The 42,981-nt window shown below is 59.6% G+C and carries 51 protein-coding genes and 1 riboswitch; of the genes, 39 read left to right on the top strand and 12 right to left on the bottom strand.

From position 1 onward, the window contains the following. Positions 1-219 precede the first annotated feature (219 nt). The 14 genes from MHK00_RS10340 to MHK00_RS10275 all read left to right on the top strand — a co-directional run bounded on the left by MHK00_RS10340 (position 220) and on the right by MHK00_RS10275 (position 19,513). Positions 220-462, top strand: a complete 243-nt coding sequence (locus MHK00_RS10340) for a type II toxin-antitoxin system RelE/ParE family toxin (RefSeq protein WP_366512276.1) — start codon at positions 220-222, stop codon at positions 460-462. Then, positions 437-769 (top strand): HigA family addiction module antitoxin, encoded by a 333-nt coding sequence (locus MHK00_RS10335; protein WP_250411679.1) that lies wholly within the window; start codon positions 437-439, stop codon positions 767-769. The genes MHK00_RS10340 and MHK00_RS10335 overlap by 26 nt, the downstream gene beginning before the upstream one ends. 71 nt (positions 770-840) lie before the next feature. Continuing rightward, complete coding sequence (gene pgfA / locus MHK00_RS10330) at positions 841-1,857, top strand: cell envelope lipid trafficking protein PgfA (RefSeq protein ID WP_005327975.1); 1,017 nt, start codon at positions 841-843, stop codon at positions 1,855-1,857. Between the two features lie 384 nt (positions 1,858-2,241). Then, on the top strand, positions 2,242-5,736 hold the full coding sequence (gene rpoB / locus MHK00_RS10325) for a DNA-directed RNA polymerase subunit beta (protein ID WP_005322877.1): 3,495 nt from the start codon (positions 2,242-2,244) through the stop codon (positions 5,734-5,736). A 106-nt stretch (positions 5,737-5,842) separates the two neighbouring features. Next, complete coding sequence (locus tag MHK00_RS10320; protein WP_250411677.1) at positions 5,843-9,838, top strand: DNA-directed RNA polymerase subunit beta'; 3,996 nt, start codon at positions 5,843-5,845, stop codon at positions 9,836-9,838. A gap of 169 nt (positions 9,839-10,007) precedes the next feature. Then, positions 10,008-10,140: riboswitch (TPP riboswitch) on the top strand. Next, the gene (locus tag MHK00_RS10315; protein ID WP_250411675.1) at positions 10,130-10,744 is read left to right on the top strand and encodes an ECF transporter S component; all 615 of its coding nucleotides are present in this window, start codon (positions 10,130-10,132) and stop codon (positions 10,742-10,744) included. It overlaps the preceding riboswitch by 11 nt. Before the next feature lie 14 nt (positions 10,745-10,758). Beyond that, positions 10,759-12,186, top strand: coding sequence for an ABC transporter ATP-binding protein (locus MHK00_RS10310; RefSeq protein WP_250411674.1), 1,428 nt, complete (start codon positions 10,759-10,761; stop codon positions 12,184-12,186). After that, a complete protein-coding gene (locus MHK00_RS10305; protein ID WP_250411672.1) occupies positions 12,179-12,949 on the top strand; it encodes an energy-coupling factor transporter transmembrane component T family protein in 771 nt (256 codons plus the stop codon). The genes MHK00_RS10310 and MHK00_RS10305 overlap by 8 nt, the downstream gene beginning before the upstream one ends. Positions 12,950-12,975: 26 nt before the next feature. After that, entirely contained in the window at positions 12,976-13,527 is a 552-nt protein-coding gene (locus tag MHK00_RS10300; protein WP_250411670.1) for a nucleoside/nucleotide kinase family protein, read from the top strand. Positions 13,528-13,759: 232 nt separating this feature from the next. Then, entirely contained in the window at positions 13,760-14,131 is a 372-nt protein-coding gene (gene rpsL, locus MHK00_RS10295; protein ID WP_005322866.1) for a 30S ribosomal protein S12, read from the top strand. Positions 14,132-14,137: 6 nt separating this feature from the next. Next, positions 14,138-14,605: a 30S ribosomal protein S7 gene (gene rpsG / locus MHK00_RS10290; RefSeq protein WP_005322865.1), complete on the top strand. Its 468-nt coding sequence runs from the start codon at positions 14,138-14,140 to the stop codon at positions 14,603-14,605. 322 nt (positions 14,606-14,927) lie between these two features. Beyond that, positions 14,928-17,057 (top strand): elongation factor G, encoded by a 2,130-nt coding sequence (fusA, locus tag MHK00_RS10285; RefSeq protein WP_250411668.1) that lies wholly within the window; start codon positions 14,928-14,930, stop codon positions 17,055-17,057. A gap of 393 nt (positions 17,058-17,450) precedes the next feature. Further along, on the top strand, positions 17,451-18,641 hold the full coding sequence (gene tuf, locus MHK00_RS10280; RefSeq protein WP_250411666.1) for an elongation factor Tu: 1,191 nt from the start codon (positions 17,451-17,453) through the stop codon (positions 18,639-18,641). A 173-nt stretch (positions 18,642-18,814) separates the two neighbouring features. Next, positions 18,815-19,513: a hypothetical protein gene (locus MHK00_RS10275; protein WP_250411664.1), complete on the top strand. Its 699-nt coding sequence runs from the start codon at positions 18,815-18,817 to the stop codon at positions 19,511-19,513. On the opposite strand, the gene amaP is transcribed toward MHK00_RS10275, so the two are convergent. The 6 genes from amaP to MHK00_RS10245 are packed head-to-tail and all read right to left on the bottom strand — an operon-like array spanning position 19,502 to position 22,623. Further along, positions 19,502-20,077, bottom strand: coding sequence for an alkaline shock response membrane anchor protein AmaP (amaP, locus tag MHK00_RS10270; RefSeq protein WP_250411662.1), 576 nt, complete (start codon positions 20,075-20,077; stop codon positions 19,502-19,504). The genes MHK00_RS10275 and amaP overlap by 12 nt on opposite strands. Beyond that, positions 20,070-20,636, bottom strand: coding sequence for a DUF6286 domain-containing protein (locus MHK00_RS10265; RefSeq protein ID WP_005327992.1), 567 nt, complete (start codon positions 20,634-20,636; stop codon positions 20,070-20,072). The genes amaP and MHK00_RS10265 overlap by 8 nt, the downstream gene beginning before the upstream one ends. Continuing rightward, positions 20,629-21,594: an Asp23/Gls24 family envelope stress response protein gene (locus MHK00_RS10260; RefSeq protein ID WP_250411661.1), complete on the bottom strand. Its 966-nt coding sequence runs from the start codon at positions 21,592-21,594 to the stop codon at positions 20,629-20,631. The genes MHK00_RS10265 and MHK00_RS10260 overlap by 8 nt, the downstream gene beginning before the upstream one ends. Then, entirely contained in the window at positions 21,594-21,788 is a 195-nt protein-coding gene (locus MHK00_RS10255) for a hypothetical protein (RefSeq protein ID WP_005322852.1), read from the bottom strand. The genes MHK00_RS10260 and MHK00_RS10255 overlap by 1 nt, the downstream gene beginning before the upstream one ends. A gap of 2 nt (positions 21,789-21,790) precedes the next feature. Then, entirely contained in the window at positions 21,791-22,138 is a 348-nt protein-coding gene (locus MHK00_RS10250) for a hypothetical protein (RefSeq protein WP_005322850.1), read from the bottom strand. A gap of 5 nt (positions 22,139-22,143) precedes the next feature. Next, on the bottom strand, positions 22,144-22,623 hold the full coding sequence (locus tag MHK00_RS10245) for an Asp23/Gls24 family envelope stress response protein (RefSeq protein ID WP_005322849.1): 480 nt from the start codon (positions 22,621-22,623) through the stop codon (positions 22,144-22,146). A 719-nt stretch (positions 22,624-23,342) separates the two neighbouring features. On the opposite strand from MHK00_RS10245, the gene rpsJ reads away from it, so the two are divergent. From rpsJ to rpsQ, 11 genes are read left to right on the top strand one after another with little or no spacing between them, the layout of a single operon-like run. Continuing rightward, positions 23,343-23,648 carry a 30S ribosomal protein S10 gene (gene rpsJ / locus MHK00_RS10240; protein WP_003848085.1) on the top strand — a complete coding sequence of 102 codons (306 nt, stop codon included), beginning with the start codon at positions 23,343-23,345 and terminating at the stop codon, positions 23,646-23,648. A 23-nt stretch (positions 23,649-23,671) separates the two neighbouring features. Continuing rightward, on the top strand, positions 23,672-24,328 hold the full coding sequence (gene rplC / locus MHK00_RS10235; RefSeq protein WP_005322848.1) for a 50S ribosomal protein L3: 657 nt from the start codon (positions 23,672-23,674) through the stop codon (positions 24,326-24,328). Further along, positions 24,325-24,978: a 50S ribosomal protein L4 gene (gene rplD / locus MHK00_RS10230; protein ID WP_005322847.1), complete on the top strand. Its 654-nt coding sequence runs from the start codon at positions 24,325-24,327 to the stop codon at positions 24,976-24,978. The genes rplC and rplD overlap by 4 nt, the downstream gene beginning before the upstream one ends. Then, entirely contained in the window at positions 24,978-25,280 is a 303-nt protein-coding gene (gene rplW / locus MHK00_RS10225) for a 50S ribosomal protein L23 (protein WP_005322846.1), read from the top strand. The genes rplD and rplW overlap by 1 nt, the downstream gene beginning before the upstream one ends. 25 nt (positions 25,281-25,305) lie before the next feature. Then, on the top strand, positions 25,306-26,142 hold the full coding sequence (rplB, locus tag MHK00_RS10220; protein WP_005322845.1) for a 50S ribosomal protein L2: 837 nt from the start codon (positions 25,306-25,308) through the stop codon (positions 26,140-26,142). 13 nt (positions 26,143-26,155) lie between these two features. Beyond that, positions 26,156-26,434, top strand: a complete 279-nt coding sequence (gene rpsS, locus MHK00_RS10215) for a 30S ribosomal protein S19 (RefSeq protein WP_005276936.1) — start codon at positions 26,156-26,158, stop codon at positions 26,432-26,434. Positions 26,435-26,437: 3 nt separating this feature from the next. Continuing rightward, on the top strand, positions 26,438-26,800 hold the full coding sequence (rplV, locus tag MHK00_RS10210; RefSeq protein WP_005276938.1) for a 50S ribosomal protein L22: 363 nt from the start codon (positions 26,438-26,440) through the stop codon (positions 26,798-26,800). Further along, positions 26,800-27,543 carry a 30S ribosomal protein S3 gene (rpsC, locus tag MHK00_RS10205; protein ID WP_023027807.1) on the top strand — a complete coding sequence of 248 codons (744 nt, stop codon included), beginning with the start codon at positions 26,800-26,802 and terminating at the stop codon, positions 27,541-27,543. Before rplV ends, rpsC begins: the two co-directional genes overlap by 1 nt. Positions 27,544-27,546: 3 nt before the next feature. Continuing rightward, the gene (gene rplP / locus MHK00_RS10200) at positions 27,547-27,963 is read left to right on the top strand and encodes a 50S ribosomal protein L16 (protein WP_005322843.1); all 417 of its coding nucleotides are present in this window, start codon (positions 27,547-27,549) and stop codon (positions 27,961-27,963) included. Further along, positions 27,963-28,193, top strand: coding sequence for a 50S ribosomal protein L29 (gene rpmC / locus MHK00_RS10195; RefSeq protein WP_005322842.1), 231 nt, complete (start codon positions 27,963-27,965; stop codon positions 28,191-28,193). The genes rplP and rpmC overlap by 1 nt, the downstream gene beginning before the upstream one ends. A gap of 2 nt (positions 28,194-28,195) precedes the next feature. Then, positions 28,196-28,504, top strand: a complete 309-nt coding sequence (rpsQ, locus tag MHK00_RS10190; RefSeq protein ID WP_250411659.1) for a 30S ribosomal protein S17 — start codon at positions 28,196-28,198, stop codon at positions 28,502-28,504. Between the two features lie 72 nt (positions 28,505-28,576). Here rpsQ and MHK00_RS10185 read toward each other — a convergent pair whose 3' ends face one another. Next, positions 28,577-29,398, bottom strand: coding sequence for a siderophore-interacting protein (locus MHK00_RS10185; protein ID WP_250411657.1), 822 nt, complete (start codon positions 29,396-29,398; stop codon positions 28,577-28,579). A gap of 102 nt (positions 29,399-29,500) precedes the next feature. Here MHK00_RS10185 and MHK00_RS10180 point away from each other — a divergent pair, with 102 nt between their 5' ends. From MHK00_RS10180 to MHK00_RS10165, 4 genes are all read left to right on the top strand, one after another. Then, on the top strand, positions 29,501-30,448 hold the full coding sequence (locus tag MHK00_RS10180) for an ABC transporter substrate-binding protein (protein ID WP_250411655.1): 948 nt from the start codon (positions 29,501-29,503) through the stop codon (positions 30,446-30,448). Further along, positions 30,449-31,528 (top strand): FecCD family ABC transporter permease, encoded by a 1,080-nt coding sequence (locus tag MHK00_RS10175; RefSeq protein ID WP_250411653.1) that lies wholly within the window; start codon positions 30,449-30,451, stop codon positions 31,526-31,528. Beyond that, positions 31,525-32,559 carry a FecCD family ABC transporter permease gene (locus MHK00_RS10170; RefSeq protein WP_250411651.1) on the top strand — a complete coding sequence of 345 codons (1,035 nt, stop codon included), beginning with the start codon at positions 31,525-31,527 and terminating at the stop codon, positions 32,557-32,559. Before MHK00_RS10175 ends, MHK00_RS10170 begins: the two co-directional genes overlap by 4 nt. 85 nt (positions 32,560-32,644) lie before the next feature. Then, a complete protein-coding gene (locus MHK00_RS10165; RefSeq protein WP_250411649.1) occupies positions 32,645-33,496 on the top strand; it encodes an ABC transporter ATP-binding protein in 852 nt (283 codons plus the stop codon). 36 nt (positions 33,497-33,532) lie between these two features. Here the strand turns inward: MHK00_RS10165 and MHK00_RS10160 are convergent, their stop codons facing one another. Together MHK00_RS10160 and MHK00_RS10155 are read right to left on the bottom strand one after the other, a co-directional pair. Beyond that, positions 33,533-33,925: a multidrug transporter gene (locus MHK00_RS10160; RefSeq protein WP_250411647.1), complete on the bottom strand. Its 393-nt coding sequence runs from the start codon at positions 33,923-33,925 to the stop codon at positions 33,533-33,535. A gap of 174 nt (positions 33,926-34,099) precedes the next feature. Next, positions 34,100-35,008: a hypothetical protein gene (locus tag MHK00_RS10155; RefSeq protein ID WP_250411645.1), complete on the bottom strand. Its 909-nt coding sequence runs from the start codon at positions 35,006-35,008 to the stop codon at positions 34,100-34,102. A 559-nt stretch (positions 35,009-35,567) separates the two neighbouring features. Here MHK00_RS10155 and rplN point away from each other — a divergent pair. Genes rplN through rplE form a run of 3 tightly spaced genes read left to right on the top strand, consistent with a single transcriptional unit; the run spans position 35,568 to position 36,809 of the window. Further along, positions 35,568-35,936 (top strand): 50S ribosomal protein L14, encoded by a 369-nt coding sequence (rplN, locus tag MHK00_RS10150; RefSeq protein WP_005322812.1) that lies wholly within the window; start codon positions 35,568-35,570, stop codon positions 35,934-35,936. Between the two features lie 4 nt (positions 35,937-35,940). Further along, positions 35,941-36,255: a 50S ribosomal protein L24 gene (gene rplX, locus MHK00_RS10145; RefSeq protein WP_023027809.1), complete on the top strand. Its 315-nt coding sequence runs from the start codon at positions 35,941-35,943 to the stop codon at positions 36,253-36,255. A 2-nt stretch (positions 36,256-36,257) separates the two neighbouring features. Then, complete coding sequence (gene rplE, locus MHK00_RS10140; protein ID WP_005322808.1) at positions 36,258-36,809, top strand: 50S ribosomal protein L5; 552 nt, start codon at positions 36,258-36,260, stop codon at positions 36,807-36,809. A 108-nt stretch (positions 36,810-36,917) separates the two neighbouring features. On the opposite strand, the gene MHK00_RS10135 is transcribed toward rplE, so the two are convergent. Then, positions 36,918-37,799, bottom strand: coding sequence for a sortase family protein (locus MHK00_RS10135; protein WP_250411643.1), 882 nt, complete (start codon positions 37,797-37,799; stop codon positions 36,918-36,920). A 141-nt stretch (positions 37,800-37,940) separates the two neighbouring features. Between MHK00_RS10135 and MHK00_RS10130 the strand changes: the two genes are divergently transcribed. Continuing rightward, positions 37,941-38,726, top strand: coding sequence for a formate/nitrite transporter family protein (locus MHK00_RS10130; RefSeq protein WP_179387384.1), 786 nt, complete (start codon positions 37,941-37,943; stop codon positions 38,724-38,726). Here MHK00_RS10130 and fdhD read toward each other — a convergent pair. Then, positions 38,723-39,541, bottom strand: a complete 819-nt coding sequence (gene fdhD / locus MHK00_RS10125; protein ID WP_250411641.1) for a formate dehydrogenase accessory sulfurtransferase FdhD — start codon at positions 39,539-39,541, stop codon at positions 38,723-38,725. The two genes, MHK00_RS10130 and fdhD, sit on opposite strands and share 4 nt — an antisense overlap. Then, entirely contained in the window at positions 39,541-39,789 is a 249-nt protein-coding gene (locus tag MHK00_RS10120; RefSeq protein ID WP_250411639.1) for a DUF6457 domain-containing protein, read from the bottom strand. Before MHK00_RS10120 ends, fdhD begins: the two co-directional genes overlap by 1 nt. 355 nt (positions 39,790-40,144) lie before the next feature. Here MHK00_RS10120 and rpsH point away from each other — a divergent pair, with 355 nt between their 5' ends. The 6 genes from rpsH to rplO are packed head-to-tail and all read left to right on the top strand — an operon-like array spanning position 40,145 to position 42,788. Further along, positions 40,145-40,528 carry a 30S ribosomal protein S8 gene (rpsH, locus tag MHK00_RS10115; protein WP_005322799.1) on the top strand — a complete coding sequence of 128 codons (384 nt, stop codon included), beginning with the start codon at positions 40,145-40,147 and terminating at the stop codon, positions 40,526-40,528. 15 nt (positions 40,529-40,543) lie between these two features. Beyond that, positions 40,544-41,080: a 50S ribosomal protein L6 gene (gene rplF / locus MHK00_RS10110; RefSeq protein WP_005322792.1), complete on the top strand. Its 537-nt coding sequence runs from the start codon at positions 40,544-40,546 to the stop codon at positions 41,078-41,080. Between the two features lie 3 nt (positions 41,081-41,083). Beyond that, the gene (gene rplR / locus MHK00_RS10105; protein ID WP_005322788.1) at positions 41,084-41,485 is read left to right on the top strand and encodes a 50S ribosomal protein L18; all 402 of its coding nucleotides are present in this window, start codon (positions 41,084-41,086) and stop codon (positions 41,483-41,485) included. A gap of 40 nt (positions 41,486-41,525) precedes the next feature. Then, positions 41,526-42,149, top strand: coding sequence for a 30S ribosomal protein S5 (rpsE, locus tag MHK00_RS10100; protein ID WP_005322780.1), 624 nt, complete (start codon positions 41,526-41,528; stop codon positions 42,147-42,149). A 3-nt stretch (positions 42,150-42,152) separates the two neighbouring features. Continuing rightward, complete coding sequence (gene rpmD, locus MHK00_RS10095) at positions 42,153-42,338, top strand: 50S ribosomal protein L30 (protein ID WP_005322779.1); 186 nt, start codon at positions 42,153-42,155, stop codon at positions 42,336-42,338. Positions 42,339-42,341: 3 nt separating this feature from the next. Beyond that, positions 42,342-42,788: a 50S ribosomal protein L15 gene (gene rplO / locus MHK00_RS10090; protein WP_005322777.1), complete on the top strand. Its 447-nt coding sequence runs from the start codon at positions 42,342-42,344 to the stop codon at positions 42,786-42,788. The last annotated feature ends 193 nt before the right edge of the window (positions 42,789-42,981 follow it).

The raw sequence follows: 42,981 nt of genomic DNA, 5'->3' as shown, positions 1-42,981 counted from the left end.
AACTACCAGCCCGAACCAACGACGCAAACCGCGCCACAACAGCAGAATCCGGAACCCATTTCGACTCCACACAATCACCTAACCCATGTCAGGTGTTTCCACGACCGCTAGAAATCAAGGGGCGCAATGCGGGTAGTACAGCAATGGCCAGTAGTGTCAAAGTATGAAACTATGGCATTGTGGAGTTCAGGAGGGGTATCTTAGAGCGCTTTCACACAGATGGTAAGGCGCCAAAGTACGTGCCCCCCTGAACTGCGAAGAATACTGCGCCGCAAACTCATCATGATTGACCGAGCAGTCTCTCTAGCCGATTTGAGGATTCCACCAGCGAATCACTTAGAGAGGTTGAAAGGGCAGTGGGACGGATTTTATTCCATCCGTGTTAATGCGCAGTGGAGAGTAGTCTTCCGGTGGACAGGGAAAGGAGCTGCGGACGTTGACTTCATCGACTATCACAAATGAGGGAGAGGAAGCCTCGGATATCGTCCCCGTTCCACACCCTGGGGAGGTCCTGCGCGAGGAGTTTCTGGAGCCGCTCGGACTTACTCAATACCGCTTAGCCAAGGATATTTTTTGCTCCAAGTCTCAAATTTCCAAGCTGGTGCGTGGGCGCATTGGGATTAGTGCGGAAATGGCGCTCCGTCTTTCCGCCTATTTTGGCAATTCGGCAGAGTTTTGGCTGGGGCTGCAAGAAGAGTTTGATCTCTGGTGCGCGCGGCAGACCACGGATACGAGCAGCATCATCGCTTGGAATACGCAGACGGCCTAAAACCAATCCGGCGTGGCGGGGCGGCCTGTAGAAACAGGGAATCGCCACTATGGGCTGTAGAATTAGCCCCCATGCTGCCCAAGTCCCGCATTTTTTCCGTCCTGCTCCTAGGCCTCGGCGTCGCGCTCATCGCCGCCGGTATTGTGGCGCCGGCGTTTTTGGATTACTCCCCGCGGCTGCCACTGAACCTGAAAAACAGTACGTGGACACTGCACGATGATTCTGCGGATTCGCAGCAGCTGTCCAAGGACGGCACCACGCCGTATTCGGGCCCCATGACCTACCAAATCAACATGGATATCCAGGAGCCCTCGGACGATGAGAAGGCCACTGTGCGCATCGGTGAGACCCGCATGCGCGGCGAAGGGGAGGGCCTTAATGACCTGAGCCAGGCCCAAGTGTGGACCTATCCCGTGGACCGCCTGAGCGGCGAGGCGGCGGGGGAGGCGTCGCTTAGCCATACGCTTGCTACGCCTTCGGATAAAGTCACGGTGGATGGCTACTGGCTCAAGTTCCCAGCAGGCGCAGAGAAGACCAACTACCCAGTCTTTGACCCGACGCTGCGTAAGGCCGTCGATGCAGTCTTTGAAGAAGAAACCACGATGGACGGCCGCACGGTCTACCGCTACCACCAAGAAATTGAGCCGACTAACGTCGCGCAGCTATTTGCGGCCGATGGCAATACCACCAGCTTGCCCAAGAAAGACGGCGGCGAGGAGCAGGGCTACCTGACCCACTCCGGCAGCCGCGACTTCTATGTGGACCAACAAACCGGCCTCGTGGTGGGCATGGATATGGATATCGATGATTACTACGCGGACCGCGAGGGCGTGGGCCGCGAGCGCGCCTTCGTCTTTAATGGCTCTACCTCCGAAGAGGACCAGCAGGCGCTGCTCAAAGAGGCGGCAGATTTCCCGCGCGACCGCGTGGCGGAGATCGTGCGGTGGGGTGCCATCGGCCTCGGCGCACTGTTGACCCTGCTCGGAATCATTGGCGCATTGGGCCTAATTGGCGGCAAGAATAAGCATGGCCGCTCGCGGCATAACCGTGGGCGCATCGGTGGAAGCGCGGTGCCGGCGAGCCGGTAAAAGCGCAGCTGGAAAACAAAATCGCCGCCGGGGTTGCGGTGTATTGAGATTTTAGTGGTAGGGTGCTCGGTGGTTGTCGCGCACAGTCGCGCGACGTGGACGCGTTAGCGCCGCGGCGAGCACGAGCTTGCCCCCTAGCGCGGTAGCGACACGCCCCAAGAGTGGTGTGTCTTTACATGGCAGGTCTTTTCCTATAAGCTGTTTCGTTGCGCTGGAATCTGGATCTTCGGTGCACATTTAGCCTTTCAGGCCGGTGATGGCAAAACCGACTTGACAAGGTGATTTTGTGCATTCTGAACCCAGACACTCCACAGCAGACCGAATGCTAGAATTACCAGCGGTTTTGCGGCTCGTCGGCCAGGGCGAGCAGGCAATCCGCGTGAGGTGCTGGAAGGACCCATCTTGGCAGTCTCCCGCCAGACCAAGTCAGTGGCCAATATCCCCGGAGCCCCGAAGCGATACTCGTTTGCAAAAATCAGCGAGCCTATCGCCCTGCCGGGTCTCCTTGACGTACAACTTGATTCCTTTGATTGGCTCGTCGGCGCGCCGGAGTGGCGCGAGCGCGAGCAGGCTGAGCGCGGCGATGACGCCCGCGTGACGAGCGGCCTCGAGGACATCCTCGAAGAGCTCTCGCCGATTGAGGACTACTCGGGCAATATGTCCCTGTCCTTGTCGGAGCCGCGCTTTGAACCGGTGAAGAACACCGTGGATGAGTGCAAGGAAAAGGACATCAACTACTCCGCGCCGCTGTACGTGACCGCAGAGTTTATTAATAACGACACCCAAGAGATTAAGTCGCAGACCGTCTTCATCGGCGATTTCCCGATCATGACGGATATGGGCACGTTCATCGTGAACGGTACCGAGCGCGTCGTCGTCTCTCAGCTGGTGCGCTCCCCGGGCGTGTACTTCGATCGCTCGATCGATAAGTCCACTGAGCGCCCGCTGCACTCCGTGAAGGTTATTCCTTCCCGCGGTGCATGGTTGGAGTTCGACGTCGACAAGCGCGACACCGTTGGCGTGCGCATTGACCGCAAGCGCCGCCAGCCGGTAACCGTGCTGCTTAAGGCACTGGGCTGGAGCGAGGAGCAGATCAAGGATCGCTTCGGCTTCTCCGAGCTCATGATGTCCACCCTGGAGTCTGACGGTGTAGCGAACACCGACGAGGCACTGCTGGAGATTTACCGCAAGCAGCGCCCAGGCGAGCAGCCCACCCGCGAGCTGGCTCAGTCCTTGCTGGATAACTCCTTCTTCCGTGCAAAGCGTTACGACCTGGCTAAGGTCGGCCGCTACAAGGTCAACCGCAAGCTGGGGCTCGGCGGCGACCACGATGGTCTGATGACCCTGACCGAGGAAGACATTGCCGTCACCCTCGAGTACCTGGTCCGCCTGCACGTAGGCGAGCGCGAGATGAAGGCACCGAACGGTGAGATGATCGCCCTGCACACGGATGACATCGACCACTTTGGTAACCGTCGCCTGCGTACCGTGGGTGAGCTCATCCAGAACCAGGTCCGCGTCGGCCTGTCCCGTATGGAGCGCGTTGTGCGCGAGCGCATGACCACCCAGGACGCGGAGTCCATCACTCCGACCTCCCTGATTAACGTGCGCCCGGTCTCTGCTGCTATCCGCGAGTTCTTCGGTACCTCGCAGCTGTCCCAGTTCATGGACCACAACAACTCGTTGTCCGGCCTGACCCACAAGCGCCGCCTGTCCGCGCTGGGCCCGGGCGGTCTGTCTCGTGAGCGCGCCGGCATTGAGGTGCGAGACGTTCACGCTTCTCACTACGGCCGTATGTGCCCGATCGAGACCCCTGAGGGCCCGAACATTGGCCTGATTGGTGCGCTGGCGTCCTACGCCCGCGTGAATGCTTTCGGCTTCATTGAGACTCCGTACCGCAAGGTTGTGGACGGCAAGATCACCGACCAGGTGGAGTACCTCACCGCCGATGAAGAGGACCGCTTCGCTATTGCTCAGGCCGAGGTCGAGCAGGACGCAGAGGGCAACCTTACCGGCGAGCGTATTGAGGTTCGCCTGAAGGACGGCGACATCGGACTTACCGACGCCGCCGGTGTGGACTACGTTGACGTCTCCCCGCGCCAGATGGTTTCCGTGGGTACCGCCATGATTCCGTTCTTGGAGCACGACGATGCTAACCGTGCCCTGATGGGTGCGAACATGCAGAAGCAGGCAGTGCCGCTGGTTCGTTCCGAGGCCCCGCTGGTTGGTACCGGCATGGAGCAGCGCGCTGCGTACGACGCTGGCGACGTTGTCATCACCCCGAAGGCCGGTGTGGTCGAAAACGTCACCGCTGATGTCATCACCATCATGGATGATGAGGGCCAGCGCGATACCTACATCCTGCGTAAGTTCGAGCGCACCAACCAGGGCACCAACTACAACCAGACCCCGCTGGTTTCCATGGGCGAGCGCGTAGAGGCCGGCCAGGTTCTAGCCGATGGCCCAGGTACCCACAATGGTGAGATGTCCCTCGGCCGCAACCTGCTGGTTGCCTTCATGCCGTGGGAAGGCCATAACTACGAGGACGCCATCATCCTCAACCAGCGCATCGTGGAAGAGGACATCCTGACCTCCGTCCACATCGAGGAGCACGAGATCGATGCTCGCGATACCAAGCTGGGCGCCGAGGAAATCACCCGCGAGATCCCGAACGTCTCCGAGGACGTCCTGAGCGACCTGGACGAGCGCGGCATCATCCGCATCGGTGCCGACGTCCGCGCCGGCGACATCCTGGTGGGTAAGGTCACCCCGAAGGGCGAGACCGAGCTGACCCCGGAGGAGCGCCTGCTGCGCGCCATCTTCGGCGAGAAGGCCCGCGAGGTCCGCGATACCTCCATGAAGGTGCCGCACGGTGAGGTAGGCAAGGTCATTGGCGTTGCTCGCTTCTCCCGCGACGATGATGACGATCTGGCCCCTGGCGTCAACGAGATGATTCGTGTCTACGTTGCCCAGAAGCGCAAGATCCAGGACGGCGATAAGATGGCCGGCCGCCACGGCAACAAGGGTGTTGTGGGCAAGATTCTGCCGCCAGAGGATATGCCGTTCATGGAGGACGGCACCCCGGTGGACATCCTGCTTAACACCCACGGTGTGCCGCGTCGTATGAACATCGGCCAGGTCCTCGAGGTTCATTTGGGCTGGCTGGCACACGCCGGCTGGAAGGTCGATACCGAGGATCCGAAGAACGCCGAGCTGCTCAAGACCCTGCCGGAAGAGCTCTATGACGTGCCTGCGGACTCCTTGACCGCGACCCCGGTCTTCGACGGTGCTACCAACCACGAGATCGAGCGCCTGCTGGCTTCTTCCCGTCCTAACCGCGACGGCGATGTGCTGGTGGATGAGCACGGCAAGGCCACGCTTTTCGACGGCCGCTCGGGCGAGCCATACAAGTACCCGATCTCTGTCGGCTACATGTACATGCTCAAGCTGCACCACCTGGTCGATGAGAAGATTCACGCCCGTTCCACTGGTCCTTACTCCATGATTACCCAGCAGCCGCTGGGTGGTAAGGCCCAGTTCGGTGGCCAGCGCTTCGGCGAGATGGAGGTGTGGGCAATGCAGGCATACGGCGCTGCCTACACCCTGCAGGAGCTGCTGACCATCAAGTCCGATGACGTCGTTGGCCGTGTGAAGGTCTACGAAGCCATTGTTAAGGGCGACAATATTCCAGATCCGGGCATCCCTGAGTCCTTCAAGGTGTTGCTCAAGGAGCTGCAGTCCCTGTGCCTGAACGTGGAGGTTCTCTCCACCGACGGCACGCCGATGGAGCTGTCTGGCTCTGATGACGATGACATGGATAGCCCATCGCTTGGCATTAACCTGTCCCGCGATGAGGGTTCTTCCGCTGACATCGCCTAGTTAGTTTCTTGGTCCACCGCGGGAAAATCCCCGCGGCAGGGCATAAACGTTTCATTCATAGAAAGCCATCAATTCCTCGACAACGAGGATGAAAGGGAGACATTACGTGTTTGACGTAAATCTCTTCGACGAGCTCCGCATCGGTCTGGCCACCGCAGACGATATTCGTCGCTGGTCCAAGGGCGAGGTCAAAAAGCCCGAGACCATTAACTACCGCACCCTGAAGCCGGAGAAGGACGGCCTCTTCTGCGAGCGCATCTTCGGCCCCACCCGTGACTGGGAGTGCGCTTGTGGCAAGTACAAGCGCGTCCGCTACAAGGGCATCATCTGTGAGCGCTGTGGCGTTGAGGTGACCAAGTCCAAGGTTCGCCGTGAGCGCATGGGCCACATCGAGCTGGCTGCTCCGGTAACCCACATCTGGTACTTCAAGGGCGTTCCTTCCCGCCTGGGCTACCTGCTGGACCTGGCTCCGAAGGATCTCGAGCGCATCATCTACTTCGCAGCCAACATCATCACCTCCGTGGATGAAGAGGCCCGCCACAACGACCAGTCCACTCTGGAAGCAGAGATGCTTCTGGAGAAGAAGGACGTTGAGGACGATACCGAGTCCGAGATCGCAGAGCGCGCCTCCAAGCTGGAGTCTGACCTGGCTGAGCTGGAAGCAGCAGGTGCCAAGGCAGATGCCCGCAAGAAGGTACAAAACGCTGCCGATAAGGAGATGCAGCACATCCGTGAGCGCGGCGAGCGCGAAATCGCCCGCCTGGATGAAATCTGGAACACCTTCATCAAGCTGGCTCCGAAGCAGATGATCATTGATGAGACCATCTACGAAGAGCTGGTTGACCGCTACGAGGATTACTTCACCGGCGGCATGGGTGCAGAAGCCATCCAGACCTTGGTCCGCAACTTCGACCTCGAGGCTGAGGCCGAGGAACTGCGCGAGATCATCAACAACGGCAAGGGTCAGAAGAAGATGCGTGCCCTGAAGCGCCTGAAGGTCGTTGCTGCCTTCCTGCGCTCCGGCAACGATCCGGCTGGCATGGTGCTGGACGCCATCCCGGTTATCCCGCCAGAGCTGCGCCCGATGGTGCAGCTGGACGGTGGCCGCTTCGCTACCTCTGACCTCAACGACCTCTACCGCCGCGTAATCAACCGCAATAACCGTTTGAAGCGCATGATCGACCTGGGTGCTCCAGAGATCATCGTGAACAACGAGAAGCGCATGCTGCAGGAATCTGTGGACGCGCTCTTCGATAACGGTCGCCGCGGCCGTCCGGTAACTGGTCCGGGCAACCGTCCGCTCAAGTCCCTGTCTGACTTGCTCAAGGGCAAGCAGGGCCGCTTCCGCCAGAACCTGCTGGGTAAGCGCGTGGACTACTCTGGCCGTTCCGTTATTATCGTTGGTCCGCAGTTGAAGCTGCACGAGTGTGGTCTGCCGAAGCTCATGGCGCTCGAGCTGTTCAAGCCGTTCGTTATGAAGCGTCTGGTAGAAAATGATTACGCCCAGAACATCAAGTCCGCCAAGCGCATGGTTGAGCGCCAGCGCCCAGAGGTGTGGGACGTTTTGGAGCAGGCCATTTCTGAGCACCCAGTGATGCTCAACCGCGCACCTACGCTGCACCGCCTGGGTATTCAGGCCTTTGAGCCGAAGCTGGTTGAGGGTAAGGCTATTCAGCTGCACCCGCTGGCTTGTGAGGCGTTCAACGCCGACTTCGACGGCGACCAGATGGCAGTCCACCTGCCGCTGTCCGCTGAGGCTCAGGCTGAGGCCCGCGTCCTGATGTTGGCGTCCAATAACATTCTGTCCCCGGCATCGGGTAAGCCGCTGGCCATGCCGCGTCTGGACATGGTTACCGGCCTGTACTACCTGACCATGGACAAGTCCGAGGACGAGATCGGTGGCAATGGTCGTTTCCGCGAGGCAGAGAAGGACAAGCCGGCTACCGGCGTCTTCTCCTCCTACGCTGAGGCCCTCATGGCCTATGACCGCGGCACCGTTGGTCTGCAGGCTCCGATCAAGGTCCGCATCGATCACCTCCGCCCGCCGAAGGAGATCGAGGAAGAGCAGTTCCCGGATGGCTGGACCAAGGGCCAGGCATGGATGGGCTACACCACCATTGGCCGAGTCATGTTCAACGAGCTCCTGCCATGGAACTACCCGTACCTCGAGGGCATCATGGTCCGTAAGGGCGGCGGCTCCGGCAACAAGGTTCTCATCGGTGACGTGGTCAATGACTTGGCCAATAAGTACCCGATGATCACTGTTGCTCAGGTGCTGGACAACATGAAGGATGCTGGCTTCTACTGGGCAACCCGTTCCGGCGTGACCATCACCATGTCTGACGTTCTGGTTCTGCCGAATAAGACCGAGATCCTCGAGTCTTATGAGAAGGAAGCAGAGCGCATCGAGCGCAAGTACTGGGAGCAGGGCGCCCTGACCGAGCGCGAGCGCTACGACCGCCTGGTTGAGCTGTGGAAGGACGCTACCGATACCGTCGGTGAGGCCGTCGAGAACATGTACCCGGACCACAATCCGATTCCGATGATTGTGAAGTCTGGTGCTGCCGGTAACATGCGTCAGATCTGGACGCTGGCCGGTATGAAGGGCATGGTTGTGAACTCGCACGGTGATTACATCACCCGTCCGATTAAGACCTCCTTCCGCGAAGGCCTGTCCGTGCTGGAGTACTTCAACAACTCCCACGGTTCCCGTAAGGGTCTTGCCGATACCGCACTGCGTACCGCTGACTCCGGCTACCTCACCCGTCGTCTGGTGGACGTGGCTCAGGATGTCATCGTCCGCGAAGAGGACTGTGGCACCCGCCAGGGCGTTCGCGTCCCAATCGGCGAGGAATCCGGCGACAAGGTTGTTCTCTCCGAGCTGTGGGAGACCTCCGCATCCGGCCGCGTGCTGGCTACCGATGTCAAGGATGCCAACGGCGAGGTTGTGGCCGAGGCCGGCTCCGACCTCACCGAGGAGCTCACCCAGAAGCTGCTTGACGCTAAGGTCACCGAGGTTAAGGTTCGCTCCGTGCTGACCTGCCAGACCCCGGCCGGCGTGTGTGCCAAGTGCTACGGCAAGTCCATGGCTTCCGGCCAGCTCGTCGATATCGGCGAGGCCGTTGGCATCGTGGCTGCACAGTCCATTGGTGAGCCGGGTACCCAGCTGACCATGCGTACGTTCCACCAGGGTGGTGTCGGTGGCGATATTACCGGCGGTCTGCCGCGTGTGCAGGAGCTCTTCGAGGCCCGTAACCCGAAGAACCGCGCTCCTATCGCCTCCGTTGACGGCACCGTTTCCCTTTCTGACGAGGGCAACTTCTGGACCCTGACCATCACCCCGGATGACGGCTCTGATGACGTGGTCTATGAGAAGCTCTCCAAGCGTCAGGGCCTGGCTCAGGTTCGTCGCCCGATGGAGTCCAACCCGGACGCTATGATTGAGCGTTCCCTCAAGGACGGCGACCATGTTGAGACCGGTGACCGCCTCATGCGTGGTGCGGCTGACCCGCACGACGTGCTCGAGGTCCTCGGCCGCCGTGGCGTGGAGCAGCACCTCATCAACGAGGTTCAGGCTGTGTACCGTACCCAGGGTGTGGCTATTCACGATAAGCACATCGAGATCATCATTCGTCAGATGCTGCGCCGCGGTACCGTCATTGATGCGGGTACCACGGACTTGCTGCCGGGTAACCTTATTGACCTTTCTGAGGCTAAGCAGCTCAACGCTGCCCAGGTTGCAGAGGGCGGTGAGCCAGCTCAGCTGCGCTCTGAAATCATGGGTATTACCAAGGCTTCCTTGGCTACCGAGTCCTGGCTGTCTGCTGCATCGTTCCAGGAGACCACTCGCGTGCTTACCGACGCCGCTATTAATAAGCGCTCCGATAAGCTCATTGGCCTCAAGGAGAACGTCATCATCGGTAAGCTCATCCCGGCCGGTACCGGTATCTCCCGCTACCGCAACATCTCCGTCAAGCCGACCGAGGCTGCGCGCAACGCTGCATACTCGATCCCGACTTACGGCGATTCCATCTACGGCGATGACGGCTTCGGTGAATTCACCGGCGCTTCCGTCCCGCTGGATGAGGACTTCACCTTCTAACATGCAGTTCAATTTGCGTTAATGCGGGAAATAAATGGCCCCGCCTTCCTGAACGGTAGGAAGGCGGGGCTGTTTCGATGTCTAGGGCGCACCGCTAAACTGCTTTGCTAGTATGAATGCAGCTTTTGGCCAGCCACTTTAAAGGAGTGCGGCCTAAGTCATTGAAAATTGCACATTTCACGGGTGCTTGCGCGCTGCTCTGTTTTGCAGCTGTGTCGGGCTGAGATGCCACAGAAATTGTGGCGAACCGTTGAACCTGATCCGGATAATGCCGGCGAGAGGGAGGAAATTATGACTACTAATACACGTGTGTCCGCTGCCCCGAAGCGCAGCCTGAACTGGCGCGTGGTCGATATTGTGGTGGCATCCGTGTTGGGTGTGGCCTGTGGCTTTGTGTTCCTAGGGTGGAATGCGGTGGGCTATGCCTGGTTTGAGGCCATGGATGCCGTGACACCGGGTCTGGGGGGTATCGCTACGGGTATTTGGCTTATCGGTGGCGTGCTTGGTGGCCTGATTATTCGGAAGCCAGGTGCCGCCATCTATGTTGAGGTATTGGCCGCCACCGTATCGGCGGTGCTGGGCTCCCAGTGGGGCATTAGCACCTTGTACTCCGGCCTCGCGCAGGGCATTGGTGTGGAGATCGTCCTGGCAATTTTCCTCTACCGTAAGTTTGGTCTGGGCGTGTCTATCTTGGCCGGCATGGCTGCCGGTTGGGGTGCTTTTGTTCTGGAGCTATTTCTCTCCGGCAACCTGGCGCGTAGCTTTGAATTCAAAATTATTTACCTTGCTACGCTGAGCGTTTCCGGTGCTATTTTGGCCGGTGCGTTGGGCTACTTTGTGGTCAAGGCATTGGCAAAGACCGGTGCTTTGGACCGCTTTGCCGCGGGCCGTGAGCAACGCGCTTAGGGCGAGTTGTTTCGGTGTCTGATTTTTCGACGCTGGCGGGAAACGCCACCAAGATAACCGCCCGAGGCTTTGGGTGGACCCATGCGGGACGAAAGCAGCCGGCCTTGGCCGATATTGACTTGGTCATTGAGCCAGGTGAGCGGGTGCTGCTGTGCGGTGACTCGGGATCGGGTAAGTCTACTTTGCTGGCTGCGATGGCTGGAGTGCTCGGCTCCGACGAGGAGGGAACTCGCACGGGCGATATTCTTCTTGAAGACTCCACCGGCATGGTGGAGGAACCGGGGTGCTCCATCCCGGTAGGGCTGGTGCTCCAGGACCCAGACTCGCAGGTGATCTCCGCGCGTGTGGGAGATGACATTGCTTTTGGCTGCGAGTACCTGGCTTACCCGCGTGAGGAAATCTGGCGCCGCGTGGCCGCCGCTAAGGAAATGGTTGGCCCATTCGTGGATCTGGATTTTCCCACCGAGCGGCTCTCCGGTGGGCAGAAGCAGCGTTTGGCGTTGGCCGGCGTCATTGCGATGGGTGCGGGTGTAGTGCTTCTCGATGAACCCACGGCCAACCTTGACCCCGCCGGCGCACGCGATGTGGTGCGCGCCGTATCCAGGCTGGTGGAAGAAACCGGCGCGACGCTCGTGGTGGTAGAACACCAGCACGCGGCGTGGGACGGCGTGCTCGACCGCGCAGTGGAGCTGGACCGCGGGCGCATCGTGGCCGATACATCCTTCGCGGAGGTGGCCCAGCGCCGCCAGGTTGCAGGATTGCCGCAGGCGCGCCGTATGGGCGAGGCCGAATTGGCAGGGCGCGAGGCCGCGCTGTGGAGTACGGACCTCGTCACCCGCTATGGTCCGCCGCGCACGATTGCGCTGCCTGCGGGAGCATCTACGGTCATTACCGGGCCGAATGGCACGGGTAAGTCCACCTGGTTGATGACCATGGCCGGGTTGCTGCCGGCAAAATCCGGTGAGATCGGGGTGGCCGATTTCGTGCGTCGCGGGGTCAAGGGGCCGCCGCTGCGCTGGAAATCGCGCGAGCTAGCGGACCGCATTGGCTTTGTCTTCCAGAACCCGGAGCACCAATTCGTCGCCCGCACGGTGGCCGAGGAGCTGCGGGTTGCGCCCAAGGTAATGCGCGTCGACCCGCCGGAGGAGAGGATCGCGCAGCTGGTGGAATCACTGCGGCTGGAGCATCTCTTGGAGGCCAACCCGTTTACGCTCTCGGGCGGCGAGAAGCGGCGTCTATCGGTGGCTACTGCCTTGGTGACCGCGCCGTCGGTGCTGCTCTTGGATGAGCCCACCTTTGGGCAAGACCCCCAGACCTTTGTGGAGCTGGTGCGCTTGTTGCGGCAATTGGCAGATGATGGCACCACAATTGCCTCTATTACCCATGACCCGCTATTTATCCAGGCCTTGGGGGATCACCGAGTGGAGGTTCACGGTGCCTAATCTTTTGCGCGGGGCTAACCCGCTTAGTCGCATCTTTTTGATGTTTATCTGGGTTACCCCACTATTGGCCTCCATTGACTGGGTTTCGGCTGCGGTGTCGCTGGCGTTGACGCTGACCTTCGCCCCGCTTTGCGGAGTGTCGTGGGTGCGGCTATTTAAGGCCGGTTGGTTCCTGTTTCTCATCGCGCCGATTTCCGGTATTTCCATGCTGTTATACGGCGAGCCAGGTGGCAAGGAGTATTTCAGTTGGTGGCTCATTGCGGTCACACAGAACTCGCTAACCCTCGCTATCGCCATTACGCTGCGCGTTTTTGCTGTGGCGCTGCCCATGGTGGTCTTAGCCCGCGATATTGATCCGACGGAGTTGGGGGATGCGCTCTCGCAGATCCTCAAGCTGCCCTCGCGCTTTGTTATTGGTGCGGTCGCCGGCGTGCGTATGATGACGCTCTTCCAGTCCGACTGGCAGTCGTTGGGGATGGCGCGCAGGGCGAGGGGGCTGACGGACGTCGGCAAGCTGCAGCATGTGCTGACCATGTCCTTCGGGCTCTTGGTGATTGCGCTGCGCCGCGGTGGCAAGTTGGCGACCGCCATGGAGGCGCGCGGTTTCGGCCGTACCCCGCCTGGCGGTGGGAAGCGCTCGTGGGCGCGTGAGTCGCGGCTGCGGGCCCGCGATGGGTGGATTATGGCCTGCGGCGCCGTCCTTGCTTTCGTACCGGTGGTAGTTTCGGTACTCACTGGGGCCTGGAGATTCTTCGGCCTATAAACCGCGAAAGCAGTGATTGAGCGACCATGGACTTTGATAGCCAACAAGACCGCCTTTTAGAGGACATCGTCAAGCTGGCCGCAGCCAGAAAGCGCGCCTTCAAGCCGGTGACCGTGCTTATCGACGGCCCCTCGGGCGCCGGCAAAACCTGGACCTCCGCCGCGCTAGCCGAGCGCACCAATTGGCGGGTGGTGCACCTCGATGAGTTTTACCCCGGCTGGCACGGCCTGGATAAGGGCTCGGACATGGTGGCCGAGCAGGTATTGCGCACCATGAACCCCGGCTACTGGCGCTGGGATTGGGAAGCAGGCGCCCCAGGGGACTGGGCCAGCTTGGATGTGCGCGATGACCTCATCGTGGAGGGCGTGGGCTCGGTAACCGCCGCCAATATTGCCGCGGCCAAGGAGAGGGGAGCTGTAGTAAGCGTGCTTATCGACGGCCCCCGTGACCAACGCCGCGAACGCGCCATCGCCCGCGAGCCTGGCTACGAGCCGTGGTTTGAAACGTGGGAGGAACAGGAAAAGGACTACTTTGCCACCAAGGCCGCCGAGGCGGACCTGGTCTGGGAATGGTCGTAGCAGGAGGAAGCCGCCGACCGCGTTTTGTATAAAGCGCGGTCGGTTTGCTACTCTAAACTTCAGTTCACTATGCGCGTCATAATGGCGCGCGGTGAAGAGTCTGATCCTTAACAAGGCACCGGCCTTGGAAAGAGTTCTGGACATGCGGCAGCGCCCCGGGAAAGAGCGCCCATTTTTGCATGTTTGGTTCCTTTCTTTTGGTCTCGGTGCGATTCGACAGAAAGACTGTTAAATGCCAACTATTCAGCAGCTGGTCCGCAAGGGCCGCCACGATAAGCGTAAAGAGGTTTCCACCGCTGCGCTGAAGGGTTCCCCGCAGCGTCGCGGTGTGTGCACCCGCGTGTACACCACCACTCCTAAGAAGCCGAACTCCGCACTGCGTAAGGTTGCTCGTGTTCGCCTGACCACCGGTATTGAGGTTTCCGCCTACATTCCGGGTGAGGGTCACAACCTGCAGGAGCACTCCATGGTCCTCGTTCGCGGCGGCCGTGTGAAGGACCTTCCTGGTGTTCGTTACAAGATCATCCGCGGCGCTCTGGATACCCAGGGTGTCAAGGACCGTAAGCAGGCACGTTCCCGTTACGGCGCAAAGAAGGGACAGTAATAAACAATGCGTAAGAATGCTGCTCCGAAGCGTCCTGTAGTCAAGGACCCGGTATACAACTCCGAGCAGGTAACCATGCTCGTCAACAAGATCCTCCAGGACGGCAAGAAGTCCACCGCAGAGCGCATCGTCTACGGTGCTCTCGAGGCTTGCCGCGAGAAGACCGGTACCGATCCGGTTGGCACCCTGGAGAAGGCACTGGGCAACATCCGCCCAGACCTCGAGGTTCGCTCCCGCCGTGTCGGTGGCGCTACCTACCAGGTGCCGGTTGAGGTTCGCCCTGACCGCGCTAACACCCTGGCACTGCGCTGGATGGTGACCTTCACCCGTCAGCGTCGCGAGAACTCCATGATCGAGCGTCTCGCAAATGAGATCCTGGATGCCTCCAACGGCCTCGGCGCTTCCGTTAAGCGTCGTGAGGATACTCACAAGATGGCAGAGGCCAACCGCGCCTTCGCCCACTACCGCTGGTAATTTCAGCACCCACATCAATGGCCCAAGCAACGAGAAACAAGTTTCGCGCTGGCTGCCGGCAGTTTTCCTGCCGCGGCAACACAAAACTCCATATCTCTTGCTTGGGCCATTTTTTGCCCTAATGGGTGTGATCTCTGGGCGGTATCCCTGCTCAGTCCAGCGGCATCGTGGAGTGTCCAGTACACTGAAGCGATGGAAGTCTAGGGGCAGGCTGCCCCGAGGACGGCCAAATAGTGGCAAAACTTACATGACCTTATCCATGCAGGCGTCATAGCCAGAAACCTGGTCACGGCGTCGACGACTATTAAGTTGGGGTATAAACGTGGCACAAGAAGTGCTTAAGGACCTGAACAAGGTCCGCAACATCGGCATCATGGCCCACATCGATGCTGGTAAGACGACGACCACCGAGCGTATTCTCTTCTACACCGGTATCAACCGTAAGGTGGGCGAGACCCACGACGGTGCTTCCACCACTGACTGGATGGCACAGGAGAAGGAACGCGGCATCACCATTACCTCCGCTGCCGTGACCTGCTTCTGGAACAACAACCAGATCAACATCATTGACACCCCGGGTCACGTTGACTTCACCGTTGAGGTTGAGCGTTCCCTCCGTGTTCTCGATGGCGCCGTCGCAGTCTTCGACGGTAAGGAAGGCGTTGAGCCGCAGTCCGAGCAGGTGTGGCGTCAGGCTGCTAAGTACGACGTTCCGCGTATCTGCTTCGTCAACAAGATGGACAAGCTGGGCGCAGACTTCTACTACACCGTTTCCACCATCGTTGACCGTCTGGGCGCTAAGCCGTTGGTTATGCAGCTGCCTATCGGCGCTGAGGATGACTTTGACGGCGTCGTTGACCTGCTGAACATGCAGGCAATCACCTGGCGCGGCAAGGTTGAGACCGGCGCTGAGCCCACCTACGAGGAGATCCCTGAGGACCTCAAGGACAAGGCTGCAGAGTACCGCGAGAAGCTGGTTGAGACCGTTGCTGAGTCCGACGAAGAGCTCATGGAGAAGTACTTCGGCGGCGAGGAGCTGACCATTGAAGAGCTCAAGGCCGGCATCCGTAAGCTGACCATCAACTCCGAGATCTACCCGGTTTACTGCGGTACCGCTTACCGCAACAAGGGTGTGCAGCCGCTGCTGGACGCTGTCGTTGACTTCCTGCCTAACCCGCTGGACGTTGGCGAGGTTATCGGCCACGAGGTCGGCAACGAGGACAACCAGCTCACCCGTAAGCCTTCCGTGGAGTCTTCCTTCTCCGCTCTGTCCTTCAAGATTGCAGCTCACCCGTTCTTCGGCCAGCTGAACTTCATCCGCGTGTACTCCGGTCAGGTAACCCCGGGTACCGAGGTTATGAACTCCACCAAGGGCAAGAAGGAGCGCATCGGTAAGCTCTTCCAGATGCACGCCAACAAGGAGAACCCTGTTGATCAGGCAGACGCCGGCAACATCTACGCAGTTGTTGGCCTGAAGGAGACCACCACCGGTGACACCCTGTGTGACAAGGATGACCAGATCATCCTCGAGTCCATGGACTTCCCGGATCCGGTTATCAAGGTTTCCATCGAGCCGAAGACCAAGGCCGACCAGGAGAAGCTGGGTAACGCAATTCAGAAGCTTGCTGCTGAGGACCCAACCTTCACCGTTGAGCTGGATGAAGAGACCGGCCAGACCGTTATTGGCGGCATGGGCGAGCTCCACCTTGACGTTCTGGTTGACCGCATGAAGCGCGAGTTCAAGGTCGAGGCAAACATCGGTAACCCGCAGGTTGCATACCGTGAGACCATCCGCAAGAAGGTTGAGTCCATGGAATACACCCACAAGAAGCAGACCGGTGGTTCCGGCCAGTTCGCAAAGGTTATCTGCACCATCGAGCCGTACAACCCGGACCCAGAGACCCTGGAAGAGGGCGAGTCCGCAACCTACGCCTTCGAGAATGCCGTTACCGGTGGCCGCGTTCCGAAGGAATACATTCCTTCCGTTGACGCTGGTATCCAGGACGCAATGCAGTACGGCTACCTGGCAGGCTTCCCGATGGTCAACATCAAGGCCACCCTGGAAGACGGCGCTTACCACGACGTTGACTCCTCCGAGATGGCCTTCAAGCTGGCCGGCTCTCAGGTCTTCAAGGAAGCAATGGCCAAGGCTAAGCCGGTTCTGCTCGAGCCGATGATGGCCGTTGAGGTTGTTACCCCTGAGGAGTACATGGGTACCGTTAACGGTGACATCTCCTCCCGTCGTGGCCAGGTCTTCGCTATGGAAGACCGCTCCGGTGCGAAGGTTGTTAAGGCTAAGGTTCCGCTGTCCGAGATGTTCGGTTACATCGGTGACCTGCGTTCTTCCACCGCAGGCCGCGCAAACTTCACGATGGTCTTCGATTCCTACGCAGAGGTTCCTTCCTCCGTGGCACAGGAGATCATCGAGGAGCGCACCGGCGGCGCTAACTAAGCGCTAGCCCCCGTCTTCTCCGCGGTTTAGTCGGGCTGGTACTCTTCGCCAGTAGATGCCAGACCCGCCGCGGGGCGGGACAACTGGGCCAGGGTAGCGGCGGGCTGAGTTTGCAGCTTAGGCCTCTAAGTTGTGAATTGAGCCGGCCGTTACCCTCCCAGGATCCTTTTTAAAAGATTCTTGTCGAGGGAAATGGCCGCGATTTTTCGCGGGGTTACCTCCTATAACGGCGGTTTGAAAAAACCGCGACATAAATCTAGGATCGTGTAACTGGCACGTAAAGAAAGCGTCATTAGCGCTTTGCCCCACACACTGTGGGTCGGGTGCCAATGACAACTGTCAACCACGTGGCTGCGAAGGTCGTAGCCACCATATAGTCCAGGAGGACATACAGTGGCAAAGGAGAAGTTCGAGCGTACGAAGCCGCATGTGAACATCGGCACCATCGGACACGTCGACCACGGCAAGACCACCACCACCGCAGCGATCACCAAGGTTCTGGCTGACCAGTACCCTGAGGAGAACCAGGCATTCGCGTTCGACATGATCGACAAGGCTCCTGAGGAGAAGGAGCGCGGTATTACCATCAACATCTCCCACGTTGAGTACTCCACCCCGAAGCGCCACTACGCACACGTTGACGCTCCGGGCCACGCCGACTACATCAAGAACATGATTACCGGCGCTGCTCAGATGGACGGCGCTATCCTGGTTGTTGCTGCAACCGATGGCCCGATGCCGCAGACCCGCGAGCACGTTCTGCTTGCTCGCCAGGTTGGCGTTCCTTACATCCTCGTTGCGCTGAACAAGTGCGACATGGTTGATGATGAGGAAATCATCGAGCTCGTTGAGATGGAGATCCGTGAGCTGCTCGCAGAGCAGGACTACGATGAGGAAGCTCCTATCGTTCACATCTCCGCTCTGAAGGCTCTCGAGGGCGATGACAAGTGGGTACAGTCCGTCGTTGACCTGATGGAAGCCTGCGACAACTCCATCCCGGATCCGGAGCGCGCTACCGATCAGCCGTTCCTGATGCCGATCGAGGACATCTTCACCATTACCGGTCGCGGTACCGTTGTTACCGGCCGTGTTGAGCGTGGCCGTCTGGAAGTCAACGAGGACGTTGAGATCATCGGTATCCAGGAGAAGTCCCAGACCACCACCGTTACCGGTATCGAGATGTTCCGCAAGATGATGGACTACACCGAGGCTGGCGACAACTGTGGTCTGCTTCTGCGTGGTACCAAGCGTGAGGACGTTGAGCGTGGTCAGGTTGTTATCAAGCCGGGCGCTTACACCCCGCACACCAAGTTCGAGGGTTCCGTCTACGTCCTGAAGAAGGAAGAGGGCGGCCGCCACACCCCGTTCATGAACAACTACCGTCCGCAGTTCTACTTCCGTACCACGGACGTTACCGGTGTTGTTAACCTGCCAGAGGGCACCGAGATGGTTATGCCTGGCGACAACGTTGAGATGTCCGTTGAGCTCATCCAGCCGGTCGCTATGGACGAGGGCCTGCGCTTCGCTATCCGCGAGGGCTCCCGCACCGTCGGCGCTGGCCGCGTTACCAAGGTTATCGAGTAATCGATACCCCGTAACCGCTCAGTAGAGCTTTAAAGAGTCCGCTCCACCTTCGGGTGGGGCGGATTTTTTGATCTATATTTTTTGCTTGCCCAATATGGTGTCTCCCTCGTCCGTGAGGTCCATCTGGGCGGCAATGGTCCCAGTAGCCCTGGGCCGGTATAGTCTGTAGGGATATGGATGACCCCACCCGCATCGATCCCACGCTTGAGTCCCTCCGCCGCGCCTGGGAAGGTCAGCCCGACCTCAGCCTTCCCACTTTCTTTGCCATGCTGGCTAATCACGGCATTGGATGGGGCGTCACCGACGCCGAACTCGTTGCGGAGTTGGAGCGCCAGGCGGGCGTGCACCCGCCCTTGCTGCCTCTGGAGGGCGGCCGCATTGCGGAAGGGGAATGGCTCGTGCTTGCCGACGCCCCCACCTACCGCATCACCGCCACCCCTACCCACATCATCGTGCGCCGCCCTGACACCCAGCCCGTGGTGTGGGCCTATGAGTCCATTCGTTCCACGGGCCCTGGCCGCTCATTTACCATTCGGGATACCGAGGGATTTGAACACCGCTTTGGCGTGGTCTCAAGCCTTATGCGGTTGAGTGCCGAGCACCCAGACCTTAATGGCCTGAAGCGGCAAGATTTGGGCGATTTCGTCTTCATCCTTCGCTTCGCGGCGGCCATCGGTGTGCTCGATCATGGGCTGCACCTATTTGCTAAGGAGAACCGCCGCGTAACTCGCCAGGATTACTCGTGGCAGCGCATAGAAAAATGCCGCCCCGGCGAGGAACTAGAAATAATCCTCGGGGGCGGCGAGTCGGCCCGCCTTGGGGCCGTTCAGGAAGTCTTGGTGGCGGAGACTCCGAACCCGCTATTCGGATAGGTCCTTCATCGGACCTACCTTGCTGAACTGCAGCTTGTAGATGGTGTCCAAATCGGCGTCGGGAAACGCTGCGCGGAAATCGCGCTCATTGGTTTCAACCGCACCAGTAAGGCGCTCCACCGGGGTGTCCGGATTTGCCGTCACCGTGTACTGCAGCGTGGGCCGCGCGCGGTCATAAGCCACGAGGCGCTCTACGTGGTCTACGCCCTTGGCTTCATCCAAATCTTGGGCCACGGCGCCGGCGATAGCGTTCATCGACGTCGTGATAGAGCCCTTGTCATTGGAAGAAGCGGACTCCACGTTATTAAAGCGGCGGTGACGCAGGTTAGCCACTACAATCCACAGACCCAGAATAAGTAGCAGGGCGGAGCCACCGGCCAGCGCCCAGACCCACCAGTCGTTGTCCGCCAAGCTCTTCCACGTATCGTGGTCCACCCACAGGGCTAAGTACTTGGCAAATTCCACGTTGAAGTGGATCAAGATGGGCCACACGCCCAAAGCGATGAGGATGATTCCCAGCAGGCCCAGCAGGATGCGGTCAAAGGTAGCAAGTTTTCTAGACATTGTTATCCAACTCCGGAATCTTCTCTACAGCCACGGTGACCTGCGGTGGGTTCTTGAGGTGGGCCAGGCAGCGCGTTACCGCCGTCTCCACCCGGCCCTGCAGTTCCGCATCGTCCGTATCGCCATTGACGGTGACCTTGGCCGTCTTGCTATCCGCGGAGGTCTGCGCCGAGGCCACTCCCGGAACACGGCGAGCAGTGGCCGACGAGAGGCGGGCGATATCCACCGGCCGCATCCACATGGACGCGGTATCGGAGGCAAGTTGCATGTGCGTGGTGCGGCGCGTCTTCACTGCCGCGAAGAGGAAAATAAGGCCTACGACGATGGAAGCAACGCCGGCCCAGATCATCCAGGTCTGCAGCTCTTCGGTGGCGATGAGATTAAGCACCGGCTGTACCCAGGACTGCGCGTCGGAACCGGATCCCACCAGCCACGTCTCGCGCACGCCGACGACGCCCGCGGCGAGCAGCAGGAGCCCAAGGATTACGGCCCAAGTACGCGCCGCCGGAGATGCCTTCGGCTGCTGCCCGAAGTGTTCAGGCATGTGCTGATCAGCCATTATTGCCTCCTTGTGGGCGGTACGGGTTAATGGAAATGGCGCGCAAGGGCTCGGGTCGCGGCGCATCGACGTGCAACGGCCGAGGATTTGCCGGCCTGACCTCAATGCGCTTGAGCGGTTGCGGCCGCGGGGCCTTTACGGTGCGCGCAGGAGCAGACTTGGGGGTCTCGACGCGGCGCGGAGTCCACTCGTGGCGAATCTCGATCTCGCGCAGTGGCTGCGGACGAGGAGTTGCTACCTGAATCTTCCGTGCCAGTGGACGAACCTGCCCACTAGGGATCAACCTGGCTGGGCGCGGTGCAGCCACGCTGTGCACGCGAACCGGTTTGGGTTCCCTAATCGGCCGCACTGTGTGGTCGCTTGGGGGCGTCACCTCACGCAGCTGGTGGTCTGGAAGGTCAGCGGAAATGTTGCGTACCTCGGCCTCGCGCGGGGTGTCCACGGACTGCACTGCGACGCCGGTGGCCGGCGCAGCGATGGTGCGCACCGGGGCCTCCTGCGGTGTGGCAATGCTGCGTACATCCACCGACTCCGCAGTGACCGGCTGCCATACCGGCGAAGGCGTGACATGCGGTGCGACGGCTGCAGCGACCTGGCGCTGCTCCACCTCCGCGGCAGTCACTCGGTTGCCCGGAACGGAACCGCCGACGGTGACATTGACGCGAGTCGTGGAATAACCGGTGTGCGCCGCGATGGCCTCCGAGATGGCGGCACGAGTATGTTCCGCCACCGTGGTGACCGGCGAAGGCCACACCACGCCAATGGTGGCGTTGACGGCCGCTACCTCGCGCTCCGAGTCCATTTGGACCGAGACCCGTGGAAAACCGCGGCCGCCGATGCCCGCTAGCTTGGCCTCTATAGCCTTGGTGCCGGGCACGCTAGCAATCGCGGCGGTAACGATGCGTTCCATGGTCCGCAGCGAGATACGCGTGTGGCCCTGAGTGGAACTATCTGTCATTAACCTTGGCCTTTCTCCTTACCAATGAGGCCATTCCACACAGAAGTGAGATCGATACGGCCATCAAAGTGTGCTCCCACAATGCCGCCGATTGCGGCAAGGAGTACGGCGAGCAAAGTAGGACCCCAGCCTAGGTACAAAAAGAAGGCAAGAATAAGGCCGGAAATGATGCCCAAAGTGGTGTAATTCTTCATATCTATTCCTTCGATGGAGCAGCGGATAAGCCATCTACGGCGTCAGAAAACTCAACGTCAATGCGCTGCAGTTCGGGACAAGCCCCACGGGCGGCGGACCGAATATCTTCTGCCAAGGCATACAGGTCCGGCGCGGCGCTGATATCAACGCGAATGTTGATCTGCAGGTGGCGATCATCGCGCGGGTCGGGCCGCCGCATGCCGACGATGCGCTCGCCGGGGAGGTATAAACTCACCGAACCGAACGAACCGCCGTCGAGCGCGGCGACACCGCGTACCTTCCGGACTGCCTCTGCAATAGCGCGGGCGTGGCTTACCTCGAGCTCGAAACGTGCTCGGGGCTCAGGCATTGGGCTTAAGCCTGACCCTGGTTCAAAGCAGCCTGGTCTTCTGCCTCGGACTCATCCTTTGGCAGCTTTACGTCGTGAACAACAACGTTGACGCGCTCGACGCTCAGGCCGGTCATGCGCTCAACGGCATTCATGATGTTGCGGCGGATGGCCTCGGCGAGCTCGTGGATGGCCACGCCGTACTCAGCGGTGATGGCAATGTCGATGCGAGCGGTGCCGTCCGCTACCTCTACGTCCACACCCTGGCGGACGTCCTCAGAAGCACCGAAGGACTCGCGGATATTGCCGATCATGCGGGCTCCGCCGCCACCTAGGGCATCCACGCCGGAAACCTCGCGAGCAGCGATGCCGGCGATCTTGGAGACCACGACATCATCGATGGTGGTGGTGCCGTACTGGGTTTCCAGGTTGTTATTGACCTCGCGCTCCTCGGAAGCAGGAACCTGGTTGTCGGAGTTTTGTGCAGGGGTCTTGTTTTCAGACATGGGCGAGTGAGCCTTTCTCTATTGGGTGATGCATGAACGCGATATTCAACTATCTAGGCAGGACAAAGAGTCCACAGCCATTACCTCCGAGCTTAGATACTTCTCAGCCCAGTGTGGGGTGCGAGGCAACAAATTTTTCCAAAACGTGATTTTTGGCACGGTTTAATACGCGGCTTGAAAAACCGCAGCCCAACATGCTTAAATACAAAGGTTGCTTTAACAGGGCAGCGAGAACCGAGGTTCGGTGATGGCGGCGGACGTCGCCAAGCATGAGTCTCGGGGAGACGCTGAGCTGGTAAAGCGAACATGACACCTTCGTTGTCGCCATGGTTCAGGGAAACCTGAAGCATTGACTGGAAGGTCATCCAATCGGGCTAGGTCCGCGTTAGAGCAGTGACACCCCGAGAAGATGGACCGGAGAAGGGGCATGGCAAATAAACAGCGGCAGTAGACGAATTGGACACTCTCCACGTGTAATGCGTGAAAACCGTCCTCTTCACAATACTTTGACTACGGGTCTTGTACCCCGTCGAGAGCACTGCGTCCTGGCACTTGCCATGTACCGCAACTCTTGGTCGTCATGACAGTCAGACCACTGGCGTTGTGTCAGGCCCCAAGCCCGGACAACGTTATAGAGAAATCGAGAAGCAATTTCCCACCGCTTCACGCCCCGGAAACGCCGGGAATGTGAAAGTGGGGAAGCGAGGAAGAGGATAAGCGTGGCGGGACAAAAAATCCGCATTCGGCTGAAGGCCTATGACCACGAGGCTATCGACGCTTCTGCAAAGAAGATCGTCGAGACCGTTACCCGTACCGGTGCTCGTGTAGTTGGCCCAGTGCCGCTCCCAACCGAGAAGAACGTATACGCAGTTATTCGTTCTCCGCACAAGTACAAGGACTCTCGCGAGCACTTCGAGATGCGCACTCACAAGCGCCTGATCGACATTCTCGACCCAACCCCGAAGACCGTTGATGCTCTTATGCGCATCGATCTTCCGGCAAGCGTCGACGTGAACATCCAGTAAGCGACTTTGGTGGAGAACAAATAATGAGTGAAAACGAGATCAAGGGCATTCTGGGCAAGAAGCTCGGCATGACCCAGGTCTTCGACGAGGACAACCGCGTTGTGCCGGTTACCGTCGTCGAGGCAGGGCCATGCGTTGTCACCCAGATTCGCACCCCCGAAACCGATGGCTACAGCGCCATCCAGATCGCCTTTGGCGAAATCGACCCACGCAAGGCAAACAAGCCGGTTGGTGGACACTTCAAGAAGGCTGGCGTAACCCCGCGCCGTCACGTTGCGGAAATCCGCATGGACGACACCTCTGCATACGAGGTTGGCCAAGAGGTCAAGGTTGACATCTTCGAGGGCATCACCTTCGTTGACGTCACCGGCAAGACCAAGGGCCACGGCTACGCCGGCGCCATGAAGCGCCACGGCTTCGCAGGCCAGGGCGCAGCTCACGGTAACCAGGCCGCTCACCGCCGCGTTGGCGGCATCGGCGGCGCTGCTACCCCGGGCCGCGTCTTCAAGGGCAAGCGCATGGCTGGCCGTATGGGCCACGACCGCGTGACCACCCAGAACCTGAAGATTCAGAAAATCGATGCCGAGTCCAACCTGCTGCTCATCAAGGGTGCTATCCCTGGTGCGCGCGGCGGCCTCGTCACCGTTAAGACCGCAGTGAAGGGCGGTGCACACGCATGAGCAACCTCAAGCTAGACGTCCACACTTCCGAGGGTAAGACCAACGGCTCTGTAGACCTGCCAGCTGAAATCTTTGACACCGAGGCATCCATTGCTTTGATGCACCAGGTTGTTAACGCTCAGCTTGCTGCTGCACGCCAGGGCACCCACGCAACCAAGACCCGCGGCGACGTCCGCGGTGGTGGTCGCAAGCCTTTCCGTCAGAAGGGCACCGGCCGTGCACGCCAGGGCTCCATCCGCGCACCGCACTACACCGGTGGCGGCACTGTCCATGGCCCACAGCCACGCGACTACGCACAGCGCACCCCTAAGAAGATGATCAAGGCTGCTCTCTTCGGTGCACTGTCTGACCGTGCTCGCAACGAGCGCATCCACGTCATCGAAGAGCTCGTACCGGGCCAGAAGCCGTCCACCAAGTCGGCCAAGGCCTTCCTCGAGTCCCTGACCGAGCGCAAGAACGTGCTGCTGGTCATCGGCCGCGAGGACATCAATGCTCGTCGTAGCGCTAATAACCTGCCTAACGTCCAGATCCTGGACGCTGGCCAGCTCAACACCTACGACGTTCTCTACTCCGATGACGTTGTGTTCTCCGTTGAGGCGCTACACACCTTCATCAACCGCGCAACCGGCGCGGATAAGGAGGAGAACTAATGGCTAAGATTTCTAACCCACGCGATATCATCATCGCTCCGGTTGTATCCGAGAAGTCCTACGGTCTGATGGAGCAGAACGTATACACGTTCTACGTCTCCACGGACTCCAACAAGTCCCAGATTAAAGATGCCGTAGAGCAGATCTTTGACGTAAAGGTCGACTCCGTGAACACCGTGAACCGTGCAGGTAAGCGTAAGCGCACCCGCACCGGTTACGGCCAGCGTAAGTCCACCAAGCGTGCATACGTGACGCTCCGTGAAGGCAGCGACTCCATCGACGTCTTTGGCGCACAGGCCTAAGACGGAGACGAAGTAAGGAAGAATTATGGCTATTCGTAAGTACAAGCCGACAACTCCGGGTCGCCGCGCATCCTCCGTTTCTGAGTTTGACGAGATCACTCGTTCTACTCCGGAGAAGTCCCTGCTGCGCCCGCTGAGCAAGACTGGTGGCCGTAACAACTACGGCCGCATCACCACTCGCCACATCGGCGGTGGCCACAAGCGCCGTTACCGTCTGATCGACTTCCGTCGTAACGACAAGGACGGCATTCCGGCAAAGGTCGCTCACATCGAGTACGACCCGAACCGCACCGCAAACATCGCACTGCTGCACTACGTTGATGGCGAGAAGCGCTACATCATCGCCCCTAAGGGCCTGAAGCAGGGCACCATCGTAGAGTCCGGCGCGAACGCAGATATCAAGGTTGGCAACAACCTGCCGCTGCGCAACATCCCGACCGGTTCCACCATCCACGCTGTTGAGCTCAAGCCGGGCGCTGGCGCTAAGCTGGCCCGCTCCGCTGGTGCTTCCATCCAGCTGCTGGGTAAGGAAGGCAAGTACGCAGTTCTGCGTATGCCGTCTTCCGAAATCCGCCGTGTGGACATCCGCTGCCGCGCCACCGTTGGTGAGGTCGGCAACGCCGAGCAGATGAACATCCGCTGGGGCAAGGCCGGCCGTATGCGTTGGAAGGGCGTACGCCCGACCGTCCGCGGTGTCGTTATGAACCCGGTTGACCACCCACACGGTGGTGGTGAGGGTAAGACCTCGGGTGGTCGCCACCCTGTGTCCCCATGGGGCCACAAGGAGGGTCGCACCCGCAACCCGAACCGTTACTCCAACAACATGATCGTGCGCCGTCGTCGCCCGAACAAGAAGCGCTAAGAGGAGGTAAACAATGCCACGCAGCCTTAAGAAGGGCCCGTTCGTCGATGAGCACCTCCTCAACAAGGTGGATGCTCAGAACGATGCAGGCACCAAGCAGGTCATCAAGACCTGGTCTCGCCGCTCGACCATTCTCCCCGATTTCATCGGTCACACCTTCGCCGTCCATGACGGCCGCAAGCACGTGCCGGTTTTCATCGAGGATTCCATGGTCGGCCACAAGCTGGGCGAGTTTGCACCAACCAAGACCTTTAAGGGTCACGTCAAGGATGACAAGAAGGGACGTCGATAAGCGATGAGTGAGACCATCACCTCCGCATCCGCCACGGCCCGCTACGTCCGCGTCACCCCGATGAAGGCACGTCGCGTGCTCGATCTGGTCCGCGGCAAGTCCGTAAGCGAAGCCCTGGCTATCCTGAAGTACGCACCGCAGGGTGCTTCCAAGCCAGTTGCCAAGGTCGTTGCATCTGCAGCCGCTAACGCTGAGAACAACTTCGGCCTCGACCCGCGCACCCTGGTCATCTCCGAGGCTTATGCCAACGAGGGTCCGACCATGCGTCGTTTCCAGCCGCGTGCACAGGGTCGTGCATTCATGATTCGTAAGCGCACCAGCCACATCACCGTGGTTGTCGAAAGCCAGCAGGAAGGGGCCAAGTAATGGGCCAGAAGATCCATCCTCACGGCCTACGTTTGGGCATCACTTCCGACTGGAAGACCCACTGGTTCGCCGATAAGGACTACGCGAACTACGTAGCCGAAGACATCAAGATTCGTAACTACCTCAACAAGGGCCTCGAGCGCGCCGGCATTGCCGACGTCGTCATCGAGCGCACCCGCGACCGCGTCCGCGTCGACATTCACACCGCCCGCCCGGGCATCGTGATTGGCCGCCGCGGTGCTGAGGCTGACCGCATCCGCCGCGAGCTGGAAAAGCTCACCGGCAAGATGGTTGCTCTCAACATCCTCGAGGTCAAGCAGGTAGACGCAAACGCAACCCTGGTTGCTCACTCCATCGCGGAGCAGCTGGTTAACCGTGTCGCATTCCGTCGTGCAATGCGCAAGGCTATCCAGTCCGCTATGCGCCAGCCACAGGTTAAGGGCATCAAGATCCTGCTGTCCGGCCGCCTGGGCGGTGCAGAAATGTCCCGCGTTGAGCGCTACCACGAGGGTCGCGTTCCGCTGCACACTCTTCGCGCCGAAATCGACTACGGCACCGCAGAGGCCCACACCACCTTCGGCCGCATCGGCATCAAGGTGTGGATCTACAAGGGTGACGTCGTCGGTGGCGTACGCGAGTCCGAACTGAACGCTCCGGCACAGGGCCGTGGCCGTGACCGCAATGGTCGCTCCCGCCGCGGTGGCCAGCGCCGCCAGCGTGCACAGCAGAAGCAGGAGGGCTAATCCATGCTGATTCCTAAGCGTGTTAAGTACCGCCGTCAGCACCGCCCGAACCGTCGCGGCGTGTCCAAGGGCGGTAACCGCATCAACTTCGGCGATTACGCTATCCAGGCTCTCGAGCCGGCGTACATCACCAACCGTCAGATTGAGGCCGCACGTATTGCCATCAACCGCCACGTCAAGCGTGGTGGCAAGGTGTGGATCAACATCTTCCCGGACCGTCCGTTGACCCAGAAGCCGCTTGGCGTTCGTATGGGTTCCGGTAAGGGCCCGGTCGAGAAGTGGGTGGCTAACGTTAAGCCAGGCCGCGTACTTTTCGAGATGAGCTACCCAACCGAGGCCGTTGCTATTGAGGCTCTGCGCCGTGCAGGCCAGAAGCTTCCTTGCAAGGTCCGTATCATCAAGAAGGAGGACCAGTTCTAATGGCAACCGGTACCCCCGCCCACGAGTTCCGTGAGCTCGACAACGCTGAGCTGCAGTCCCGCCTGAAGGATGCGAAGGAAGAGCTGTTCAACCTTCGCTTCCAGAAGGCCACCGGCCAGCTGACCAACAACCGCCGCATCGGCACGGTTAAGCGCGACATTGCCCGCATCTACACCGTTCTGCGCGAGCGCGAGCTGGGCCTGTCCGTTGCTCCGGGAGCTGAGGCTTAATCATGAGTGAGGCTAACGTGACTGAATCCAAGAAGGCACCTACTCCGAAGAAGGAGAAGGTCAAGGGCGCTCCTAAGGTTCGCACCGGCTACGTAGTATCCGACAAGATGACCAAGACCATCGTTGTCGAGCTGGAAGACCGCAAGCAGCACGCCCTGTACGGCAAGATCATGCGCTCTAACAAGAAGGTTAAGGTGCATGATGAGGAAGAAACCGCAGGCATCGGCGATCTCGTACGCATCGCTGAGACCCGCCCGCTGTCCAAGGACAAGCACTTCCGTCTCGTTGAGATCATCGAGAAGGCTAAGTAAAACCTAGCCAGCGCAGCCCCTGCTCCGAATCTTAGGGTTCGGGGTGGGGGCCTTCGCCGTTTTAGGACTTCTTTACGGCCGGGCCCTGCCATAAAACCAGTAGGGTACCCACGTGACGTCGGTGGTATCTAGGCCCCATTCATTCACTGCGAGGCCTCGCACGCTTTTTGCTAGGCTCCCCTCGCCGGAAGCCCATACGTACCCTGGCCCCAGCGCACCGGCATAGTCCGCTCTCAGGGCGGCAACGACAGCCTCCGCCTCCTCGTGCGGTTGGGTATGAATTATCCGCAGGCTGTGTACGCTCGCCTCCCATCTAGCTGCGAGGCCTGGTTCTACCTCGTCGTTGCTGGTAACCACGGCCATAACGTCGGTGGCCCGAAGCATTTCCGGGTTATGTTGTTCTTGGTAGGCCAAAATGTGCCGCAGCGCGGGCAGGGCGGATGCGTCGGCGACTAGAAGTTGTGGCTTCTCGGTTGGCCGCCAGAGGTCGTTGCAGGTGAAGAATCCCGCTGTATCCCCGGCTTGTGCGCGGCGAATCCACCGCGAGCCAGGTCCTGAATCACCGTGTGTCACCACGTCGACATCGACTGTGGCCTCCTCCGAGTGGAGCGCGCGGATGGTGTACCAGCGCAGGTCCGGCCGCCTCTCCTCGTCGATCGCGCTCACAGCCGAGCGGAGGTTTATGCCGTCGACGGGGAAGGGTGTAAATTCCTGTTCAGCTCGGGGCATGACGAGTCCAAAGAATTCATCGGGGCCGGAGAGGGTGTATGTCCGGAACGCCTCGGCGTAGAACGTGAGCCGGTGCAAGCGTGGACGGATCCGTTTATTGGCGGTCAAAGTAACGGGGATGAGTTCGTGCTCAGACATTGGGGCCGATTGTAGAGAAGGGTTCATGTGTCTAATAAATTACTATTTTAGTTTAGCCTTGCCTAATTGACCCTATGCGTTATAGGGTAAGCAAGGTTATTTTCCTCCTTTATTGAAAGGCTTAACCTCATGAAGATTTTCGGCCGTCGCACCATGGGCGCAGTAGCAATGCTTTCCGCCGGAGCCGTAGCTTTAGGCGGTTGCTCGCGCGGTGGGGGCGATGACACAGCTCAGGCGACCGACGCTGCCAGCGAGCAGCGCGTGGCTAGCCTGGGTCTAGGTGATGCCGACACACTGCTTGCCCTGGGGATCACTCCCGTAACGGTGGCGCCGTGGGGTGCTGAGGGCGATGGCGACCCTTCTGGCATCGGCCCCTGGGCAGAGGAACTTTTGGGCGAGGCAAAGCCTGAGGTGATTTATAATACCGCAACCGGATTTACGGCGGATACCTTTGAGCAGGTCACCGCGGCTGACCCCAGCCAGATCATTGCGGTGAACCAGGCGGTGGATGCACGCACGAAAGAATCCCTGGAAGAAATCGCGCCTACCACCGTCAAGCCGAACGGCTATGAAGACTGGCAGGTACCCTGGGAAAAGCAGGTAGAGACCATCGCGGATGCGGTGGGCAAAGAAGACGACGGCGATAAGCTTATCGATGACACCGAAAAGGCCTTCGAGGAATTCCGCCACGAGCACGCGGAATTGCAGGATAAGTCTGCGGCCATCGTCATGCCTTATGACGGCAAAATTGGCCTATACACCGAGGAGGATGGGCGTGGACAATTTATCGAGGACCTTGGCATGGAGATCCCCGATGCATTGCAGGGCGATGGCGGCAGCTTCTTCGTCGACATTGCCCCAGAAAACTACGCGAAGCTTAACCAGGTTGATTACCTCTTTGTCCTGGACTACAACGGTTCCTCCGATGCCTTGAAGAAGGATAAGACCTTCCAAGGCCTCGACATTGTCAAGGATGGTCGCGTGCGCTACTTGGATACGGATACCGGCAATGCCATGAGTATGCCGAACCCGGTGACCATCCCCTGGGCAGTAGATAAATTTGAAGAGAAGCTGTAATTGTTAGCAACCACGATGGACGGCCAAAAAATCCTGCCGGTTTCCACAGCAGATAGTCCTACTACCACACCGGTATTAGCGCGGGCACAGGGGCATAAGATGCTGCTTGTCGCCTTAATCCTCACCAGCCTGGTGTTGGCGGTGGCGTCTTTGGCGGTGGGATCTCGCTCGATTCCGCCCGGGGAAGTCATCGCTGCCCTGCACGGGGCAGGGGAACAAGATATCCGCGATATCGTGTGGAATCTGCGCCTGCCGCGCACCTTCTTGGCTTATTTCGCCGGCGCGGCCCTTGCTGTGGCAGGTGTGCTGGCGCAATCGTGGACCAGAAACCCGCTAGCGGATCCAGGATTTATTGGTGTTACCGCGGGCGCGTCCTTCTTCGTTGCCTTAGGCACGGCCATTGGCATTGCTACCTCCACCAGTACGCGGACCGCCCTCGCGCTCGTTGGCGCGGGTATTACTACGCTGCTGGTCTTAGCCGTATCGCGGCGGTTTGAGGATCCCCTGACGCTCATTCTGGTGGGCGCCGGCGTCTCCGCAGCCTTGGGATCGGGCGCGATGATCATCGGTCTATATTCCACGGACGTCCTCGATAGCATGCGGCGGTGGACTATCGGCTCGACCTTTGGCCGCGGCCTAGAAGACGTCGCGATCGCGGGCATAGGGCTTGTTATTGGCGTAGCGTGTGCGGCGATGGTGGCTAGACCCCTTGACCTCTTGGCCATGGGGGAGGAGTCCTCCCTCGCCTTGGGTGGGTCCCCCACCACCGCGCGGATGGGCGCGGCGCTCAGCGTCGTGGTGTTGGCCGGCAGCGCAACGGCAGCAACAGGTCCCATTGCCTTCGTCGGTTTTGCCATTCCCCATATCGTGCGGCGGGTGGTGGGCCCTAGCGTTGCCACCTTGCTTTTGCCCTCCGCGCTCTTGGGCGGTTGTGCCGTGCTTGCCGCTGATATCACCGGCCGTCTCATTGCGGGTAACTCGGAGCTGGAGATGTCGATCGTCCTCGCGATAGTGGGCGCACCTTTCCTCATTTGGGGTGCTCACCGCGGCGTGGGCCGAGCATGGGGCAATAACGCATGACCGCAATCAGCACTACTTTAAAAGCTCAACAACGCCGCCGGCACGTGCGCGTGCTCGCTTCCACGCTGGTATTCATCCTCATTGCCCTTAGTGCATACCTAGTGTTACTGGGGCAAGGTCCCATGGCATTGAGTCCGTGGCAGGTCATCGATGTCCTCACCGGAGGCGGCAGCAAGAACCGCATCAGGGTGGTGTGGGACTTGCGCCTGCCGGTTGCCATCGCCACCGTCATCGTGGGCGCCACCCTCGGCCTGGCCGGTTCTTGGACGCAAACCATGGCTCGTAACCCGCTGGCCTCCCCGGATATTTTAGGCGTTACCGGCGGGGCGTCGGTGCTGGTGGTCTTGGGCACCGTGCATTCACGTCCCAGTTTCGCCGAGGGGATTCCGGAGTTTTGGTGGCGGGCATGCTTGGCGATGATCGGCGCCCTCCTCGTTGTCATCCTCCTCGCCGTTTTGGGTGGCATCGGTACGAGCAACCGCATCGTCATCGTCGGTATTGCGTTATCACTGATGTTTCAAGCCATCGTCGCGTATTTAATGCGCAGCGCCCAGATCCTGCGCGCTGCGGAGGCGCAAACTTGGCTCGCGGGATCGACTGGATTCGTGCGCATGGAGGTCATCCTCCCCCTCCTGGTGGCATTAGCGCCGTTTCTCGCCATAGGCATCTGGTGCGCGCGGGAGCTGCCGCTGCTTGCCCATGATGATTCCTCCGCAACCACCCTGGGCGTGAACATCTCCCGCCAGCGTGCCCTACTGCTTATTGCGGCAACCGGTATCAGCGCCGTGGTGGTCTCGGTGGTGGGGCCCATTGGGTTTATCGCGCTGTTGGCGCCGCACCTGGCGCGGATGGTGGCGCGCACCCCCACGCCATCGCCGCTGGCATCAGCGGCCGCGGGTGCCGCATTGCTGACCGTGTGTGCTGTGATCGCCGGTGCTATCCCGGTAAATGCACCGGTGGGTGCGGTTTCCTCGGTCATCGGCGGCGGCGCCTTGGTGATAGTGGTGTGGAATGCGGCCGGGCGCAGCTAAAAGTTGTGCTGCGGCACAGCAGGGGAAACGGACAAGCATCGCGCCGGATGGTGCTAGACAGTCAGACGTGGATGAAGGAAAAGAAATGAAGGATAATCAGCCTAATCAGCCTAATCAGCCTAAACAGACCACGAGCCCGAAGCCTCGGTGCAGCCTCCACGCCACCGGCATTCATGCGGGATATAAGGATGGCGGGGATATCCTTGCCGGCGTTGATCTGCACGCCCGCGCCGGCGAAGTCACCACGCTCATTGGGCCCAATGGCTGCGGCAAGTCCACGCTGCTGAAAACTCTCTCGAAAATCCTGGCCCCGCGGCAGGGCAGCGTCATGGTCGGGGAAGTTGACCTACACGCCATGTCTGCGAAGGATGCCGCGCAGCAGGTGGCGTTGCTGCCACAGCACCCCGTGGCCCCCGATGGGCTGCGGGTGGGTGAGTTGGTCGCGCGCGGGCGTCATCCCCATCAGAGGAGGATGCGCGGCCTTTCCGCTACGGACCGGGAGATCATTGCGCAGGCCTGCGAGGCTACCGAAATTGTGGACTTCCTCGATCGTGATATCGCTTCGCTATCGGGCGGGCAGCGCCAGCGCGTCTGGCTGGCGTTGGCCCTGGCACAAGATACGCCCGTGCTGCTTCTCGATGAACCCACAACCTTCCTCGACCCTGCCCATGCCATGCGCATGCTGGAGTTGGCCCGCGCACAGGCGCAGGCGGGAAAGACAGTGGTTGTAGTCCTACACGATCTCATGCTGGCGGGCCACTATTCTGATTCCATGGTGGTGATGAAAGCCGGCGATATCATCGCTCGTGGGGCGCCGAAACAAGCGCTATCCCCGAAGGTTTTGGCGCAGGCCTATGGCATCGAGGCTGAGGCCTGGGAGGATCCGCTTGGCGATGCCCCCATCATCGTTCCCCGCCGCGTCGTAGCGGCGCATTAGTGGAGACCTGCCAATAGTGGCTGTGTGCCAGCCGCTTTACTTGACCTTTCGTTGTACATCTAGCAAGGAAATTGCCACTACAAAAAGATTGAGCACGCTTCCCGCGCCGAGCAAAAAAGTGCCGATTCGATAGGCGCCTGTCCCTACGGCGGCCATATTGCCGTAGATATAGACCCAGATGCCCCAGCCGATGAGCAGAACGAGGCCGGCGAGGCCGGAGAGCAAGCGCAGGCTGCGCGGGGAGGAGGGGGCGAAGAATTTATAGGCGGCGTCGACAAGCGCGCATGCAGCAATGCCCAAACTCAAGCCGCCGGTGAGCCATACCGGTAGCAGAGCGGAGGCGCCAAAGACTACAGGCAAGATAAACGCGAGAAAGGCGAGGATAAAGAGCGCGGCGTGTAACCACAGGGTGCGCTTGGTGTAGGTCATATTAGAAACTGTACTAAGAATTCCCCGGCGTCCGGGCATTTCAATCTTGTAGGGGCTTGGTTTTCGTATACGCGGGTCTTGTTCTGGGCGAAATAAAACTGCGCCGGCCGGACCGAAGCCCGACCGGCGCAGCCAGTCTCAATTCAGCTTCCTACTTGGTAGGAAGGCTCTTGCTTAAGCGAAGAACTTGCGGCGTGCGGCGAATGCGCCAGCAGCAACCATCGCAGCTACGGCCAGAGCAGCCAGAGCCTGTGCAACGGAGTTGGAGCCGGTCTCAGCGGCCATGCCGCGAACGGAATCGGTGCCTTCGCCAGCAGCTGGGGCGGTCGGTGCGTCAGCCTGAGCTGCGTCGCCCTCAGCCAGCTTGCCGCCCTGAGCAACAACCTCGTCCTTGTTGGAGTTCAGCATCTGCTCGGAAGCAGACTTCTCCTCAGCGGTTGGCTCCTGGCCCTTGCGTGCCTCGTCCTTGACGTAGGTCTTGCCGTCCTGGGACAGGTACCAGGTGATGCCACCGATTACCAGGGCTGCCGGAAGTGCCAACCAAGCCAGCTTCTTCTTGTCGAAGCCAGGCTTCGGGTCCTCAGACGGGAATGCCTTTGCGTAAGCGTCGCGCATCTCGTCGGTGATCTCTTCGTTCACCAGAGCTGGGTCATTAACGTAGATAGTCTTATCCTTCAGGCTCTGGTACCACTCGTTGCCCTCGGCGTCCTTCTTGGTGGCTGGAGCAGGGATACCCTCTTCTTCGGAACCCTCGGAGTCAGTACCCTCGGCGTCGGCTGCGCCTTCGGTATCGGCCTCGGTTCCAGGGGTCTCAGAATCAGTGTTTTCACCATCCTCGGACTGCTGACGCTCCCAGATAGCGCGAGCCTGATCCTCAGTGAGGGTAGGTACGCTGTTCTCGCCGGCTGGGTTCTCAAAGCGGTCGCGTGGTGCGTAGCTGCCGTCGGCCTGCTTGTCATAGGTAATGCCATCGGTTTCGATGGAGGCTGGTAGTGGCATCTGAGCCTGAGCAACAGCTGCACCGCCGAAGGCGAGAGCGCCAGTCAGTGCTGCAGCGGTCAGAGTCTGTGGCAAACGCTTCATGTGGTTCTCCTTAAGGGAATGTGTTGTTACGCGCATCCGGTGGAGGTACGCGCCAAAAGTTATGAGTCGTTCTCGACGCCAATCACGATAGTCACACGATTCACAGTTGTCACGCTAGAAACATTAATTAACTGAGATTTTCATGCGTTGCAGATGTAGGAAACCTGGCAAATTGGAACGGGTGTGCGCCTGAAATTGCACTAAGAGACGTTAGCGTGTTGGACGTATGTGCAGATAATGCGGTCAACATCGCCAAGCGTGTGTGTCACTGCATTCGAAATTAGGGGCCAAGGGGGTAGGCGGGGGTGTTGGCGAAAATAATTTGGGAAGAGAGGGGGGCGTCGGCAAGCGCTAAGTGGTGTTTTGGTATGGGCGCTGGCGTGTGGTTGAATGTATAGGTTGCAAAAGCTGGTCGGCCCGTAGCGGTGCGTTTCCGAACCGCCGGTCCGAGACCCTTCGGCATAGTCCGTTGTCAAGGCTTGAGCATCGCAAGTTTGTAGACCGCGTGCGGCAAGGACGGAAATCTTACCGCACATCAATCCAGGTCAGGAGACCCATAGTGATTCAGCAAGAATCGCGTCTGCGCGTCGCCGACAACTCTGGTGCACGTGAACTGCTGTGCATCCGCGTTCTCGGCGGCTCTGTCCGACGCTCCGCTGGCATCGGCGACGTCATCGTCGCGACTGTCAAGGACGCCGTTCCAGGCGGCAACGTCAAGGAAGGCGACGTAGTTAAGGCCGTTATCGTCCGCGCCAAGAAGGAGACCCGTCGTCCGGACGGCTCCTACATTCGCTTCGACGAGAACGCTGCAGTTGTTCTCAAGGGCGATAGCGAGCCCCGTGGTACCCGTATCTTCGGACCGGTTGCTCGCGAACTTCGTGACAAGCGTTTCATGAAGATCGTTTCTCTCGCACCGGAGGTGATCTAGTCTTATGAAGATCCATAAGGGAGATATGGTGATTGTCATTTCGGGCCCAGATAAGGGCGCGAAGGGCAAGGTCATCGAGGCATACCCAAAGCGTGACAAGGTCCTCGTTGAGGGCGTTAACCGCATCAAGAAGCACGTCGCAAACTCTGCTGCCGAGCGTGGCGCCGAGTCCGGCGGAATCGTTACCCAGGAAGCTCCGATCCACGTGTCCAACGTTGCGATCGTTGACTCCGAAGGCAACCCGACCCGCGTGGGCTACCGTTTCGACGAGAACGGCAAGAAGGTCCGTATCGCGCGTAGCAACGGGAAGGACATCTAAAAATGAGCGAGAACTACACCCCGCGTCTGAAGACTCGCTACCGCGAGGAAATCCGCAAGTCCCTGAATGACGAGTTCAAGTACGACAACGTCATGCAGATCCCTGGTGTCACCAAGGTCGTCGTCAACATGGGCGTTGGCGAAGCCGCACGTGACTCCAAGGTCATCAACGGCGCACTCGAGGATCTGACCGCTATTACCGGTCAGAAGCCGCAGCTGCGTCGCGCTAAGAAGTCCATCGCGAACTTCAAGCTCCGCGAGGGCATGCCCATCGGTGCACGCGTTACCCTGCGCGGCGACCGTATGTGGGAGTTCTTGGACCGCCTGCTGACCATCGCGCTGCCACGTATTCGTGACTTCCGCGGCCTGTCTGATCAGCAGTTCGACGGCCACGGCAACTACACCTTCGGCCTGTCCGAGCAGTCCATGTTCTACGAGATCGACATCGACAAGATCGATCGCCCTCGTGGTATGGACATCACCGTCGTTACCACCGCTACTAACGACGACGAGGGCCGCAAGCTCCTGCGCGAGCTCGGCTTCCCGTTCAAGTAAATAGAGCGCTAAGAATCCCAACTCCCCGGAAGGGGCGTTGGGATTTTCTAGTTTTACCGAGCACCTTGAATTCAAAGGTGCGCAGGCGCTGGCGTGCGCGGGCCTGGCTTAAGCGCTTTCGGCCTCTGTGTGAGTGGTGCCCTCATACTGCCAGCCGACGACCGCGTTGCGTACCGCTGGCTCCAACGGATTCGCAGGTTGGATACAACTAATGGTGAGCAGGCGGCCGGGCATGGGCCCATCGCCCCAGATAGAGGTGTCATCAGAAAGGCCTTGCTTATCAGGGTCGTGCAGATCGGTTGCGGTATAGATGAGCCAGTTCTGCCCGGAGTCTTGGGTGCGCACGTAGAGCTTGTCTCCCAGATGAACCTTGTGCTCATTGGCGGAGCCATCGTAGAGATTATTGAATACGCCTGGCACGCCCGCACCCGTATGCCCGGCGATGACTACGATGTCCTGGGCCGTCGTGCCCGGCAGTGAATAAGGACGGTCTTCGGCTGTATAGGTGCAGGCCTTATTCATGGAATCCGGATTGATAGCGCCATTGAACACGCGGCAGGAACCATCCTCAAACTCGGCGTGTACCTCGATCGCTGGGATGAATAGCTCTACCGCGGGGGAAGGTTCAATAGCAGGCGCCTCTTGGGCGGTGACTTCGTTGGTCTCCAGGCCTTCGGGCGGATTGACCACGCGATTGATGGTGCTGGCGATCGCTATCGTGGCGATGATGCCCACGACGACGCGCAGGATGCCGGAGGACTTCCATGCTTCTTTGATGCGGTGCCACAGGGTGGGCTTACGGCGCTGGCGAGGGAGGGAAGTGTCCTCGATGCGGCGCGGCGGGCGGCGGCGCTGTTGTTGGCGGGTGCGCGACTCGGTCTGGCGCCACTGGCGATCCGCATCCGTGTGCTGGGAACGCGATGGGACGTGCCGGCGCCCGTTAGTAGGAAGCCGATTCGGTTCCCTCCGCGGCCGGTAGTGGGAATCCATGCGACCTCCGAAGAGAAATTAAGGGTTATAGGAAAGCTCTAGCTTACAACGCAGGGGTATGCATTCCCGGAATTGGCTCGGAAATAGGTGGTCAGGATAGGATTAGAAGGATTTAATTCGCTCTAATTAATGAGGTAAAAGATGTCTCTCAATGATGCTGCCAAGGCGGCAGCTGTCAAAAAGGTCACCTTGTTGGATGAATCCTTCTCTCGCTTCGCGGTGCGCTCCACCTTGGCCGGCGTGTACCTGTGCATCGGTACCGCATTTGCTGGTGTGGTTGGCCAAGCCGTCAATGGTGTAGCACCAGGCTTGGGTGCGGTGACCTTTGCTCTATTCTTTGGCCTCGGGCTCTTCGCCATTTTGATTCTGGGCGCGGATCTGGCCACGGGAAACATGATGTATATGGTCTATGCCGCAAGCAATAAGCAGGTCTCGTGGGGCAAAGCCTTCTACCTTTTGCTCATCACGACTCTCTTCAATCTGGTGGGCGCAGTCATCTTTGCGGCCATCATGGGTATGTCCGCAAAATTCGCTGACATGGATCCTTCGCATCTGTTGGTCACCCTTTCTGAGGGGAAGCTGACCAAGTCCCCGCAGGGAATGCTGGTAGAGGGAATCGCGGCGAACTTTGTGGTCAATATGGGCATCGTCGGCGCCATCTTTGCTAAGGACATTGTCTCTAAGTTCTTCGTCATCATTCCGATTATTGGCGCCTTTGTTGGCCTGGGCCTGGAGCACGTAATTGCGAACTTCTGCCTGTTTAGTCTCACCCTCTTTGGATCCGATCCGTTGCCTGCAACCCTGACTGTGGGCAATGTGGCGCTCAATTGGATCCTGGTGTGGATCGGCAATTTGATTGGCGGCGGTCTGCTGATTGGCGGCGTATACGCCTGGCTTAACCGTGGGCCGGAGGCTTACCGCGACTAGGCGAGCTCGCCGGAATACAGATTAAAGCGGTCGCCGCGAGCGAAGCCGACGAGCGCCATGCCGGTTTCGCGGGCCGTCTCGACGGCCAGGGAGGAGGCGGCGCTGACGGCAACGAGCATGCCGAATCCGGCCATCGCGGCCTTTTGGACGAGCTCGAAGCTGGCGCGCGAGCTCATCACCAAAATGAGGTCATCGGCGGGGAGTTTGTCCTCTAATAGAAGGTGGCCGATGACCTTATCCGCAGCATTGTGGCGGCCGATATCCTCGCGAATGACTACCGGTTCACCGTCCAAGGTGAAGGCACCGGCGGCGTGGATGCCGCCGGTCTTTTTAAATTGCTTCTGCTCAGCCCGGAGCTTGTCTGGCAGCTTGGCGACGACATAGGGGTCCACTGGTATATGCGGAATCGGGTAGCGGGTCTGCTTAGTCAAAGCCTCGATAGAAGAGGTGCCGCATACGCCGCAGGCGGAAGTGGTGGTGGTTAGCCGCAGATCGTTCAGGTCCAGTACGTTCTTCTTCGCCAGATCGATGTCCAGCAGGTTGTAGGTATTCATGCCGTTGACGGTGGCGCCGGCGCAGTAGCGGGCCTCGGTGACGTCGCTAAGCGAAGCAATATGGCCCTCTGAATGCAAGAACCCATGCGCCAGCTCAATGTCATGGCCAGGGGTGCGCATGGTGGTGGTGATGGTCTGACCACCCGCGCGGATCTCGAGGGGCTCCTCGCCGGCGACCGTATCGGCGCGGGTATCGACCTGCAGGCCATCTCCCAGGCGGACCTTGGTGACGGCAAAGGTGGAATTTTTGCGGCCGGCCATTACTGCAGCTCCTGCTTCAGGACATCGATATTGCCGCGGGCTTCCTCTACGTTGCCGGAGGCTAGACCCACGAGGAAAGCAGTAAGTGGGGCCGCGGGGCGGGAGCGATTGTGCGCAACGTCCTTGGTAAGGTCCAGGATCTCGCGGGTGAGTGCGGTTGCCTCCTGAGGATCGAGGCCGAGATGACGGGCGGCTTCTTCGAGCCACTCGTGTGCGGATTGGATGGGGTCCTCGTGTGTTTGGCTCATCACCATCTCCTTATTCACGTTCGTGCTGGTCTCGACTCTAATGAAGGCGCGAGACTATTTGGAAAACCGCAGGTTATGGCGTAGCATAGTACCTCGTGCTTGCGCCGAGGCGTCAGCGTGCCCCAATCATTGCGGATTTTGGTGCGCTGAGCTGCAGAAAGCGCTGAGCCGATGCAAGAACTGAACATCAACTTTGTTGTAGGCCCCTCGCCGTAGATAGCGGACCGTTGTCTGAATCAAAGGGTGGCGAGCGCCTTACGGTATTGACCGTAGGGAGCGTGAGTAGCCCGAAATCACACGGAGAACGCTTTGGTGAGCACGGGAACCGCAACGAGAAAGGTACACGGTCACTCATATGACTATGACTGATCCTATTGCCGACATGCTGTCGCGCGTGCGCAACGCAAGTAATGCGCACCATGACACCGTGTCGATGCCTACCTCCAAGCTGAAGGCAAACATTGCCGACATCTTGAAGCAGGAAGGCTACATCGCTGACTACACCGTCGAGGGCCACACCCTGTCCCTCGAGCTGAAGTACAACAACCGCGAGCGCTCCCTGTCTGGCCTGCGTCGCGTGTCTAAGCCGGGTCTGCGTGTGTACGCAAAGTCCACCGAACTGCCACAAGTCTTGGGCGGCCTGGGCGTGGCTATCATTTCCACGTCCCACGGCGTGCTGACTGACCGTCAGGCTGAGGAGAAGGGCGTAGGCGGAGAAGTTCTCGCCTACGTCTGGTAAAGGGAGGTTTGACACATGTCTCGAGTCGGTCTAGCACCAATCGCCGTACCGAACGGCGTCGAAATCAAGATCAACGGCCAAGACGTTGAGGTTAAGGGCCCTAAGGGCACCCAGAGCGTTAACGTTCCAGAGCCTATCGCCATCAACCTGGAAGACGGTGTACTGTCCGTCTCCCGCCCTGATGACCACCGCAAGCACCGTGCTCTGCACGGTCTGTCCCGCTCCCTGCTGAACAACGCCGTTGTTGGCGTGACCGAGGGCTACACCATCAAGATGGAAATCTTCGGTGTCGGCTACCGTGTCCAGCAGAAGGGTAAGGACCTGGAATTCAGCCTGGGCTACTCCCACCCGATCCTCATCGAGGCTCCGGAGGGAATTACCTTCGCAGTGGACGGCGCAACCAAGCTGTCCATTACCGGTATTGACAAGCAACTAGTCGGACAGATCGCCGCTAATATCCGTCGTCTGCGTAAGGACGATCCTTACAAGGGCAAGGGTATTCGCTACGAGGGCGAGCAGATCCGTCGCAAGGTCGGAAAGACGGGTAAGTAAGCAATGGCAAACACTGAAAACACCAAGCGCACTCCAGTCGGCAAGGACATTTCCTCTCGTCGTCGCGAAGCACGCGCACGCCGTCACTTCCGTATCCGTAAGACCCTGCGTGGCACCCCTGAGGCACCGCGTCTGGTTCTTCACCGCTCCTCCCGTCACATGCACGTCCAGGTCATCGATGACCTGGCAGGCCACACCCTGGTCTCCGCATCCTCCATGGAGGCGGACGTTCGTGCACTCGAGGGCGATAAGAAGGCCAAGGCTGCCAAGGTAGGCGAGCTGGTTGCCGAGCGCGCTAAGGCCGCTGGCATCGAGCACGTCGTATTTGACCGCGCAGGCTACAAGTACCACGGCCGCGTCGCTGCGCTGGCTGACGCCGCACGTGAAGGTGGTCTGAAGTTCTAATGATCATCGTCAACGGAAACATCAACGGAAGGAACGCCTAATGTCGGACCGTGAACAGCGTGACGGCGGACGCTCCGCCGAGAACAACAAGAACAACCGCGGTGGCAACGGCCGCCGCAACGATCGTCGTAACCAGCAGGACAACGAGCGCGATAAGTACATCGAGCGCGTTGTGACCATCAACCGCGTCTCCAAGACCGTTAAGGGTGGCCGCAACATGTCCTTCACCGCCCTCGTCGTCGTTGGTGACGGCCAGGGTCAGGTTGGCGTTGGCTACGGCAAGGCCAAGGAAGTCCCAGCCGCAATCCAGAAGGGCGCTGAAGAGGCTCGCAAGAACTTCTTCCGCGTTCCGATGATTGCCGGCACCATCACCCACCCGGTTGAGGGTCGCGACGCAGCTGGCATCGTCATGATGAAGCCTGCCGCACCTGGTACCGGTGTTATCGCTGGTGGTGCTGCTCGTCCAGTGCTCGAATGCGCTGGCGTGCAGGACATCCTGTCGAAGTCCCTGGGCTCCGACAACGCACTCAACGTCGTCCGCGCTACCGTGGACGGCCTCAAGCAGCTGGTCCGCCCTGAAGAGGTTGCCGCACGTCGTGGCAAGTCCATCGAAGAGGTCACCCCGGCCCGTATGCTGCGCAAGCGCGCAGGTCAGGAGGCATAAGCAATGGCTCTGAAGATTACACAGGTAAAGGGCCTGGTGGGCACCAAGCCGAACCACCGCAAGAACATTGAGGCTCTCGGCCTCAAGCGCATCGGTCAGTCCGTAGTTAAGCAGGACACCCCGGTCGTTCGCGGTATGGTTCACAAGGTTCGCCACCTGGTCACCGTCGAAGAAGTGGCAGGGGAGTAAACCATGGCTGATATCATCAAGCTGCACGACCTGCGCCCAACCGCAGGAGCAAACAAGCCTAAGACCCGCGTCGGCCGCGGTGAGGCATCCAAGGGTAAGACCGCTGGTCGCGGTACCAAGGGCACCGGTGCTCGTAAGCAGGTTTCCGCTGCTTTCGAGGGTGGCCAGATGCCGATCCACATGCGTCTGCCTAAGTTGAAGGGCTTCAAGAACCCGAACCATGTTGAGTACCAGGTAGTTAACGTTGCTGACCTGGCTGAGAAGTTCGCAGATGGCGGCGACATCACCGTTGCTGACATCGCAGCTGCTGGCCTGGTCCGCGCTAACAAGCCGGTCAAGGTTCTGGGCAACGGCGACATCAACGTTAAGTTGAACGTCACCGCTGACAAGTTCTCCAAGTCTGCTGTAGAGAAGATCGAAGCTGCTGGCGGTTCCGCCAACACCAAGTAATCTCCTCTAGGTAGATTTCATCCCCCTCTCCGCACACGCGGGGCAGGGGGATGTTTCCGTTTTTGTAGGCATGGCGGATTCTAGTGGTCGTGGAAACACGTCTTATGTTTCGGTTGAGTTTATCAGTGCGGCCATTTTCTCGGCTGGTGTTTGAAAGCCCAGGGTTTTGCGGGGGCGGCGGTTGAGTTGCATG

Source organism: Corynebacterium tuberculostearicum, from assembly GCF_022347385.1.
GTDB classification, from domain to species: Bacteria; Actinomycetota; Actinomycetes; order Mycobacteriales; family Mycobacteriaceae; genus Corynebacterium; species Corynebacterium tuberculostearicum_M.
Note: the sequence above shows the minus strand (reverse complement) of the source record. Positions and strands in the feature narration are given on the sequence as shown.

Coding starts and splice junctions, on each gene's coding strand:
- MHK00_RS10275 (WP_250411664.1), top strand. CDS start 18,815: ATGGATGACCCCACCCGCATCGATCCCACGCTTGAGTCCCTCCGCCGC.
- MHK00_RS10315 (WP_250411675.1), top strand. CDS start 10,130: ATGACTACTAATACACGTGTGTCCGCTGCCCCGAAGCGCAGCCTGAAC.
- rpsS (WP_005276936.1), top strand. CDS start 26,156: ATGCCACGCAGCCTTAAGAAGGGCCCGTTCGTCGATGAGCACCTCCTC.
- MHK00_RS10135 (WP_250411643.1), bottom strand. CDS start 37,799: ATGGATTCCCACTACCGGCCGCGGAGGGAACCGAATCGGCTTCCTACT.
- rplC (WP_005322848.1), top strand. CDS start 23,672: ATGAGTGAAAACGAGATCAAGGGCATTCTGGGCAAGAAGCTCGGCATG.
- rplB (WP_005322845.1), top strand. CDS start 25,306: ATGGCTATTCGTAAGTACAAGCCGACAACTCCGGGTCGCCGCGCATCC.
- rpsL (WP_005322866.1), top strand. CDS start 13,760: ATGCCAACTATTCAGCAGCTGGTCCGCAAGGGCCGCCACGATAAGCGT.
- MHK00_RS10165 (WP_250411649.1), top strand. CDS start 32,645: ATGAAGGATAATCAGCCTAATCAGCCTAATCAGCCTAAACAGACCACG.
- MHK00_RS10120 (WP_250411639.1), bottom strand. CDS start 39,789: ATGAGCCAAACACACGAGGACCCCATCCAATCCGCACACGAGTGGCTC.
- MHK00_RS10300 (WP_250411670.1), top strand. CDS start 12,976: ATGGACTTTGATAGCCAACAAGACCGCCTTTTAGAGGACATCGTCAAG.
- MHK00_RS10250 (WP_005322850.1), bottom strand. CDS start 22,138: ATGCCTGAGCCCCGAGCACGTTTCGAGCTCGAGGTAAGCCACGCCCGC.
- MHK00_RS10260 (WP_250411661.1), bottom strand. CDS start 21,594: ATGACAGATAGTTCCACTCAGGGCCACACGCGTATCTCGCTGCGGACC.
- MHK00_RS10340 (WP_366512276.1), top strand. CDS start 220: ATGGTAAGGCGCCAAAGTACGTGCCCCCCTGAACTGCGAAGAATACTG.
- MHK00_RS10180 (WP_250411655.1), top strand. CDS start 29,501: ATGAAGATTTTCGGCCGTCGCACCATGGGCGCAGTAGCAATGCTTTCC.
- amaP (WP_250411662.1), bottom strand. CDS start 20,077: ATGTCTAGAAAACTTGCTACCTTTGACCGCATCCTGCTGGGCCTGCTG.
- MHK00_RS10185 (WP_250411657.1), bottom strand. CDS start 29,398: ATGAACCCTTCTCTACAATCGGCCCCAATGTCTGAGCACGAACTCATC.
- rplE (WP_005322808.1), top strand. CDS start 36,258: ATGAGCGAGAACTACACCCCGCGTCTGAAGACTCGCTACCGCGAGGAA.
- MHK00_RS10265 (WP_005327992.1), bottom strand. CDS start 20,636: ATGGCTGATCAGCACATGCCTGAACACTTCGGGCAGCAGCCGAAGGCA.
- rpsH (WP_005322799.1), top strand. CDS start 40,145: ATGACTATGACTGATCCTATTGCCGACATGCTGTCGCGCGTGCGCAAC.
- rpsG (WP_005322865.1), top strand. CDS start 14,138: ATGCGTAAGAATGCTGCTCCGAAGCGTCCTGTAGTCAAGGACCCGGTA.
- MHK00_RS10160 (WP_250411647.1), bottom strand. CDS start 33,925: ATGACCTACACCAAGCGCACCCTGTGGTTACACGCCGCGCTCTTTATC.
- rpsE (WP_005322780.1), top strand. CDS start 41,526: ATGTCGGACCGTGAACAGCGTGACGGCGGACGCTCCGCCGAGAACAAC.
- rplF (WP_005322792.1), top strand. CDS start 40,544: ATGTCTCGAGTCGGTCTAGCACCAATCGCCGTACCGAACGGCGTCGAA.
- rplR (WP_005322788.1), top strand. CDS start 41,084: ATGGCAAACACTGAAAACACCAAGCGCACTCCAGTCGGCAAGGACATT.
- MHK00_RS10245 (WP_005322849.1), bottom strand. CDS start 22,623: ATGTCTGAAAACAAGACCCCTGCACAAAACTCCGACAACCAGGTTCCT.
- rplV (WP_005276938.1), top strand. CDS start 26,438: ATGAGTGAGACCATCACCTCCGCATCCGCCACGGCCCGCTACGTCCGC.
- rpsQ (WP_250411659.1), top strand. CDS start 28,196: ATGAGTGAGGCTAACGTGACTGAATCCAAGAAGGCACCTACTCCGAAG.
- rplO (WP_005322777.1), top strand. CDS start 42,342: ATGGCTGATATCATCAAGCTGCACGACCTGCGCCCAACCGCAGGAGCA.
- rpmD (WP_005322779.1), top strand. CDS start 42,153: ATGGCTCTGAAGATTACACAGGTAAAGGGCCTGGTGGGCACCAAGCCG.
- MHK00_RS10255 (WP_005322852.1), bottom strand. CDS start 21,788: ATGAAGAATTACACCACTTTGGGCATCATTTCCGGCCTTATTCTTGCC.
- MHK00_RS10170 (WP_250411651.1), top strand. CDS start 31,525: ATGACCGCAATCAGCACTACTTTAAAAGCTCAACAACGCCGCCGGCAC.
- fdhD (WP_250411641.1), bottom strand. CDS start 39,541: ATGGCCGGCCGCAAAAATTCCACCTTTGCCGTCACCAAGGTCCGCCTG.
- rplP (WP_005322843.1), top strand. CDS start 27,547: ATGCTGATTCCTAAGCGTGTTAAGTACCGCCGTCAGCACCGCCCGAAC.
- MHK00_RS10130 (WP_179387384.1), top strand. CDS start 37,941: ATGTCTCTCAATGATGCTGCCAAGGCGGCAGCTGTCAAAAAGGTCACC.
- rplD (WP_005322847.1), top strand. CDS start 24,325: ATGAGCAACCTCAAGCTAGACGTCCACACTTCCGAGGGTAAGACCAAC.
- rpmC (WP_005322842.1), top strand. CDS start 27,963: ATGGCAACCGGTACCCCCGCCCACGAGTTCCGTGAGCTCGACAACGCT.
- pgfA (WP_005327975.1), top strand. CDS start 841: ATGCTGCCCAAGTCCCGCATTTTTTCCGTCCTGCTCCTAGGCCTCGGC.
- MHK00_RS10155 (WP_250411645.1), bottom strand. CDS start 35,008: ATGAAGCGTTTGCCACAGACTCTGACCGCTGCAGCACTGACTGGCGCT.
- rpsC (WP_023027807.1), top strand. CDS start 26,800: ATGGGCCAGAAGATCCATCCTCACGGCCTACGTTTGGGCATCACTTCC.
- rplW (WP_005322846.1), top strand. CDS start 24,978: ATGGCTAAGATTTCTAACCCACGCGATATCATCATCGCTCCGGTTGTA.
- rplX (WP_023027809.1), top strand. CDS start 35,941: ATGAAGATCCATAAGGGAGATATGGTGATTGTCATTTCGGGCCCAGAT.